Source organism: Mycobacterium sp. NPDC051804 (assembly GCF_044452905.1).
In the GTDB taxonomy this organism is placed as follows: Bacteria; Actinomycetota; Actinomycetes; order Mycobacteriales; family Mycobacteriaceae; genus Mycobacterium.
In genome coordinates this window covers 510,019-567,689 of record NZ_JBITCD010000006.1, presented here as the reverse complement: position 1 = coordinate 567,689, position 57,671 = coordinate 510,019, and the positions used below count along the sequence as shown (strand labels likewise).

Here is a 57,671-nt window from a genome sequence, read left to right as displayed (position 1 = left end):
GCATTCTGCCTCGCGGCCAATAGATCTCGCGCCCGTCGAGCTCTTTCTGCGGCTCCGTCAGATAATCCCAGTCGACGGGGCTGCGCAGCAGCTTGGAGAACCCGGCAGGGATGTGAATGAATTTGTCTTTGTCCTTCGGTCCGGCTTCGAGCACCGCGACCGTGGCGGACGGATCCGCACTCAGACGGTTGGCCACCACCGATCCGGCGGAGCCCGTTCCCACAACGATGTAGTCGGCGTCCACCCGCCGGAGTCTATGAGCCTTGCGCGCGCGTGGGTGCCACTCGCGCAGATTATGTGGTCAGCGCGATGTGGTGGGCGCCGTCGACTGCGGCGTACCGCTGCGGACTGCACGTCAGCACGATCACTTGCCCGTCACCGCCGACTGCGTTGAACACCGCACCCATCTTGACGAGACGATCGGCGTCGGTGAAGCCCAGCGCATCGTCGATCACCACCGGAACGGTGTCCTCTTTGGCCACCAGCGCCGCGCCTGCCAGCCGCGCGACGATGCCCAGCTGCTCCTTGGCTCCGCCGGACAGCGATTCGTACGGGACCGTGCGGCCCGATAGCGTGCGGCTGCAGATCTTCAGGTCACTGTCGATCTCGACTTCGAAGCTGGTGCCGAATACCAGGCGTCCGAGTCGTTCCACCTCGCAGCGGAACGGGTCGACGTAGCGCAGCCGGGTGGCGTCGCGGTGCCGGGTGATCACCGCACGCAACAGCTCCGCAGCGCGGGCACGACGTTGCACCCGCAGGTAATCGGCCTCGGCGTGCTGGCGTTCAGTTTCGGCCGCGTCCAGTTGCCCCTTGCGCCCTTCGGTGCCGTATACCTTCAGCTGCGCTTTCACCTCGCGCAACGCCTCGACCACCTCGTCGTGTTCGCCACCCACCGCCTCGGCCCGACGGGCGGCATCGCTGAGCGCGGCAGCGACGGCGTCTGGTGCGGCACCGGCCAGCTCCTCGCGGAGCTCGGTGACAAGGGTGTTCGCACGACGCGCCTCTTCCTCATGCGCCTCGGCCTTGACTGCCAGCTCGCGGTCCGGAACAGCCGCGCGTTGTCGGGTGAGTTCGTCACGTGCCAGCGTGATCTGACCCTGCTCAGTGATCAGCTTGTCGCGCACGAGCGCTACGCGAGTCTCGCGCTCCCCCAATTGTTTTGCCGCCGCCTCGGCGACCTTGCGATGCCTGTCACCCGCTGCGATGGCCTGGGCAACGGCGACGGTCGCCGCGTCGAGCTCGGTGCGCGCCGCCTCCGGGTCGATACCGAATAGGTCCGCTGTGGCGGGCTGGCGCGCGGTCAATTCCGCCAGCCGGTTCCGCAGTTGGTCAACGGATCCATCGCAGGTAAGCGCCTCAATCCGGGCCAAGAGCCGATCCCGGGTCGTCATCAATTGACGACGCCGCTCGTCGAGAGCGCGGGCTGCCGCTACATCGGCGACGCCACTGGCGACCAAGGAAGTCGCCAGAACCTCCTGCGCGGCAACCAGTTTGGCCTGAGTCTCGGAGGCCGATATACCCGGCGCCACCCGTGCGTTCAGTACACCCGAGACTTCGATCTCGGTTCGTGCGCTGACGGTCGTGGACAATATCTCGCCAGCGGCGAGGGTGTGCGATTCGCCGGCTAGGCGCACCTCGATGTCGTCGATCGCGACCAGTTCGACATACGCGGACACCAGCTCGACCTGACCCATCGCGACGTCGACCGCCGACTTCGCGGCCTCGATGGCCCGCATCCCTTCGACCGTCAGCGCGATGTCGGCGAGCTCCCCGTCGGTGCGGTCCAGATCGCGTTGTGCCCCTGCAACCTTGGCGAGCACCGACGCCACTCGGTCAGCTTCGTCGCGGGCAACCAGCTGGTCCATATTTCGACGGGCCGCCTCGGCGCGCGCCTGGGCCGCGGCCATCGCCGTCCGCGCCTGCTCCGCCACGACGTCGGCCGCCTGCTGCACCTCGGCGGCGGTGGCCAGCTCCTCTGCCGCCACCTCGGCCGATGCTTCGAGCTCGACAATCGCGGCCGCGCGCTCATCGATCCGAGCGGCCGCCTGGTGCCGCTCGTTCACCGCCGCAACCGACGTGGTGCGGATGGCGTCGGCGGCCGAAGCGACCTGTTCGGCCTGTTTGAGCTGGCCGGTGAGTGCGGCGACGGTCGCGGCAGCCGCCTGGGCCGTCGCGAGCTGCTTCGTCGCGTCGGCGCGCTCGGCGACCAGACGGGTCAGTTCCGGCGTGAGCTCCGCGTGCCGCCGAACCGCATCGTCCACCTCAGCCATGGCGGCCGCGCATCGGGCCAGCTCCTCGTCGGCGGCGCGCAACCGGCTCGTCGCCGAGGCCCACTGGCCGGTGGGACGACCGGTGCGGGTGAAGTAGTCGAGGTACTCGGTCTCGATGCGGTCGATCAGCAGCGCATCTGTGCTGTTGCCCATCGCGGGCTCTGCGGCGGCCTCCCCGGCCGCGATATCGAGCGCACGGGACAGCGCATCGCAACCGGACAGATCCACCGCGGAGGTCGACGCGGTCTGCAGTACGCGCTGGGCCTGCCACAGGCACGTGTCGACGGTCTCGGCCAACATGGCGCGAACCCGGTCGTGTGCCTCGTCTCCGGTGAGCTGCTCACGCCGCGGCGCCAGCACCGTCAACTCGGTTTCGCACCGCTTGTGAAACCTCTTGCGGTACACGAACCGATAAGGGCCGGTTGAGATTTCGGCGGTGATCTCGGCGCCGACGTCAGCGTGCGTCGGCTTGACCTGCTTGACTTCCTTTTTCGAAGAGCGGTCCTTGGACTCCAAAAGCAGGTCCAGTGCCTCGATCATCGACGACTTGCCGATCTCGTTGGCGCCGCTGACCACCACGACGCCCCGGTCAGGGAACTCGATCTCACGGTGCGTGATACCGCGGTAATTGGTCAGGACCATGCGGTGCAGTTTCACGCCACACCCCTGTCGGCCAGTCGCAACAGCAACGCCAGCGCCGAACGCGCATCGTCGGCGTCGTCACCGTGCGACCGCGCGGCGGTCACCAATTCGTCGACCGCAGCCGCCGCGAAGCCGCCGATCCCGAGGTTGTCGAATTCACCGTCAGCAGGTGTCACCGCGATCTCGGACTGCTTGTCCCACACGGTGAGTGCGCCGAACAGTCGTGCGTACTTGTCCAGGCACGCATCGAGTGCGGCCTTGTCCGTCACCGTCAGTGAACCGGTCAGGCCGACTCGCACCACGGTACGGTCCTTGTCCGGCATCAGGTCCAGGTTCAGGTCCAGATCGGCGATGTCGCGGCTACTGTCCACCGAGCGGCGAAGCGTGACGAACCGCCACTGCCCCACTTTGTGGGGATCGACGCGCACCGGCGCGCACGGGTCGGTCTCGTCGATATCGACGAGGAGCACATGTCCCGGATCGGATTCGATGTCGTCGTAATTCGTGACTTCGGGTGAACCCGAGTACCAGATGCGGCCGGTGGAGCCGACCTGCATACGAGAGTGCTTGTCGCCCAACGCCACATAGTGCACGGCGCCACGGGCGATGGCGGCCTCCAGAGCCGCCAACCGGATCAGCGACGGCCGGTCCTTGTCGGGGACGAAGATGTCGACGCCGCCGTGGCCGACGACGATGCGGGCGGTCCCGTCGGCAGGCAGGTCGTCGAGTATCGAAGCCACCGGGTCCGCGCACGGGGCCTTGGATGTCCACGGCGCCGCGACGAGCTCGAGGCCGGGCCGCACCTCGTGCACACCGGGGCGGTCGAGGACTGTCACGTTGTCCGGGCACTCCGCGACGAACAACGGGCTGGTGTAGACCGAAGAGGCATCCAGCGGGTCGTGATTGCCCGGCAGCAGATACACCGGCACGCCGATCGCGCGCATGGCCTCCAGCGACTGACTGACGACCTTTGGCGCAAGCTGGTTGTGCTCGAACACGTCGCCCGCCACGACCACGAATTCGGCCGCGGTATCGGCCGCCAGACCCTTCAGACCGGCAACTGCACCGCGGCGGGCGGCCGAATAGCGCGGCTGTGCCTCACCGTTGAGGAAGTAGCGGGTCATGCCGAGCTGCCAGTCGGCGGTGTGTATGAATCGCATCTCGGACCATCCCTTCTACTCCCGCGGCGATGTCTGTCTATTTGCCAGGCACCGCGAGTGTAGGTCCGGCCGCCGACAAGTCCTGTGAGGCGCGGCGCGCCCCCCGGCTCTTCGTCAGCGGGATTCGAGCAGCGGCTGGCCCAGGTATCCGCCGGGGGCCGGTATACCCGGCAGGATCGCGAAAGTGGCCGATCCGATGGTGGTGATCCACTGGTTGAGAGCGTCGGCGGCCGCCAGTCGTGCCTGGACGGGGACGAATTGGCGCGCAGGGTCCCGCTGGTAGGACGCGAAGATGAGCCCGCTGTCGGTGGTGCGGTCGCCGCGGGGCGGATCGTCGTAGTTGTAGGGCCTGCGCAAGAACTGCTCATCGTCGGTGCGGTGCCGAGCCAGCGCGACGTGTGAGTTCGGCGGGATGACTGGTATCCCGTTGACCGTGGCGCCGAGGTCGGGCTCATCGGTCTCCTTGCGACCGGTCAGCGGCGCGCCGGTGTCCAGGCGCCGCCCGACGGTGAGTTCCTTACTGGGGCGGTCAAGTTCGTCCCAGGTGTCCATTTCCGCACGGATCCGCCGGACGACGAGGACCGTGCCGCCGGCGAACCACGACGCGGCCTTATCATCCGCCCACACATATCGATCGAACGCTCGATCGTCGTGCAGGTTCGCCGTCCCGTCGACCTGCCCCATGAGATTGCGCATGCTGCCGCCGGGACGGTTGGAGCCGTGGGCGTTGCGGAAGCCACTCTGCCGCCAGCGTTGCCGGGTCATCGAGCGTACGTTCTTCAGCAGGACCCGGGCCGCATGCGCGATGACGATCGGGTCGTCGGCGCAGATCTGTAACAGCAGGTCTCCCCCGCACCATCCCGGCTCGAGCCGGTCCGTGCTGAAGGCGGGAAGTTCGGTCACCGTCTCCGGGCGCAGGTGCGCAAAACCCGCACGGTTGAAGACGCCGGGCCCGAGTCCGACGGTGACGGTGAGCCGCGCGGGCCGCAGCGCAAGCTCGGGTTCGGTGTCGGCCAGCGCCGGTTCGCCCTGGGTGAGTCGCGCTGCGTCCGCCGTCCAAAGTTTCAGGACGGCCGCAAGGGTGTCGACCGCGCTTCGACGGTCTTTCGGGGCCAGGTCGAGTGCGACCAACAACGCGTGCGCCTGCGGGGGCGTGGCGACGCCGCTCTGATGTCTGCCGTAGAACGGTTCGACGGCAGTGCCGAATCCGTCTGCGACAGTGGCGGATTGCGCCGCCCCGCATTGGGTTAGGGCGGCTCCCGCCGCCACCGCGGCGGCACCTCCGGTCAGGAGGCGCCGCCGGTTGAGCCTCGGATGCTCACCCATGGCTAGTGATGTCCTCCACCGGACCCCGTACCGCCCGGCGTGTATTCCTCGTTGCCACCGGCGAAGTCGCGGATCTGCGCGGTCACCGGCAGGGTCGAACCGTCCTCGAAGACGACGGTCAGCGTCACGTCGGCACCGGCCTGCAGCGGTTGCTCGAGGTCCATCAGCATCAAATGGTCGCCGCCGGGTATCAGCTCACGCGTGCCGCCTGCAGGCACCACCAGGCCATCCGCCTTCGGACGCATCTTCATCGCACCCGATGCATCCGGTGCGACCTCGTGCACCTCGACACGTCGCGCCAGTGGCGATTCGCCGGAGACGATGCGGGCGTCATGATCTCCTGTGTTCGAGAAGGTGCCGAATACCGCGGCCATCTCCGACTCGGCCGAGCTCGCCCACTGGTTCTCGACGGTGACGGTGGACGCCATCAGCTCCTGGTGATCATCGGAGGACGCCGAACAGCCGGCCAGTGCGCACACCGCGAGAACAGCGCCGAATGCCGTGCGAATTCTGTTGTCAGACATATACATTCTCCGCTTCCGCGTCGTCGGGCACGTCGGGTTCAGGCTTTCGGCGCCGCTTGGCGAGAACGGCTTCGACTCCGAGTACGACGAGCAGCGACACCCCGAATACCGGGAACACCACCCCGAGCACGACAGCGGCGACCGACACCGCGATCACCGCACGTTTGGGTGTGTTGGCGCGCGTGGCGTCGCTGACCGGGCCCGGTAGACCGCTGCGTCCGGAAGGCCGCCGATGCCACCACATCAGTAGCCCGGTCAGTGCGCTGAGGATCACCCCGAGGCAGGCGAGGGTCGCCAGGATCCGCGTCAGCACCCCGAACTGGTTGCCCATGTGCATCGCGATACCGAAGCTGGTTGCCCGGGAGAGCGCTCCCTCATGTTCAGCGGTGGCATTGGTGATCGTTCGCCCGGTGAACTGGTTGAGGTACAGCGTGCGCTGCTCGGAAAGCTTTTGAGGCCATGCGTTGACGACGGTGTAGCTGCCGTACAGCGTTTCCCCGTTCTCGGTGACGTCCGACGGCGGGATGATCGCGTAGCCCGGAACCATGTGCTCGCCCTTGGCAAGCCGGTCGACGTCGGCGAATGAGAGGCGGGCGGGCGCCGCTCCGTCGGTGGTCGATGCGTAAACCGGATCGTCGGTGGCCGCCCACGCGATGCGCCGGCCGAGACGGTCGTAGTCGCCCATGGTCGCCGGCGTCGAGGGCGCGTCGAATTCGGTGGAGGGCGCGATCGTGGACGAAACGGCTCGCCAGTTCTCACCCCAGTACCGCGACCACGTCAGCCCCGAGAGCACGTAACAGATGAGAACGACGGCGATCACCACGCCGGTGAGTGCATGCAGGTCGCGCCACCGGATCCGGCCGCCACGCTTCCAGCGGATCTTCAGCAACGGCTTCGTCGCCTCGATCGCGCGCGGCCACCACAGGTATATTCCGCTGGCCATCAGCACCAGGATCCAGACCGCCGTCAACTCCATCCAGAGGTTCCCGACTCCCACCGGAATCGTGGCGTCGGGATAGGCCGACGGTGAGATCAGGTGTCCGACGGACGGCAGGTGGACCTGCGGCCCGTCGTTGCCGAACAGCCGGTGCAGCTGGTTGGCCCACCCGACGAGACCGGACAGCTCACTGCGCTGACCGAGGTATCGCCCGGTGTACGGGTCGACGAAGACCTGGGTGAGGTCGGCTTCCCCGGCGGGCAGCGAAAGGCCGTCCAGCGGCAGGAAATCGACCCGCGTTGACTGGCCAGGACCAGCTGGCGGTGTGACGGCGTCCAGCGTGTAGTCCGCGCCGACGTTCTGCGCGGCGACGTCGACCTGGTCGTCGAGTGACACCGTTTCCGGCCCTTCGGCGACGACGTAGAGATCGCGATTCAGCCAATCGTTGAGCGGGCCGGTATAGAGGATCACCAGCCCTGAGCAGGCCAGCAGCACCAAAGCCGGTGCGGCGAAAAGGCCCACCCAGAAATGTAGACGCCAGATGCGACGCAGCACGGCAGCGTCACCGCGGCGCTCGGCGAGAGGTGTGTTGAGCACCTGATTCACTTCCTTAGATCAGGTCATGCAAGAAGAGGGAATCTGTTGCGGCGCTTCGATTCAGCGCTGGCACGACAGATGAGACAGCCACGCGTCGTCCCGAGGACGCCGGTGTGGTGTGTGAGAGATCGACCGCTAGGCGGTCAGTGCAGCGTGCCGTGGCGGCGCGCGCATACCGAGGCCGGAACGGAGCAGCACCGGCTGTGCGACAACATCATTGGTCGCCACCGGCAACGGCCGCGCGGCCGGCCGCGACGCGGCCATTGCGAACAGCCGCAGCCAGCACAGCACCGACTCGCAGACGACATAGAGGTATTCGACGGAGGTGATGGCGACGCCGAGCAGCACAGCGGCCGCAAGATGCGCGGCGGCCATCGTCGTCGTGACACCGAGAGTGTCGCCGTGGTGATGCGCCGCGGACGCCATCAATGTGAGGTGACCGAGCGACTGCGCGACGGTGAGCGCACCGATCACGCCGGCCAGCCGGCCGCTGCGGCTTTCGAGCGGCACGGCGGCCAAAGCGGCGCCGATGAGCGCGCACACGAGCATCGAGGCGATGAGCCGTCCGCCCTGCGGTACGACCCCGCCGGCAGCGGAGTGAGCGCCGACCGTTACGACGGCCGAGCACGCGCCCACCAGGGCGCCGCGCACCCAGCGCGCCCGTGTCTTCGGCGTACTCACGTGCCGAACCTTACCGCCGGCGCTACTACATCACCTAGTAGACCCCGCGACCGCACCACATCTACGGTGAGACGGTGAGCGACTCCTACCGCACGCTGTTGCTGCTTCGCCACGCCAAATCGGATTACCCGCCGGGGGTCGGCGATCACGAACGTCCGCTCGCGTCGCGCGGGATCCGGGAGGCGGCGCTGGCGGGCGACTGGCTGCGGGCGCACGTGCCGGCCGTGGATGCCGTGCTGTGCTCGACAGCCACCCGTACTCGGCAGACACTGGAACAGACCCAGATCGATGCGCCGACGGAGTTCGTCGACCGACTCTACGACGCGACGCCGGGCACGGTGATCGACGTGATCAACGGCGTCGCGTCCCGGTTCGCCCAGTCCGCAAAAAATCTCGACACGCTGCTGGTTATCGGTCACGAGCCGACGATGTCGGCGCTGTCGCTCGGATTGGCGACTGCGGACGGCAGCAACAGTGCTGCGGCCGAGCGCATCTCCGAGAAGTTCCCGACCTCGTCGATCGCGGTTCTGCGAACCGGCGACGCCTGGGATCAGCTGGCACTGAACAGCGCGACGCTGGTCACGTTCCACGTGCCCAGGTAACTAGGCGCGGGTCGCCAGCGTCAGCTCCATCAGCTTCAGAGCCATCGCGCACGCATCGCTGCCCGGGCTCTGTGGGTTGACCCACCAGCCGACCACGCCTACCGCGTCACTCGCGACGCCGCAGGCACCATTCGGATCGTTCGGGCGCATCACGATGGACTCGATGCCCGCCACCGTCTTGTTCTCGACCTGATACTCGAGTTGGTCAGCCACCTCACGTTCGTTGGCCAGGCTGCCCTGCTCGAACCAGAACCGGGTGATGTCCACCAGCCCCGTCGGGTTGGCCGCCTGCCACCGGCACACCGCACCGACGAACGTGCTCTGGATGTCCAGGGGATCGGCGTTGACCGTCTCGGCGAGGATGTCCTCGGTCAGGACATCGCACTCCTTCTGCAGGTTCGGGTACTGCCGTTCGGAGTCGTTGTTCCGCGGCACGTCACCGGCCCCCGCTTTGGTCGCGGTGCCTTCGACGGTGCTGGTGCAACCGGCAAGCACCGATACTGCGGCCAGCGCCGCGACCAATGCACCCGTGGCGCCTCGACGTTGATGGGTGAGTCCGCTTCTCATTTCGAGTTCACAATCGACTGACGGGTGAGTTCCTTGGCGACCTCGCAGGCATCCGGGAACGGCTTCTGGTTGAAGCTGATCGACCATTCGATGAAGTCGTCGTCGAACTGGATGCCGATCTCGCACAGGTTCGTGCCGAGCATCGGGTCTTCACCGGTCGCGATGAAGCCGCTCTTCCCCTCGATGGTGATGTCCTCGACGCTGGCCCGGGTGAGTTCTTCGGTCTTGCGTTCACGCCCGATGGGGCTGCCCCGAAACCAGGTGAACGAAAAGTGCGGGCCCAGGATGCTGCCGCCGGCAAGCCACTGGCATCCCACGGACGTTTTCGCGGTGTTCACCAGCCCGGGCACTCGCGTCTGCGAAATGACCTCCTGGTCGCTGATTCCACCACACTCGGGGAAGAACGGACCGTGGGTCGCGTTGTCGGAAGGAGCCTGACTCTGCGGTACCTCCCCCGGGTTCGTCGGCTCGGAATCCGAGCATGCGGCAAACAACGGGATCATCGCCGCGGCCGCCACGGCCAGCGCTTTGGCGTTTCGGCCCGTGCGAGCCGCGCGCGTCGTCGATCTGATGTCGCCGCCGGGGCGGCTCCGGGGAGTCACGCCATGCACTGTAGCGGCAGGTCAGAAGGTCAACCACCGACAGGCCGGTTGACCTGCTTATTTATGCAATTCTCAGGTCATCCTGCTGGCCACGGTGGACAGCCGGTATGCAACAGTAACTCCCATGTTGTGGGCGCTGCTGCGACAGTATGCGCGGCCATATCGGTGGCTGCTTGCCACCGTGGCGCTGCTCCAGTTGATCAGCACCCTGGCATCGCTGTACCTCCCGACCGTCAACGCCGCGATCATCGACGACGGCGTCGCCAAGGGCGATCTGCCGATCATCGTCGAGCTCGGTGGCGTGATGCTCGCGGTCACCGCACTGCAGGTGTTGTGTGCGATCGGGGCGGTGTACTTCGGGTCGCGGGCCGGCTCGGGGTTCGGCCGTGACCTGCGCTCCTCGATCTTTCACCACGTCACCGGGTTCTCGGCCGAGGAGACCGCGCGGTTCGGCGCGGCGTCACTACTCACCAGGACGACGAACGACGTCCAGCAGATCCAGCTGCTCGTTCAGCTGACCTGCACCATGCTCATCACGGCGCCGATCATGTCGATCGGCGGCATCTTCATGGCTCTGCACCAAGACGCCGGCCTGTCATGGCTACTTCTGGTCAGTGTGCCGATCCTGGCCGCCGCCAACTACTGGATCGTCTCGCACCTGTTGCCGATCTTCCGGCGTATGCAGCGGCTCATCGACGGCATCAACCGGGTCATGCGCGAACAGCTCTCCGGCATCCGCGTTATTCGCGCCTTCACCCGGGAACCCTTCGAACGCAAGCGATTCGCGGAGGCCAACGAGGCCGTCGCCGAGACCGCAATCGAGGCGGGCCGCTGGCAGGCGCTGATGCTGCCTTCGACGACACTCGTCATCAACATCTCAAGCGTCGCGCTGATCTGGTTCGGCGGCTTACGCATCGACGCCGGCCAGATGCAGGTCGGTTCGCTGATCGCGTTCCTCGCCTATTTCATGCAGATCCTGATGGCGGTGCTGCTTGCGACCTTCATCCTGGTCCTCATCCCCCGGGCGTCGGTGTGCGCCGAACGAATCGGAGAGGTGTTGTCGACCGAACCGCAGATCAACAGTCCCCAGGAACCGGTGCGGCCCGACGTTATCGTCGGTGAGATTCGTTTGGACGGTGCCTCGTTCAGCTATCCCGGCGCCGAGCGACCTGTGCTGCAGGATGTTTCGTTCGTCGCCCGTCCGGGGACGACGACGGCGATCGTCGGATCGACCGGTTCGGGAAAGTCGACATTGGTGGCGCTGATCTGCCGGCTGTACGACGTGACGTCCGGATCGGTACGCATGGACGGCATCGACGTTCGCGACTTTGATCCCGAACAGCTGTGGGCGGCCATCGGTGTGGTGCCGCAGCGGGGCTACCTGTTCTCGGGGACCGTCGCCGACAATCTGCGCTACGGCAACGCGGACGCCACTGAGGATGACATGTGGCATGCGCTGGAGGTGGCGGCCGCCGATGATTTCGTGCGCGGCCACGCCGACGGGTTGCAGATGCGCGTTGCACAGGGTGGCATCAACTTTTCCGGTGGACAGCGACAGCGGCTGGCCATTGCACGAGCGGTCATCCGACGTCCCGCGGTCTACCTCTTCGACGATGCGTTCTCGGCACTCGATGTGCGAACCGACGCACGGGTGCGGGCCGCGCTTCGAGCAGAGTCGGCCGCGTCCACGGTTGTGATTGTTTCCCAGCGCATTTCGACCGTGGCTCAGGCAGATCAGATCATCGTGATCGACAACGGCCGCGTTCTCGGGATCGGCACCCACGAGACGCTGATGACGGAGTGCCCCGAGTACGCGGAGTTCGCCGACTCGCAATCAGTGGGTGTGCCATGACCGGATCGTTGGGACGCTCCGCGCGTGTGGCAGTGCAGGCGCCGACCGAGAAGTCGCGGGACTTCAAGGGTTCGGCGATCAGATTGGTCAAACAGCTGACGCCGCAGCGGGCACTGGCCACGACGGTCGTTCTGCTGGGAATCGGCGGGATCGCGATCGGCGTCGTCGGGCCGCGCATTCTCGGGCACGCGACCGACCTGTTGTTCAACGGCGTGATCGGCCGTCAGCTGCCCGCAGGCCTGACCAAAGAGCAGGCAGTCGAGGCGGCCCGCGCGCGTGGCGACAACACGTTTGCCGACCTGCTGTCCGGGATGAACGTCGTACCGGGCCAGGGCGTCGACTTCGCGGCGGTCGGCCGCACACTGCTGTTGGCGTTGAGCCTGTACCTGGTCGCCGCGCTGCTGATCTGGCTGCAAGCCAGGCTGCTCAACGTCGCGGTGCAGCGCACGATGATGCGCCTGCGCTCCGACGTCGAGGACAAACTGCACCGGATGCCGCTGTCCTACTTCGATTCTCGTCAGCGCGGCGAGGTACTCAGCCGGGTCACCAACGACGTCGACAACATCCAGACATCGTTGTCGATGACGATCAGCCAGTTGATGACATCGGTACTGACGGTGTTCGCGGTCCTGGTGATGATGCTGACCATCTCGCCGTTGCTGACGCTGCTCACCGTGATCACTGTGCCGCTGTCGCTGTGGGCAACCCGGGTGATCGCGCGGCGATCCCAGCGCATGTTCGTCGCGCAGTGGGCCAACACCGGACGCCTCAACGCGCACATCGAGGAGACGTACAGCGGTTTCACCATCGTCAAGACGTTCGGCCATCGCGCCCATGCCCAACAGCAGTTCAGCGAGTTCAACCAAGACGTGTACGACAGCAGCTTTGGAGCACAGTTCTTTTCGGGCCTGGTGTCTCCGGCGACCGTGTTCATCGGCAACATCAGCTATGTCGCGGTGGCGGTGGTCGGCGGGCTTCAGGTCGCGACGGGTCAGATCACCCTCGGCAGCATCCAGGCATTCATCCAGTACGTCCGCCAGTTCAACCAACCGCTGACGCAGGTCGCCGGCATGTACAACACCCTGCAATCCGGTGTGGCGAGCGCCGAGCGGGTGTTCGAGCTACTCGACACCGAGGAGGAGTCGCCCGAACCCGGGCCGATGCCGCAGTCGCCCGACGGGCGCCCCGGCCGCGTGGAGTTCAGGAACGTCAACTTCAGCTACCGCGAAGGCACACCCGTCATCGAGGACCTGTCGCTGATCGCCGAACCCGGAAGCACGGTGGCGATCGTCGGGCCGACGGGTGCAGGCAAGACCACGCTGGTGAACCTGCTGATGCGGTTCTACGACGTCGACTCCGGCCAGATCTTGCTGGACGGCGTGGACATCGCGACCGTGAGCCGCCAATCGGTGCGATCGCGCATCGGGATGGTGCTGCAGGACACGTGGCTGTTCGGCGGCACCATCTACGACAACATCGCCTACGGCAGACCGGACGCAAGCGAGGACGAGGTGATCGAGGCCGCCAAGGCCGCCTACGTCGACCGGTTCGTGCACCACCTGCCCGACGGGTATCAGACCTGGGTCCGCGGGGACGGCGGAAACATCAGCGCGGGCGAGAAACAGCTCATCACGATCGCCCGTGCCACCCTGTCCGGCCCGCAGCTGCTGTTGCTCGACGAGGCGACGAGCTCTGTCGACACCAGAACCGAGCTGTTGATCCAGCAGGCAATGGCTGAGCTACGCCGCGATCGAACGAGTTTCATCATTGCGCACCGGCTTTCGACGATCCGCGACGCCGACGTCATCGTCGTCCTGGAGGCCGGTCGCATCGTCGAACAGGGCAACCACGCACAGCTGATGGCTAAGCGTGGCGCTTATTGGTCTATGACACAGGTGTAGTCGCCGTAGTCTGACAAATCGATGAGCAAGACGGCGTACACCTTCTGCAGATACTGCTCGGCAGCCTGCGGTCTCGAGGTCACGGTCGAGGACAACCGGGTGACCAGGATCTCGCCGGACAAGAAGAACCCGCACAGCTGGCATGACTTCTGCGCCAAGGGCAGAACCGCTAATCAGCTTGTCGAACACCCGCGCAGGATCGTGACTCCGATGCGCCGGGTCGGCGACTCCTACGTCGAAGCCAGCTGGGACGAGGCGATCACCGATATCGCCGCGCGGATGACGGCGCTGATCGACGCCGACGGTCCCGACGCGGTCGGGCTGTACTACGGAAACCCGACCGGCTACTCGTCGTCCAACGTGCTGTTCATGATCGCGTGGCTGGATGCCGTCGGGACCCAGAACCGCTACGCCGTCGGGTCGGTGGACCAGAACGCGATGCACGTCGTCGCCGACGCGATGTACGGCTCGATCCTGATGGCGCCGGTATCCGACGTCGACAACTGCGACTACTTCTTACTGGTCGGCGCCAATCCCGCGGTCAGCGCATGGAACTGGCTGGAAACCGTGCCGGGCGGCTGGCAGCGCGCACTGGAGCGGCAGCGCCGCGGCGCGCAGATCGTCGTCGTCGACCCGCTGCGGACCGAGACCGCGGACAAGGCGAACCTGCATCTGGCGGTGCGACCTGGACAGGACTGGGCACTGTTACTCGCCATGGTCAAGGTGATCCTGGACGAACAGCGCGAACACGCCGTCGACTGCCGAGATCTCGCCACCGGCGTGGACGATCTGCGTGCGCTGGTCGCCGACGCGGACCTCGACGACCTGGCCGCGCGATGCGACGTTCCGCGCGCGGTGATCGAACAAGTGGCAAGGGATTTCGCGACCGCCAAGCGCGCGATGGTCGTCACCCGCACCGGCGTCTCGCTACATGTGACAGGCACGATTGGTGAATGGCTGGGCCACGTGCTCAACGTCATCACGGGCCGGATGGACCGGCCGGGCGGACGGCGGTTCGAGCCCGGCTATGTCGATGCGCTGCGGCTGTCGGGCATGGCTAAACCGCCGACACACAAGAGCCGGCTGCGCGGCAGCGACCTGGTCGCCGGTGCCCACGCCCTGGCGGAACTGCCCGATGAGATCACCACACCCGGTCCCGGGCAGATACGCGCGATGGTGATCAACTGCGGCAATCCCGTGGTGTCCGGGCCGCACGGCGCCAAGCTGGACGCCGCACTCGCACAACTGGATCTGTTGGTCGCGATCGACTTGGTACAGCGCGAAAGTCACCGTCATGCGCACTGGCTACTACCCGCCGTGCACTGGCTGGAACGAGACGACCTGATGGCCCTGACGAGCAACCTGCACGACGAGCCGTATGTGCAGTACGGGCGGGCGGTGGTCGATCCGCCGCCTGGAGCACGCGAGGAGTGGCGCATCTTCGTCGATCTCGCGATCGCGATGCGCAAGCCACTCTTCGGAGCCAAAGGGATGAACGGCTTCGTGCGGGCCACCCGCGCACTCGCCAGGCTGACCCGGAGACCGGGCCTGGAGTTCACTCCGAGCTGGTTGAACCGGCTGCTCGTCGCGACCAGTCGAAAGGTCAACGGCCACAAGCTCAGTTGGCGCGATCTGATGTCCAACCCGCACGGGATGGTGCTGGGGCCACGGGAGTTCGGCCATTTTCGCGGCGCGCTGCGCACCGAGGACAAGAAGGTGCACGCCGCGCCGCCGGAATTCGTCTCTCGCACAAGGGAACTGCTCGCCGAACCGGCGCCGCACGTGCCGGTCGGGTACCCGTTCCAGCTGGCGAATCGTCGCAACCGGCACTCGATGAACTCCTGGCTCAACGAGCTGCCGGGGCTGCACCCCTCGGGTAAGCGCAATGACGTGGTGATCAACCCTGAGGACGCGGCGGCGCTGGGAATCGCGGATGGCGACGCCGTGCGGGTCTTCTCCCCCATCGGACAGATCGAGTTGACCGCCTCAGTCAGCGACCGACCTCGCCGCCGGGTGGTGATCGTCGATCACGGTTGGGGCTCAAGGATCTTCGATCCGCGCAGCGGCAACGACCCAGTGTCCTACGGCGCCAACCGCAATCTGCTGATCGATGACGTCGCCGTCGATCCGCTCTCGGGGACCTCGGCACTGAGCTCGGGGTACGTGGGCGTCGAGCCTGTTTAGAGCTGTGGGCCCTCGGCGCGCAGATCGTCGACGTTGCGCATGGCGTCACGCAGCTTGCCCAACCATTCATCGGCGTGTTCGCCGACCAGCTTGACCGACCACGCGAGCGCATCGGAGCGGGAGCGGGCCACACCCGCATCCACCAGTGTGTCGAGCACCTGGCGTTCCGGCTGACGCAACCGCGTCATCACCGGTACGGCGATGTGGGTGAACAGAATTCGTTGCGTGGCTCCGTCGGCTCCGACCTCTACACCCCACGCGACCTTACGTCCGTAGCGGTGCTCGGCCTCGTCTGCGATGCGCATGCGCTCCGAACGCGTCTCCTCGCGGAAGCGCGCGACCCTACCGGATGCGTGAGCTTCGCATTCCTCAACGTCGGTTTCGGGGAGGCGGCCGATAACGGTGATCTCTTCGCGGTCGACGACGACTGTCGGGTCGCCGCTGAACCAGCCTTCGGGCAGACGACCGGAAAACCAGTCGCCCGCACTGCTCGCGTCGGGTTGTTCGGCCTGCTGCCAGCCGCCGGAGCGACTGGACCTTCTGCCGGAATGGTGGTGTCTCATGATTACATGATTACATCGTTACAACCCAGTTGGGACGGCTTTCTCCGCAAGCGAACAGCGGTTGCTTACTTGGCGCTACCGGCGATTCATGAGCAGCACCGCGCCGCCGCCGACGACCGCGCCGATGAACAACAGGATGGCCAAGGTAGGGCTGACCAGCCACCACACCAGACCCAGCCCGATGATCACCGGGGAGGCCACGAACAGCACCATGCCCGGGTGCTGCTTGATGACCGCGAGGGCGCTCTGCGCGCGCACCCGGTCAATTTCTTTTGCCATCTGCCCAGGATGCCAGTCGTCGGATTAGTTTTGTCCCCATGACAGGACCTAATAACGGAAGTTGGCGGCCGGACCCCGAAGGTCGCTACGAGCACCGCTGGTGGGACGGCCAGCAGTGGACGGATCAGGTATCTCATCAAGGGCAGGTCGTCCGGGCACCCCTGGGTGCTCCACCCCAAGGACCTGCGCCGCAGCACCAGGCCGGGCCACCCCAGGCAGCCGCCGTCCCCGGGCAACCCGCCGGCGACGGATTCTCAGGTATCAGTGGCGATCTGGTCGACGGACGGTTCAGCGAGAAGGAGGCCAAACCAATCGCGAACCAGAACTCGAAGCTGCTGCGAGTGCGCCTCGGTGAACCGTTCATGGCACGCCAGGGCGCGATGGTCGCCTATCAGGGCAATGTCGACTTCGCGTTCGAGGGCGGCGGCGCATCGAAATTCATCAAGAAGGCGCTGACGGGCGAGGGGCTGCCGCTGATGAGGTGCCAGGGACAGGGCGACGTGTTCCTGGCCGAGCGTGCGTACGACGTCCATCTGTTGAACCTGACGAACTCGGGTTTGTCGATCAGCGGCAAGAACGTGCTGGCCTTCTCGGCGAGCCTCGACTGGAATATCGAGCGCGTCAAGGGCGGCAGCATGGTGGCCGGCGGGCTGTTCAATACGACGTTGCGCGGTACGGGTTGGGTGGCGCTCACCACCGACGGCCCGCCCGTCGTCCTGAATGCCGCGGAAGCACCCACCTTCGCCGACACCAACGCGGTGGTCGCGTGGTCGGCGAATCTACAGACACAACTGAAGACGAGCTTCAAGGCAGGCGCGCTGATCGGCCGCGGCTCCGGCGAGGCGGTTCAGGTGTCGTTCTACGGTCCGGGCTTCGTCATCGTGCAGCCCTCGGAGGGCATCCCTCCGGTCGCGACCGCGCACTAAGGGGCACTCGAGTGTTGGGTTATGTCACGCGAAACTCACATGACCGTGACACAACCCAACACTCGCCGCGCAGGCCGGAGCGGCCGGTCACAACTCGAGCAGCACCGTCACGGGGCCGTCGTTGATCAGCTCGACCTGCATGTGTGCCCCGAACACCCCGGTCTCGACCTGGGCACCGAGTTGACGCAGGGCCTCGGCGAACGCTGTCACCAGCGGCTCGGCTACCGAGCGCGGTGCGGCGGCATTCCAGGCGGGGCGGCGGCCCTTGGCGGTGTTGGCATAGAGCGTGAACTGGCTGACGACGAGCACCGGTGCGTTCACATCGCCCGCCGACTTTTCGTCGTCGAGAATGCGTAATTGCCAGAGCTTTTCGGCCATGCGCTGCGCCTTTGACGCGTCGTCGTCATGCGTGACGCCGACCAGCGCGACCAATCCCTGGGTGGCGGGACGCACCGCTCCGACGGTCTTGCCGTCGACTCGGACCGCTGCTGATGTCACTCGTTGCACCAGTACGCGCATGGTCGCCGATGTTGCCAGGTGACAGGGCGGTTTGCATACCCTATGGGGGTATGGTACCCATGTAGTCATGAGCACGACAACGGTCACCGTAACCGGAATGAGCTGCGGACATTGCGCCACGTCGGTGCGTGAAGAAATCACCGAGATCCCAGGCGTGCGTACCGTCGAGGTCGACGTGGCCAGCGGCAAGGTCACCATCAACAGCGACAGCGCGGTCGAGGCGGACGCGATCAGGACCGCGGTCGAGGACGCCGGCTACCGGCTGGCCAGCTGATGAAGACCGGACAGAAGGTCATTGCATTCGTCGTCGGCCTTGCGGTGGTGTTCGCCGTCTCCGTCTGGATCGGCAACGCCGTCACCCCGCAGGAATCGACGGCGACGGCCGCACCAGAGCTGCCCGGCGGACTGCAGACCACGCAGGACGGCTACACGCTGGCCCTGGACAACTCGATCGCTTTGGCCAATCCCGATGTGCCGCTGAAGTTCCAGATTCTGAGCCCAACGGGAGCGCCGGTGAAGCGCTACGTCGAGACACACGAAAAGCTGCTGCACCTGATCGTCGTGCGCAACGACCTTGCGGTGTTCCAGCACGTTCACCCGACCCTCGACGATCAGGGCACGTGGAGCGTGCCGCTCAACCTCTCCCGCGCCGGCGACTACCGCGTCTTCGCCGACTTCATGCCGACTGGCGGCCCAGCGCTGACGCTGGGCGCCAACCTGCACGTCGCGGGCAAGTACGATCCGCAACCGCTGCCTCCGGCAGCACAGACCGCGCAGGTCGACGACTACACGGTGACGCTGCGCGGGACACCGAGAGTCAACGAAGCATCGATGCTGACACTGTCGGTCAGCCGGAACGGCAAGCCCGTCGACGATCTGCAGCCCTACCTCGGCGCCTACGGACATCTCGTCGCCGTCCGCGCGCCTGACCTCGCCTACCTGCATGTGCATCCGATGAGCGAGCCCGACGGCGGCGCCGCGGACGCGGGTCCGGAGATCGGCTTCCACACGACGTTCCCCAGCACGGGGTCCTACCGGTTGTTCCTCGATTTCCAGCACGGCGATGTCGTGCGCACGGCCGCGTTCACCGTGAACGTCACCGAAGCCGCCTCGGCGACGGAACCCGCCCCCGCCGGTGATGGCGGCGGGCACCAGCACTGACATGTCCGTCGTCGAACTCTCAGTCGACGGCATGACGTGCGCGTCGTGTGCCAATCGAATCGAGAAGAAGCTCAACAAGATCGACGGTGTCACCGCCACAGTCAACTTCGCGACCGAGAAGGCCCGCGTCGAGTTCGGTGACGACGTCACCACCGAACAACTCGTGGCGACGGTGGCGGGCGCCGGGTACCAGGCACATCTACCCACGCCGGATTCGGTTGTGGCGGAAGATGATCCGACGGCCGCGCTTCGGGCCCGGCTGCTGATCTGTCTGGCACTGACGGTGCCGGTCGTCGCGCTGGCGATGGTGCCCGCGTGGCAATTCACCTACTGGCAGTGGCTGTCGCTGGCATTGGCTGCACCGGTGGTGATCTGGGGCGCATGGCCGTTCCACCGGGCGGCGTGGGCGAACCTGCGGCACGGCACCGTCACCATGGACACGCTGATCTCGATGGGAACCCTGGCCGCGCTGGGGTGGTCCGTCTACGCGCTGTTCTGGGGCACCGCGGGCACACCGGGGATGACCCACGCGTTCGAGCTGACCATCGGCCGCACCGACGGCAGTGGCAACATCTATCTCGAGGCGGCCGCGGGTGTCACCACCTTCATCCTCGCGGGGCGCTATTTCGAAGCGCGGTCCAAGCGACGCGCGGGTGCGGCGCTGCGGGCGATGCTCGAACTCGGCGCCAAAGATGTGACCGTTCGCAGAGACGGTGCCGAGCGGCGCATCCCGATCGATCAGCTGAACGTCGGCGACGAGTTCGTGGTGCGCCCCGGCGAAAAGATTGCCACCGACGGTGTTGTGGTCGAAGGACATTCGGCCGTCGACGCGTCGCTGCTGACCGGCGAATCGGTTCCCGTCGAGGTCGCGCCGGGTTCCGAGGTGGTCGGCGCCACCGTGAATGCCGACGGCAGGCTCGTGGTGCGCGCCAGCCGGGTGGGCTCCGAGACCGCGCTCGCGCAGATCAGCCGACTCGTGGAGGACGCCCAGAACGGGAAGGCTCAGGCCCAGCGGCTGGCGGACCGGATCTCTGGTGTGTTCGTGCCGATCGTCATTGCGTTGTCCGTCGCGACGCTGGGCTTCTGGATCGGCACGGGTGGACCGGTCGCAGCGGCGTTCACCGCCGCGGTCGCGGTGCTGATCATCGCGTGCCCCTGCGCGCTGGGCCTCGCGACGCCGACGGCATTGATGGTCGGCACAGGTCGTGGTGCGCAGCTGGGCATACTGATCAAGGGCCCGGAGGTGCTGGAGTCGACAGACGAGGTCGACACCATCTTGTTGGACAAGACGGGCACGGTGACCACCGGGATGATGACGTTGGTCGACGTGATCGCCGCCGAGGGTGAGCGCACGGCGGAGATCCTGCGGCTCGCGGGCGCGCTCGAGGAGTCATCCGAACATCCGATCGCGAAGGCCATCGCGACCGGTGCGCGCGAGAAGGTCGGCGAATTGCCTGCGGCAGTGGACTTCACGAATCTACGTGGGCTCGGTGTTCGAGGGATCGTCGACCGCGACGACGTGACAGTAGGACGAGCGCGGCTGTTCACGCAGGTGCCATCCAAGCTTGCCGAGTCCATCCGCCTGGCGGAATCCAAGGGTCAGACGGCGGTTGCCGTCGGCCGGGACGGGACCGCCTTGGGTGTGCTGGTGGTCGCCGATGCGATGAAACCGACGTCAACAGAGGCCGTCGAAGAGCTTCGCGCTCTGGGACTTACGCCGATCCTGCTCACGGGCGACAACGAAGCGACTGCCCGCACGGTGGCGGCACAGGTGGGAATCGACGAGGTGATCGCCGGGGTACTGCCCACCGAGAAGGTCGACGTCGTCAAGCGCCTGCAGGCCGACGGAAAAATCGTGGCGATGGTGGGTGACGGGGTCAACGATGCGGCCGCGCTTGCCCAGGCCGACCTGGGCCTGGCGATGGGCAGCGGCGCGGACGTGGCGATCGAAGCGAGCGATCTGACGCTCGTCCGCAATGATCTTCGCACTGTTCCGGACGCGATCCGGTTGTCGCGCCGGACGCTCGCAACGATCAAGGGCAACCTTTTCTGGGCGTTCGCCTACAACGTCGCCGCGCTGCCATTGGCCGCGGCCGGCTTGCTCAACCCGATGATCGCCGGTGCCGCAATGGCTTTCAGCTCGGTCTTCGTCGTCAGCAATAGCCTGCGACTGCGCCGGTTCAGGCCATCGCGCTAGTCAGCCGACCAACTCGGGGTGGAATTTGGCCGCCATGCGGCGCAGGCCGTCTTTCCAGTCGACGGTCGCGGGACCGATGAGCTCGCGCATGTAGGACACGTCCAGCGGGTTGCCGCGCAACGCCTGATCGCTTTCTTCGAATGTCGGCTCCGCGCCAACGAGTGAGCCCAAGAAGGTGCACCATTCCTGGATGCTGACGTACTGCTCACTGGCCCAGTTGACGGTTGTCGCCGGAACCGACGCCACCTCAAAGAGTTTCGGGATGGTGGCGATGATGTCGTCCTCGTGCATCAGGTTGTAGCGGGCCGGGCCCCCGGGCGGAACGGGGATCGGAGAGCCACCGAGCATCATCTCCATGTGGAAGAACGGCCACCCTCCGTTGTCGCCGTAAGGCACGTTGAGGCGGGCTATGACACTGGGCATGTCAAGCGCGCGCGCCATCGTGCGCACGACGACTTCGCCCGCGATCTTCGAGATGGAATACGTTGGGAACATTGGCTTGTGGTTGTCCCCCAGCGCCGTGCGTTCAGAGCGGGGGTCATCGTCGGGCGGATCGTAGACGGCTCCCGATGAGCAGTGCAGGAAACCCTTCGCCTCGCGGCAGTGCGCCATCAGGAGTCCGACCGATTCCGCGTTGGCAGCGAGATCCTTGTCCCACCTGCCGCTTTTGGCCACCGCCAGATTGATGACGTAGTCGAAATCGCTCGGAAGCCCGGTGAAGTCGCCGCTGGCGAGGTTCACCGTCTCGCAGCGAACGCCCGACTTCTCGAGGTCGGCTCGCCCCTCGGCGTCGGTGAAACGGGCAATCCCCCACACCTCGTTGTCGGCCGCAAGGGCCTTGGCGACCGGAACGGCGACCTGCCCGGTAGGGCCGGTGATGAGGATCTTCGAACCGCGCATCGGCTGATCGTAAGCGACCGCCGACGAACGACCGCCGTCGCATGTCTGCGGCATTCCACTGTGTAGTTGTCAAAGAGCGTCTCGGTGGCTTATGCCGCAGTCGGCATGGCGGTCAATGTGCGTCGTGCATGCGAACGCAGGTGCTGCGGCTCAGTGCCGGTGTCGTTGTGCGGGGGGATGAACCAGGGGTGACGATCGGCTCCGAGGTAGACCTGCCAGTCGCTGTGGTGGATCACTGTGTGGTGGCATCGACACAACATCACACCGTTGTCGACACTGGTGATTCCTCCTGTGCCCCAGGGCGTTATGTGGTGGGCGTCGCACCACGACACCGGTCTGCCGCAACCGGGGAAGGCGCATCCGAGGTCCCGCGTTGCCAGCGCCTTGCGGATTGTGGGTGGGAACAACCGTTGACCGCGCCCCACATCCAACGGCGCACAGTTCTGGTCGACCAGCACAGTCTCGACGGTGCTGTCACAGCAGATGAGTTCCGCGGTGGTGGCGGTGATCGGCCCGGCGAAACCGAGCGTGTCCACGGCCTGCTCGCCGAGCACCCCCACCGACACTCCTGCTGGCGTGATGGCGACGGCAGGCCGGATCAAGGTGACGTGCGGGAGCACCCCACCAGAAGTCGGGCGCCGCGAGTTGGACAGATATGTGCGTACCAGCTGACCGAACGCATCAGCGCGCCGCCGCCCGGTTGACCTCGGGTCCGGCGATCCGTCCGGCAAGGGTACGGGCCGACACAGTGGGTTCAACGCCGCAAACAGTTCTTCGCCGGTGAGCACATCGAGGTCGAGAGTGGCCCCGATCCGACCCTCGTCGTTCTGAATCAGGGTCATCTCGTTGAGGTCGGTGTTCTCAGCGACCGGCACCGCCCCCTCCCGCTGCGAGTGCGGTTGTGCCGAGGTCTTTGCGATGGCAATTTGCCGGGCCTTCGCGTTCACTCTCGCCGGCGTGGTCTGAATCATCAACGTGGTCACGATCTTCGACCGGTCCTGCTCCGACAGCTCCACCCGGGCACCCACACGTGCGACGCCTTGGCCGACCGCGTCTACGAACTCGATGCCGAGTCCCCCGAGACGCTGTTGCTGGGTCACTGCAGGCACCGTATGCGCGGCACGTCCGACGCGGACCGCCCGGTGGGCAGCCCCGGGGGCCACTCCCAGACTGGTCAGCAAGCCGGCTCCCGATCTCAGGTGTTGGCGGGCGGGGATGCCGAGGCGTTCGGCGGCGGCGGTCGCTTGTGCGATCACATGGTGGAGGAGATTGGTCGCGGCGACCGCGGCGACCAGGACCGCCAGCAGCGGCTGCTCATCGACCACCCGCCGCGGACAATCCAGCAGATGAAACAAGCTGCGGTCGGCGTCATCCTCAGGGACGGGCGACGGGGCGAGGTCATCGATGAGCTCATTTATGAAGGTGTCGAAATGCATAGCGTCCAAGGCGGTTACCCAAGCTTTCACGAAGAATGCGCACACGAGCAATGCGTGCGGGTGAAGCTCTCAGTTGCCCTTCCCGGGGAGAACTTCTTTTTCGAACTTGCGATCCACGCTACACCTGAATAGCCGCTTTGTCGAACATATGTTCGAATGATGCCTAGGGCAGGCCGAAAGCTAGAGAGTGGCGTTGACCGGTCCGAGCAACAAACAGTTGGGGTCTGTCGTGTAGTCGAAAATCGCGCTGCAACCCCTGCCGGACGACTCGTAGACCGTGCCTGGGGTGTAGGGCTCGAAATACACCTGCGCCGGGGCCGCATTTCTGGCGTTCGTGCAACGTTCGGACTGACCCTGGATGGACAGGCAGGCCACCCCGTACTTGGGTTTCCAGGGCGCGAGGCAACCGGCAGGAGTCAACGTGGCGGTCACCTTCGCCACGCCGTCGACCTGGACCACCTGCGGCGCCGACAATGTGAAGTTGCACGGACCCGGGTTCGGCGGCGGCTGGCCCTGCGCCACGGCCGCACCGGAAATTCCCGCGGTCAGTACGACCGTCGAGGTCAGACCCATCACCACCCGATTCATCTCTGGATCGTAAACCGGTGGCCACCGCTCAGTCGGTTGATCGGCGGACGCGGAAAAGCTTGACGTCCGACTTGATGCCCTTGAGGTGGCGCGCACCCGCGAAGGACCAGGTGAATCTTTCGTCGTCGCCGATGGCCTCGCGCGTCGACTCCGAGACGAGAACCGAACCGGGACGGGCGGCGCCGGTGACCCGGCTGGCGAGGTTCACCGGACTGCCGAACCAGTCGCCGGCCCGGCTGACGGCCATGCCCGTCGCCATGCCCGCCCGCAGTCGCGGGTAGTCGTCGTCGCCTTCCGTCGCATCCACCAACGTCATCACGGCCTCGAGCAGCGGTACCGGCTCGGGACTGACGAGCATGACTTCGTCGCCGATGGTTTTGATGAAGCGCACCGGCGGAACCGCGGCCTCGTGCGCGAGGTCGGCCAGGCGATGTGCGAGTCGTTCGAGATCCTGCGGTGGCACCACTTCGCCGAGGCGGGTGAAACCGACAAGGTCGGCGAAGGCGATGCTCACCAAGCGGGCGCCCGGTACTCGTTGTCCCTCCGCGATTTCCGATGCGCTGATGGCCTCGGTCTCCAGCAGATGTCGCAGCTGAAGGCGCAGCATCTCCTGGATCATCGGACCGAGCAACGGCTCCGCCTCGCCGACGAGCATCTTCGAGTTCTTCGCGACGCTCAACTCGGTGGCCGTCGGCTCGAGAATCTGGGCCAGACCGGCATACCGCATCACCTCCGCCGCTCGCGACAATCCGTCGGCCAGAAGGCGGGTGATCTGCACGAGCTGGTCGGGCTCGATGCCCAGTTCGATGAAGCGTTGCCCGAACGCCGCGGCTTCGGCATCTGCGCGCAACAGCGTGGCGGCGTCGGGATCGTCGACGGTCGGCAAGCCCATCGCCCGTTGCAGGCGTTGGAGCAGTTCCAGGTCGATGCCGGTCTTCTCGCACGTTTCGCGTGCCGACACGTACGTGCCGTCATCACCGAGGACCCGGCGCGCCGCGAGCAACATGGGCATGAACGACGTCCTGATCCGATCGACGGTGAAGCCTTCATCCAGCAGCCACTCGATCAGTTCGGCGCGCGCGGTACGGGCGCTGTCATCGAGACCGTCGAGCAGCCCAGATGCCTCGATGTCGAAATCCTCGGCCACCGATTCAACGTATACCGCGGCGTCGTGCGATATTCGGCTCCATGGCCGCGCCACAGCTGCATGGACTCCCGGCGATCGTCGGCGAGGGTGCGCACACGCTGATACTCGGCAACATGCTGAGCGTGATGTCGGTGGCGTCTCAGCAGTACTACGGCAATCCCCGCAACGCGTTCTGGCGGATCACCGGCGAGTTGTACGGCTTCGCTGCCGACGATCCGTACGACGATCGGACCGCCGCGCTCGTCGCCAACGGCGTCGCGGTGTGGGATGTGCTGAAGTCATGCAGGCGCGAGGGCAGCCTGGATTCGGCCGTCGAACCGGACAGCATGGTGCCCAACGATTTTGGAGATCTTTTCGCCGCGCATCCCGGAATCAGAAGAATTTTCTTCAACGGTGCCGCCGCGGAGAAGAACTTCAACCGTCTCGTCCGTCTCGCCCCAGACGTGCCTTATCTACGGCTTCCGTCGACGAGTCCGGCGCAGACCATGCGATACGAAGACAAGATGGCAGCCTGGCATCAGGCCATAACCGCACGTCAATAACGTTCCCGGCGGCGCCGACTGGCCCTATTCTCAGGTCAGCAGCAATGCAAGCAGGTGGGGTCGATGGCGGCAGCGGTGATTTGCCGGGCGTGCGGCGCACAACCGCGCGATGAAGCGCGCTTCTGTGACGCCTGCGGCGCCCGCATCGAGGCACCAGCAGCCGAGTACAAGCAAGTGACCGTGCTGTTCGCCGACGTCGTCCGCTCGATGGACCTGGCCTCGACGGTGGGCGCGGAACGCTTGCGCGAAGTCATGGCCGACCTGCTGGACCGCTCGACGGCAATTGTCACGCGCTACGGCGGAACGATTGACAAGTTCACCGGTGACGGCATCATGGCGGTATTCGGCGCACCAAACACTTTGGAGGATCATGCTTTCCGCGCTTGCCTGTCAGCCCTGGAAATCCAGAGTGACGTAGGTGCCACGCTGCCGCTGCGAATCGGCCTGAACTCGGGACAGGTGATCGCAGGCGAAATCGGCTCCACCACAGGAAATTACACGGCCATAGGCGAGGTTGTCGGCATGGCTCAACGCATGGAGTCAGTTGCGTGTCCCGGCGGAGTGATCCTGAGCGAGTCGACCGCCCGGCTGGTGGAAAACGTCGCAGTTCTCGGCGAACCGGAGCCAGTGCATATCAAGAACATCGTCGAACCAGTTGCTGCGAAGCGACTCTTAGCGATCGGCGACCACCAGCCGCCGCAACGCACAGAATCGGCCCTCGTCGGACGTAAGTGGGAACTCGCTACTGTCAACGCGATCCTCGATGAGGCGATCAGCGGTGCTGGCTGCGTCGTGGCCGTCGTCGGTCCCCCGGGTATCGGCAAGAGCCGACTGACCCGCGAAACGACGGCCGCCGCAGTCGCTCGCGGCTTGCCCGTCTACACCACTTATTGCGAGTCGCACGCCACCGATGTTCCCTTCCATGTCGCTGCCCGGCTGTTACGCGAAGCTCTGGAAGTTGCGAACCTGACCGCAGCGGCGGCACGTACGCAAGTACGCGAACGGTTTTCCGACGCCGATTCCGAAGACCTCGTGCTGCTCGATGATCTCTTGGGGATTCGCGCTTCCTCGGCGGATTTGCCAGAGGTCGCGCCGGACGCACGTCGCCGTCGACTGACCGCTCTGATCAACTCCGCAGCATTGGCGAACCCGGAGCCCGCGGTGTACGTCATCGAGGACGTACATTGGATCGACGAGGCCAGCGAGTCATTGTTATCCGACTTCCTAGCGGTCGTCCCGCAGATTCCCGCACTCACATTGCTCACCCATCGGCCGGAGTACCGGGGCCGGATGAGCCAGATCCCAGGAGCGCAAACAGTCGCGCTGCGCCCACTCACCAGCGCACAGACGGCAGAGCTCGCCGGCCAACTGGTAGGCACCGGTCCAGAGCTTGGAAACCTGGCAGTCCGGGTGGCAGAACGCGCGCGCGGCAATCCGTTCTTCGCCGAGGAGATGGTGCGAGATCTCGCTGAGCGCGGCGTCCTCAGCGGACAACCCGGCTCCTATTGTCTTTGCGGACATGTGGACGACGCCGATGTCCCGGCCACTCTTTACGCAACGATCGGTGCTCGTATCGACCGCCTCGGACACGCGGCCAAACAAACACTGAATGCCGCGGCGGTCATCGGGTCTAGGTTCGACGACGATCTGCTGGCCGCGCTCATCGAGGAGGCCGATGTCACCACGCTGATCGCTGCGGAACTCGTCGACCAGGTGGAGTTCCGGCCGCGTCCGCAGTACGCGTTTCGGCACCCACTGATCCGCGCGGTCACCTATGAATCACAGCTCAAGTCAGACCGCGCGCGATTACACCGTCGACTGGCGGGCTTGATCGAATCGCGTGGCTCTGCCGACGAGAATGCCGCATTGATTGCGGAGCATCTCGAGGCCGCTGAAGACTTGCGCGCCGCGTACGAGTGGCATATGCGCGCCGGGAACTGGTCGAACCTCCGCGACGATGCCGCCGCGGTGACCAGCTGGCGTCGCGCACAGCGCGTTGCCGACCTGCTACCTGAGTCCGACGCAGATCGTGCGGCAAAGCGCATCGCACCGCGAACCCTGTTGTGCGCAACGGCAACACGGTCCTTCGGCAGCGGCGCCGAGACCGGCTTCGATGAGTTGCGCGACCTGTGTATCGCAGCCGACGATCAGCGGTCTCTGGCGATGGCCATGGCCGGGCACCTGATGGATCAGTTCTTCAACAGTCGGATGGCCGAGGCGTCGCAAACCGGTACTCAACTTGTCCGGCTGGTCGAGGCCATCGGTGACCCGACGCTGACGCTCGCGCTGCTGCCGACCGCCATGGCCGCCAAGTCGGAACGCGGCGAAATGCCCGAGCTACTTCGGCTGGCAGAACGTGGTATCGAGCTTGCCGGAGGCGACGCCACCAAAGGGAAGATGACGACGGGTTCGCCGCTGACCCTGATCGTCGCGATGCGGGGTACGGCACGGTGCTACCTGGGAGTTGCGGGATGGAACGCTGACTTCGAGCGAGCGGTCGCCATGAGCCGGAATGCCGAACCCATAACCCGCTCTGCCGCACTCTATTACACGTATATCGCCGCCATTGTCAATGGCGTGCTCTTTCCCACGGATCCTGTGCTGCATGAAGCAGAGGAAGCGCTGACGCTCGCAGAGCAGTCGGGAGGGAACGTCGATGTCGGGCAGGGCATACAGTATCTCGGGCTCATTCTCGTGCGGTTGGGGGGAAGTTCGCGCGCGCGAGGTTTTGAGTTGTTGCATCAGGTTCGCGCCATGGCCGTCGAAAAGCGGTACACGGACAACGTCGTCCCACTCGTCGATGCACACGTCGCACAAGAGAAGACCAGGGTTGGCGATCTCGCCGATGCGATCTCACTGTCGCGCTCGGCTGTCAACGAACTCTTCGACACCGGCGACACCTTCTGGCATGGTTATGCAATTAATGTCTTGGTAGAAGCACTGCTGCATCGAGGCAACCCGAACGATATGCAGGATGCGAAGATCGCCGTCGAACGACTGGCCGAATCATCGGTCGCGGGGTTCGTTGTGCAAAGCATCTGGCTGTTGCGCGCGCGGACACTCCTGGCGCGTGCCGAGGGCGACGGTGCTTACCAAGATCTCCGGGCCCGTTACCGAAAGATGGCGAGCGATCTGGGCTTTGAGGGACACATGGCGATGGCTGAGACCATGTCATGACCAATCGTCCAACTGGTCCCCCACATGGCGGTGGGACTCCGTTCGGCCAGTACCGGCTGATCACATTGCTCGGTCGAGGCGGCATGGGCGAGGTGTGGCGGGCCCATGACACCGTCACCGATCGCATCGTCGCGCTGAAACTGCTTCCGGCTCGTTTCGCTGAGGACAGCGTGTTCAAGGAGCGGTTCCGCCGCGAGGCGCACGCCGCCGCACAATTGAACGAGCCGCACGTGGTGCCCATTCACACCTACGGCGAGATCAACGGGCACCTGTTCGTCGACATGCGGCTGATCGAAGGCCGTGATGTGGAGACCGTGCTGGCCGAGGGGCCGCTGGACCCCGCGCGGGCGGTGCTGATCATCGAGCAGGTAGCCAAGGCCGTGCATGCCGCACACAAGGTCGGGTTGGTGCACCGGGACATCAAACCCTCCAATATCTTGCTCGACGACGACGACTTTGCGTATTTGATCGATTTCGGCATAGCGCGAGCGGCCGGCGAGACCGGCCTGACCGCGACCGGCGGGGTGGTCGGCACGCTGCGCTATATGGCGCCAGAACGTTTCAGCACGGGCGATGCCGATGCCCGCTCCGACATCTACGCACTGGCCTGTGTGCTGTATGAGTGCCTGACCGGCAGCCGTCCGTTTCCCGGCGACAGCATGGAGCAGCAAGTGGCGGGGCACCTGGCGACCCCGCCACCACGGCCGTCCGTCACCGGCGCGCCGGCGAAGTTCGACGACGTGATCGCCACCGGCATGGCCAAAGACCCCAAGGCTCGCTATCCCACCACTGTTCAGTTGGCCCGCGCAGCGCGCGACGCGATCACCTCACCGATGGCCAACCCGTTGCCCACCGTTCGGACGCAGTCACCCACGCGGCCTGCACCTCAGCGGCCTCCCCCACCTTTGCGACCGCCGCCGACCCGACAACAGCCGCCGCGGAACACTGGATTCGCGAGCCCTGCACCACCACCCGGCCGACCATTCATGGCGCCGCCGCCCGTCCCTGCGGCATCGCCGTCCAGCTCCCAGCCGGCCGCGACGACCCGTCGATCGAAACGCTGGGTCGTGCCCACCGCCATCGCGGCGGTCGCGGCTGTCCTTGGCGGCCTGGGCATTTGGTACACGACCCGTTCGTCGACGGCCCCACCTGCCTCGTCGACCGCATCCAGCGCGTCGACCGCCCCGCCAGTGACGTCGACCGCCCCGCCAGTGACGTCGATCGCGTCCAGCGCGTCTACCGCCCCACCGGCGCCGGCAATGGCTGCAGTCGACTTCCGCGAATGGAGACCGTTCGGCGGCATCGACGCGAAGGTCGGCGTCGATGGCCGCTCGGTCGTCCTCGATACCCACAACACCACCGAGAACTGGACGGCGGCGTGGTCGGGGCTCATCGCACCCGGGCCGCCTCAGTGCAGCACCCACATCACAGGATCGGCCCGCGATATCTCCCACAATTCAGGTGTCGCAGGAGGATTCGGAATCGGGCTGACGACCCTGCAGAAGGACGCATCCGGCCAGGAGGCTTCTTACGGCTCCGCCGTTCAATACGACTTCGGCTTGAACGGCTATTTCGCCGTGGCTTACCCGACCGCAGAGTCATACAGCCTCGTGCCGGCGCCGCTCGACCATGAATGGCACACATTCGACATCAGCATCGATACGAACGGGTTCATCACAGCCCGGATCGACGGACAGACAGTCGTGCGCGCCAAGGGAGACGCCGTCTGCGGGACGCCTACGATCCGCGTCTGGGCGGGGTCAGCGGAGTTTCGCGAATTTTCGGTTCAGCCGACGAACTAGGACACCGCAGGGCGGCGATTCGCCCACGGCCGCACCTTCTCGATCTGGGCGCTCAGCGACAGCAGCGTCGCCTCGTCGAACGGCCGACCAATCAGCTGGATCGACGTCGGTATTCCATTGCCGTCGAAACCCCAAGGCACGACCGCGGCCGGCTGGCCCGTGGCATTGAACATCGCCTGAAACGGCACCCGGGCCGCGACCAACGCGAGCGTCGAGACCGCACCGCGGCGCTGGTAGGCGCCGATGCGCGACGGGCCCAACGCGGTGCCAGGTGTGATGACCACGTCCACGTCGTCGTAGATCGAGTTGACCCGTTGGGCGATTCCAGTCTCCGCCGCCCTGATCCGCTTCATGCGCTCGTCCGAGATCAACGAACCGATTCGCGCGAAGTTGCGGGTGCGGGGCTCCAGCCGCTGCGGCCGAGGCAGCGTCTGGACGTCGTCATGAGCGCCACGGAAATATCGCGACAACGCATGCGCGATCGCGGTCGACGGATAGTCGGGGTCCCGCATGACAACCTGATGCCCGAGCTCGCGCAGCAGTCCGGTCACTTCCTCGATCGCCAGCCGCTGCTGGGCGCCTACCCGGGTCACCACTCCGGCGGGAACTTTCATGCTCACCGCAATCCGAAGCCTGCCGGGCTCTTTCGCGGCCGCGGCGACGAAGCCGGATTCGTCACTCGTCACGTCGAGGAAAAGTGCGGCATCTTCAACGGTCCGCGCGATAGGGCCGTTGACGGTCAAACCGTTCCAGGCGCCATCGTGGGGCGTCAGCGGAACTCGGTCACGCTGCGGCTTGAGGCCGAACAGACCGCACCACGTCGACGGAATCCGGATCGATCCCATGCCGTCGGAACCCAATGCCATCGATGCCAGTCCTGCGGCCACCGCCGCGGCACTGCCTGCGCTGCTGCCACCCGGCGTGAAGTCGGTGTTCCACGGATTTCGCGTCGCACCGAACGTCGTCGTTTCGGCGAACGACCACAGGGTCATCTCCGGGACAGCGGTCTTCCCCACGAGAACGGCGCCCGCCCCGCGGAGGCGGCGGACGACTTCGGCGTCGGCGGTACGAGCCGCGCCATGGGCCGACGTCCCGTAGGTCGTGACCTCCCCCGCGATGTCGACGTCGTCCTTGATCGCGATCGGCACACCGAGCAGTGGCAGCCGTTCGCCCGCGTCCAGGCGAGTCTGGGCGGCGGCAGCGTGCTCACGGGCACTCTCGGCGAGCACCACCCGGTAGGACCTCAGCTCAGGGTCGAGTCGGGTGATGCGATCCAGGTACACATCGAGCAGCGCCGACGCGGTGACGGTGCCGTCGGCGAGCATGCGGGCCTGTTGCGCGGCACCTGCGAAGGCGAGCTCACGTGCGTCCATGCGTACCTCCATACTCGCCGCGCGCCAAGGCTCTCCGCGTCGGCGCCACAGATGTCCCGCTAACGTAGCCGAATGTCCTGTGTGTTCTGCGCCGTCGTCGCCGGCGACTCTCCGGCCATCAAGATCTATGAGAATGACGACTACCTGGCACTACTGGACATCCGACCGTTTACCCGGGGCCACACGCTGGTGATCCCGAAACAGCACACCGTCGACCTCACCGATACGCCGCCGGACACAGTCGCAGCCATGGTGACCATAGGGCAGCGAATCGCACGGGCCGCGCGACAGTCCGGGCTGCACGCCGACGGCAACAATGTCGTCATCAACGACGGCAAGGCCGCCTTTCAGAGCGTCTTCCACATCCACCTGCACGTGCTGCCACGCCGAAGCGGTGACAAGCTGTCCTTCGCGAAAGGCATGCTGGTGCGACGAGACCCGGACCGGGAGGAATCCGGACGTCTCCTTCGAGAGGCGCTGGCGAAACTCGACTCCGCTGAGCAGGATTGACCCATGACGTCACGTGTGCAGCGGGCGATGCTGAAGATGCTGAGCATCCACGACAAGATCTACCAGGGGACCAACGGCCGGATCGGCCATCGACTGCCCTTCGCCCCGCCAAACCTGCTGCTGCGCTCAGTCGGTGCGAAAACCGGTGCGGCACGGACGAATACGCTGACTTACGCCAAGGACGGAAGCAACTATCTGGTCGTCGCGTCCAACGCAGGAGCGAGACGTTATCCAGCGTGGTACCACAATTTGAAGGCGAACCCTGAGGTCGAGATCAACGTGGGACCCAAGCGGTTCGGAGTCACGGCGCGCATCGTGGGCCCAGACGATTCCGACTACGCGCGCCTGTTCCGCATCGCCGACGAGAACAACAGCGGCCGCTACACGGCCTACCAGAAGAAGACGACGCGACCGATCACGGTCATCGCGTTGACGCCAAAAGGCTGACTAGAAGAGCTCTTTGGCGAGCAGTTCAAGCGTCTTGTCCCGCGCGGGTGCTGTGGCCGGGTCGGTGCCACGACGCGCAGAGGCGGCGGGGTTGACCATGATCTCGTCGACACCGAACTCATCGGCCAGCGCACGCATCTGCCCTGCCGCCTCGGTCGGCGAGCCGACCACTGAACGGCGCAGGACGGCGTCTGCGACGAGTTCTGCCTGAGGGCTGACCACTGCGGCTTCGGCGTCCTCGACCAGGTCCAGCGCCCCGAGCGGCTGTCCCGTCCGCAGCCGGGCCATCATCTGCAGGTTCGGCAGCGCCAGAGCCAGTGCCTCGTCGCGTGTTTCGGCCACCACCGCATTGACGGTGAGGAACGTCAAGGGTTCGGGTGCCAGGTCGCTCGGCCGGAACTGCGACCGGTACACCGCCAGCGCCTCCGCGGTGCCTTGACCCGAGAAGTGGTGCGCGAATACGTACGGCAGCCCCTTCGCGGCGGCGAGATGCGCCGAGTACATCGACGAGCCCAACAGCCACAGCTTGGGTTCCGTCACCGCGGCCGGGGTTGCTTTGAGGACGTATCGCTGGTTCGGGATCGGCACCCGCACACCGCGGGCGCCCATCAGCGCGACCACGTCGTCCAGATACTCCGGGAATGCCTCGATATCCCGATCGTCGCGACCGGCCGCACCGCGCAGCGCCATCGACGTCACCGGGTCGGAGCCGGGTGCCCGGCCGATGCCGAGGTCGATACGCCCTGGGTGCGCGGCCTCCAACAACGCGAATTGTTCGGCGACCGCCAGCGGCGCGTGGTTGGGCAGCATGACACCGCCCGAACCGAGACGGATCCGGGTGGTGTGCGCGGCGAGATGGGCGATGACCACCGGCGGGCTGGTTGCTGCGACAGAGGGCATGTTGTGGTGCTCGGCGACCCAGTAGCGGGTGTAGCCGAGCCGGTCGGCCGTCTGCGCCAGTCGGGTCGACGCCGCCAGCGCATTCGACGTGGACTGGTCGGTACGCACCGGGACGAGGTCTAGGACGGAAAGCTGCATTGCACCATCAACGCTACGTCGTCCCCGCGGCTTCCCTGACGAGCACATCCGGGTCCGGCTGCTCTTGCAGCAGCCGCTGAATGGGCCGCAGCGCCCGCTCGACACTGACGAACCGCATCACGATTTCCCGAGCACAGGCCAGGCTTGTGCTGCGATGGAGCATCAGCTTCGCGAGCTGGCGCGAGTTGTCCTGGGCGGCCTCCACTCGGGGGCGTTGGCTGCGCTCGTACGCCCGCAGTAGACGGGATAGCCGCCGCGTATCCGCGTGTTGCAACATGCGGGCGAGTACCCACGCCGACTCCATCGCCATGCCCGCACCCACGCCCGCGGTCGGCAGGAAACCAGCGGCGGCGTCGCCCAGTAACACGGTGCGGTCGGTGGTCCACGCTGGTGCGCGACAGTCGGTCAACGACCAATAGTAGGGATCGGGCTCGCCAGCGACCGCCGTCAACGCCTGGGCGATCCGCGGGTTGACTGCCGACAGCCTGCCCCGTATCCACTCGACGAACGGCGCCGGTCCCACCGCGGTGTCGGCCCGCGGGCCGCCCAGGAAAATCCCGAGCTGCCCCGCGACGGGATACATGCCGATGAAAAAGCCGTCGCCCCAGACTTCTTCGCCCAGGTCGCTGTCCTCGTCTATCGGTGCCCACACCACCCAGCCGCCCCACTTCGTGTCGGTGATCCCGATTGGCTGGTATGCCGGCACCAGTTGTCGCGCCGTCGACCCCATCCCGTCGGCGATGACGACGAGGTCGAACTCGAGGTGTTGTGTCCCACCGGCGGTCGCGACACCGACCTCGACACCGTGCGATGTTTCCCGCACCTCGGTGATCGTCGAGTCGAACGTGACGGGGCATCCGTCGGCCGAAAGCACGTCGAGCAGCGCGCCGCGTGCGATTCCGCGATAGTCACCGAAGTCGGCGATGATTTCGGCCATCGAGTCTTCGCGCAGCAGTCGGCCGGTGTGTCCGTGCACGGCGTAGCGCTCGAACGAAACGCTGGACGCGCGATACCGCTCGCGGACGCCGAGGTCGTCGATGGCGCCGTCGACCATCGGCATCAACGCCAGCATGTAACCGGCCGCTGAGGCGCCGCTGGCGCGCTCGATGACGACCGGATGGCGTCCCTGCTTGCGAAGCAGCTGCGCGGCCGTGACACCCGCGATCCCCGCCCCGATCACCAACACCCGCAGCTCGTCGGCGCCCGCCTGGTCATATTGCTCCAAGGCGGGTATCGACGTGAACATATCGTCCAAATTACCATTCTGTGTACCAGCTGGTCCACTTGCTATCATTCCCACGTGAACACAGGCCGTCTCCGGCGGATGGACCCCGAGCGGAGGCGCCGACTCGTCGAGGTATCGGCGGTCGAATTCGGCTCTGCTGGATACGAAAACGCGTCGCTGAACCACATCGTCGACGCCTGCGGTATGAGTAAGAGCTCCTTCTATTATGTGCTGCCCTCAAAAGCTCACCTGTTCGAATTTGTGGTAAGCGAATTACTCGATGCTGTCGCGTCGACCATCACAATTCCGAAACCCGAGGAATTCGCAGGTCGCGCGTTCTGGCCGCGGCTCGAACGGTTCTTCGCCGACCTCGTCGTCGCAGCACAGACCCACGAGTCGTTCCTCACTCTGGGGAGGATGTTCTACAGCCAGTCGCCGCCGGCCGAACAGGGCACCGTCAGTGAGACTCTGACCACCGTGCGCACCTGGGTCGAAGAACTGTTGCTGGTCGGTCGTGCGTCGGGCTCGGTGTACGACGACCTGCCGCAGGCGTTGCAGGTCAGCCTGGCATTCGGTGTCATCGCGGTGTTCGACGAATGGACGATGACCCACTACGACGAGATTCCGCCCACCGAGGTTGGCGCATTGGCCGCTGCGCAGTTCGCGACTATTCGACGGATGCTAGAGCCTTCGCCCGCGCAAACACGTCGTCGACCATCTGCGGAGTGAGCCGTCCGGTGAATGTGTTCTGCTGGCTCGGGTGATAGCAGCCGACGAGCGTGACCTCGCCGAGGTCGGCCGTCACACCGTGCCCGAACCGCGGTGCCGGCGACCCGAGGGCAGCACCGCCATTGCGGACCATCTCCAGCGCCGCCCGCCACGCGAACCCGCCCAGCGCGATGATCACCCGCACCGACGAACGGGTGAGCCGCCACTCGGCGTCGAGCCACGGCGCGCACACTCCCCGCTCCTCGGGAGTCGGCGCGTTTGCAGGCGGAGCGCAACGCACCGCGGCGGCGATGCGAGTGTCGTTGAGCCGCAATCCATCCGCGGCGTCCACACAGAGCGCTTGATTCGCCAGTCCGGTACGGTGTAACGCGGCAAAGAGGAAGTCGCCTGAGCGATCACCGGTGAAGATCCGGCCGGTTCGGTTGGCGCCGTGCGCCGCAGGCGCCAGACCCACGATCAACACCCGCGGGCGCGCAGCCCCCCACCCGGGTATCGGGCGTCCCCAATACGGTTGGTCGGCGAAGGACTTGCGCTTGGCGACGGCGACGTCTTCGCGCCACCGCACCAGCCGCGGACAGGCCCGGCAGACCGATATCTCGGCATCGAGTTGCTCCACCGTCGTCACCGCTTTCGCCAGCCGGACCACCCGCTTCGGCGTCGACGCGACGGCGGTCGCGGACGAGGCCTGGTCGCCGGGCCAACCCGTACCTGGGGACACCGGAGAGCCGAACAGCGCGCCGGTGCGCGGATGGGGCAGGTCCATCTCCACATACACACTGTGCCCGCGCCGCAGATTGCCGTGCCCAGCGGCCCTCGCCGCTGTTATCTTCGTCAAGATCGATATGACGAAGAGCACGCGCGGTCCGCTTTTCCTGGTTCTGTTCTCCGCGCTGATGGCAGGCGCCGGTAACGGCATCTCGATCGTGGCGTTTCCATGGCTTGTCTTGCAGCGCAACGGCTCTGCACTCGAAGCGTCGGTTGTCGCGATGGCGGGAACACTGCCGCTGCTTGGGGCGGCCCTGATCGCCGGCGCAGCGGTGGACTATCTCGGGCGACGACGCGTGGCGATGATCTCCGATGCGCTATCGGCGGCGTCGGTGGCTGCGGTGCCGATTCTGGCGCTGACGTTCGGGGTCGACGTCATCAACGTTGTGGTGCTGGCCGTGCTCGCCGGTCTCGGCGGCTTCTTCGATCCGGCCGGCATGACCGCCCGAGAGACGATGTTGCCGGAGGCGGCCGGTCGGGCGGGCTGGACCCTGGACCACGCGAACAGCGTCTACGAGGCGATCTTCAACCTGGCCTACATCGTCGGGCCGGGTATAGGCGGTCTGCTCATCGCCACGCTCGGCGGCGTCAACACCATGTGGATCACCGCGACGACGTTCGTGTTGTCGATCGTCGCGATCGCCATCCTGCGCCTGGAGGGCACGGGTAAACCCGACCGAGACGCGCTGTCGGAGAGCGTCTGGGGAGGCATCGTCGAGGGGCTCCGATTCGTCTGGCGCAACAAGGTTCTGCGCACGTTGGCATTCATCAGCCTCGCAGCCAACGGCCTGTACATGCCGATGGAAAGCGTGCTGTTCCCGAAGTACTTCACCGACCGAAACGAACCCGCGCAGCTCGGTTGGGTGCTGATGGCGATGGGCATCGGCGGTTTGGTCGGAGCCTTGGGATACGCGGTGCTCTCCAAGTACCTGAGTCGGCGCACAACGATGCTGACCGCGGTCATCACGCTCGGCGCGGCGATGACTGTGATCGCGTTCCTCCCGCCGTTGCCGCTCATCCTCGCGCTGAGTGCTGTGGTCGGTCTCGTGTACGGGCCGATCGCGCCGATCTACAACTACGTCATGCAGACACGTGCTCCGCACCATCTGCGCGGCCGGGTGGTCGGCGTGATGGGATCGCTCGCCTACGCGGCAGGCCCTCTCGGGTTGATCGTGGCGGGACCGCTCACCGACGCCGCGGGTCTGCACACGACGTTTTTGGCACTGTCGCTGCCGATGCTGCTCCTCGGCATCGTCGCAGTGTTCCTGCCCGCGCTGCGGGAGCTGGACAGCACCCGCTAACGCGTGGCGGCCGGCCCCGCCCGAGCGATGCTCGCCAGCTCCTCGCGGGAGCTGGCCCCGACCCGTTGACACGCGCGATAGACGTGGCCCTCGACGCTTCGCACGGACATCACCAACCGGTCGGCGATCTGACGGTTGGACAGACCAGCCAGAACGAGTTCGACGATCTCGCGCTGACGTCCGGTCAGGGGCTGGCTCGCCGGGCTGCGCAGCGCCGGTGTGCACAGCCCGCCGCACGCGTCGCTGAGTTCCTTGGCCACCGCCGCGGCCCAGAGACCTCGCTTGCGCTGCTGATCCCCGGTGAAAGCCACGGCCGCCTGCGCCGCGACGTCCGCGGCGGTCGCGCGGTCACCGATCGCCCGGTATTCGCCGGACGCGAGCAGGAGACCTTCGCCGTCGTTAGCAGCCAATGATTCCGTATGCCGGGCAACGGCTTTGGCCAGCGGCAGGTCGTGCTCACCGGCGAGCTCGCGGGCCCTTGCGGCCCCTGTGACGTCGCCCCACTGCGCCGCCACTTGCAGACACGCCAGCTCGTGTGTCGGCTGTTCGCGTTCGCGCGCCTGCGCCGCCGCCGACTGAACCGCGGCGATCGCCTCGGCGACGCAGCCGTTCGCGGCGAGCGACCACCCGGTCGCGATACTCTGCGCCGTCTGCATGAACAGATAGTCGGGCGGCACACAGGACTGTGCCTCCACAATCGCAGCCTTGGCGGCCTCCGCTTCGCCGAGTTTCGCGTGCGCCTCGGCAAGTGAGAAGCAGGTGGCAGGGCGCAGACCCGATGTGCCACCGTGCCTTTCGGCACCCGCAAGCGCCTCGTGCAGGAGTGTCACGGCGACCTTGACGTCGCCGCGCATCAGGGCCGCGACGCCCATCAGGGAGGCCAGATTCGCGTAGGCCAGGCTAGGTGCGTCACGTGCCGAGTCGGAAAGCCGTGCGACCATCTCGACACATTCGTCGATTCGGCCGGTCAGCCTGCAGGCCCTCGCGTAGACGCTGCCGAACCAGAACCGCATGTGAGACGCCTGGAACGAAGTCATGGCACGGTCGAGCGCGGCCTGCGCGACCGTGGAGAGGTCATCTCCCCGCCCCAGCGCACCCATCGCCATGGTCAATGCGACCGACGCCAACATCACGGGGAAATCCGACAGCAGACCCGAGTCCAGTGCCGCCGTCGCCTTTTTGGCAGCGTCGTCGCACCGTGCGGATGCTGCGTCGACACACGCTTCCACCGCAGTCCGCGCCGCCACATCGGCAGGCGATTCCGGACCTCGGGCCAGTTCGTCGAGCAGAGCCGCGGCGTCGTTGCACCGCCCGAGCATCCAGATCATGTTCGCGGCCCGCAGGGTGACCCACTGGTGTGCCCCCTCGGGGCCGTCATCATCGATCGCCCGCAGGGCGTCCTCGGTGTCGAGGCCGCGGCCGAGGAAGAACCAATTCATCGCCCGCACGCCGAGCGCGTCGGGCGCTCCGGCAGACGCCGCGGTAGCGGCAAAGCGGTCAGCCAGATCGAGGTCCAGCAGCGTCATCGCGTGCTGCGCAGCCTGCAGGCACAGACGCGGATCCGGTGGCAGATCGGACTCCAGCGCGAGCAAGGCCCTACGCACCGTCGCCTGCGGATCCGCGTCCGGATCCTTTGCGAGCCGTTCGGCCAGGCGGCCGCGAATCTTCGACAAGTACATCTCGCCGGCCACGGTCCGTCGCAGCTCCCCGTAGAGCGGATGGGCCAGACGGGCGATGAGTTGATCTCCCGAGCGCTCGATGGCGATCAGGCGCATCTGCTCGGCGTTCTCGAGGTCGCTGCGGCCCACCAGATCGCACAGCACATCGACGGCGAGTGGTTCGCACTGCGACAGAGTGTCGACGACGAGCGCCACCTCTGGCGTGAGTTCGTGCAACTGCCTGCCGACCATGTCCGTGATGCTCTGCGACACCGCGACGTCGCCATCCCACATCCAGACACCGGCCATCATCCGCATCCGGCCCGCGGCAACCTGATCCTTGACGAGTTGGTGCAGGAAGAGCGCGTTGCCGCCGGTGAGCTTCCAAAAGCGTTGAACGCTGCGAGCATCGATCGCGCCACCGAGGGCGGCCTCGATCATCGCGCGCGTGCCGTCGACGGTCAGCGGCTCCAGATCGAGGCGAGTGAGCAGGTCGTCCTTCCACAGCGCCGTGATGGCATCGGGCGGTGTGGCACCCGTCCGCATGGTCACCACGAGGCGGACGCCGCGGGTGTGAGCGAGCTGATGAACGACGTGCGCGGACAATCCGTCTAGCAGATGTGCGTCGTCGACGCCGATCAGGACGCGACTCTGACGCTGGTGTGCGAGCAGGGAATTGATCACGTGCCGGACGACGGGCATGGGGTCGGCGATCGCGTCGCCGATCAACGAGGTGAAGGCGCCAAGCGGAAGTGCGCGCGCGGACTCGGTGCCGACGATCCAGTTGGTCCGCTCCCCCGATGTCTCGGCGCGCGCGAGAACTTCGCGTGCGAGCCGAGTCTTTCCGACCCCCGCGGCGCCCACGATCACGACGCCGGAATTCTTACTTCCCCCACTGAGCGTGCGACGGATCGCCGAGAGCTCACTGTCGCGTCCCGCCAGCGGATCCCCGCTGATCACGGCGCGACTATAACGCGCGTCAATTCTGTGCGCTGGCATTTCACGGGCTGTTTGTGTTCATGGCCGACATGGGTAACCGAATTCCGATGTGACGCGCGCCACAACCGAGGGAAGCCATGTACCAGCAGATACTTGATCCGGTTGCCGACTCGCTGGCCTGGAGCGCAGTGGTCGCCGCATTGCCCCTACTCCTACTGTTCGTGATGCTCGGCGCCCTGAAGGTGACGGCCTGGGTGGCGTCGCTTATATCGCTGGCGGTCAGCATCGTGATCGCCGTCCTCGTCTACGGCATGCCTATCGGGCAAACCCTGCTGGCCGGCACCGAGGGTGCCGCATTCGGATTCTTTCCGATCCTGTGGATCGTCATCAATGCGATCTGGGTGTACCAAATGACCGTCGAGACAGGGCATTTCGATGTGCTGCGACGCTCGTTCAGCCAGGTGAGCGACGACCAGCGGATTCAGGCCATCATCATCGCCTTTTCGTTCGGCGCGCTGATCGAGGCGTTGGCCGGGTTCGGCACCCCCGTCGCGGTCACCTCGGTGATGCTGATGGCGCTCGGCTTCAAGCCGCTGAAGGCCGCCGTCATCGCATTGGTCGCCAACACCGCGCCCGTCGCGTTCGGCGCCATGGCAACCCCGATCATCACGCTGGGCAAGGTCACCGAACTTCCGGTCGACACGCTTGGAGCGATGGTGGGTCGGCAGACGCCGATCCTGGCGCTGTTCGTTCCGCTCGCGCTGGTCGCGATCGTCGACGGCTGGCGTGGCATCCGGGAGACGTGGCTGGCCGCGGCGGTTTGCGGATTCGTCTTCGCGCTCGCCCAGTACGCCACCTCGAACTTCCTGTCGGTGCCGTTGGCCGATGTGGTCGCCTCGCTGCTGTCGGCCGCCGCGGTGGTCCTGTTGGTACGGGTCTGGCGGCCGCGACACGCCTACACCGAGGAGCCCGCCGCCGTCGCGGGCGGCGCGGTTGACGAACCGTCCGCCGAGTTCGCTCAGCGGGTCGAAAACGCCGACGGCCGCCACGATTCGCGCGCCGACGTCGTTCGGGCGTATGCGCCGTACGGCATCATCATCGCGGTTTTCGTCGTGTGTCAGATCTCTGCGGTGAAGAGCCTGCTCGACAAGGCCACGTTCGCGTTCAACTGGCCGGGACTCGACGTCGTCGACCCGGACGGCGACCCGCTGTCACTGACGAAGTTCAGCCTGAACCTGCTCACCACTCCGGGCACCCAGATGCTCGTCGCCGGGTTCCTCACGATGGTCGCGTTGAAGCTCTCCGCGCCGCGCGCGCTGAAAGCGTACGGCGCGACGCTGCACCAGCTTCGGTGGGCGATCGTGACGGTGATGGCGGTGCTGGCGTTGGCGTTCGTGATGAACCTGTCCGGTCAGACGATCACGCTCGGCACCTGGATGGCCGCAACCGGCGGATTGTTCGCAGTGCTCTCGCCGATCCTCGGATGGCTCGGCGTCGCCGTCACGGGGTCCGACACCTCGGCGAACTCGCTGTTCGGCGCGCTACAGGTGACCGCCGCGAATCAGGCCGGGCTTTCGGAAGTCCTGATGGCGGCCTCCAACAGCTCGGGAGGCGTATTGGGCAAGATGATCTCGCCACAGAACCTTGCGATTGCAGCCGCGGCCGTCGGACTCGATGGCAAGGAAGGCGACATCTTCCGCAGGGTCGTGCTCTGGAGTCTGGGCTTCCTGCTACTGATGTGCATCCTCTCGGGGCTGCAGGCCACTCCGGTGTTGTCGTGGATGGTGCCGTCATGACATTCAACGCTGCTCGTAGCATCGACTCATGAGTGCGGATGCGCTGGCCGGCCTGACAGCCGAATTGCCCGAAGGTGCCGTTGTCACCGATCCCGACATCCTGGGGTCCTACCGACAGGACCGCGCATTCGATCCGAATGCCGGAACACCGCTGGCGGTGGTGCGGCCGCGTTGCACCGAAGATGTGCAGGCGGTACTGAGATGGGCCACAGCCAACAAGGTGGCAGTCGTGCCCCGAGGCATGGGCACCGGATTATCCGGCGGCGCAACCGCTTTGAATGGTGCGATCGTCCTGACCACCGAGAAGATGCGCGACATCACCGTCGACCCGGTGACCCGCACGGCAGTCGCACAGCCGGGACTGCTCAACGCCGAGGTCAAGAAGGCGGTCGCCGAGCACGGGCTGTGGTATCCGCCGGATCCGTCGTCCTTCGAAATCTGCAGTATCGGCGGCAATATCGCCACCAATGCCGGCGGGCTGTGCTGCGTGAAGTACGGCGTCACCACCGACTACGTTCTCGGTCTCCAGGTGGTCTTGGCCGACGGCACCGCGGTGCGCCTCGGCGGTCCCCGGCTGAAGGATGTCGCGGGCCTCTCACTGACCAAACTGTTCGTCGGCAGCGAAGGCACGCTCGGCGTCATCACCGAGGTGACGCTTCGCCTGCTGCCGCCGCAACGGGTGGCCAGCACGGTCGTAGCGACGTTCGATTCCGTTGAGGCCGCGGCGCAATCCGTCGTCACCATCACCGGCAAGATGCGGCCGTCGATGCTGGAGTTCATGGACTCGGCGTCGATCAACGCCGTCGAGGACAAGCTGCGGATGGGACTGGACCGGACCGCCGCTGCGATGATGGTCGCCGCCACCGACGACCGCGGCGCCACCGGTGTCGAGGACGCCGAATTCATGGCCGAGGTGTTCACCAAATACGGTGCGAAAGAAGTGTTTACCACCGCGGACCCGGATGAGGGCGAGGCGTTCGTCGCGGCCCGCAGATTCTGCATCCCCGCCGTGGAGATGAAGGGATCGCTGCTGCTCGAGGATGTCGGCGTCCCGCTGCCTGCGCTGGCCGAGCTGGTCGGTGGTGTGGCGAAGATCGCCGCGAATCACGATCTGTTGATCTCGGTGATCGCACATGCCGGCGACGGCAACACCCATCCGCTGATCGTGTACGACCCCGCCGACGCCGCAATGACCGAACGCGCCCATCAGGCGTTCGGCGAGATCATGGATCTGGCCGTCGGCCTCGGCGGCACGATCACCGGCGAGCACGGCGTCGGCCGGTTGAAGCGCCCCTGGCTCGAAGGCCAGATCGGCCCGGATGCGATGGAACTCAACCGGCGGATCAAGGCGGCGCTCGACCCCGACAACATCCTCAACCCCGGGGCAGCGATCTGATCACTGTGCGTTATCTGCGACAAATTGGCCAATCTGCTTCTACCTATTGACACTCCCGGTGGCCTGTCGTACCAATGAGACATGACAGCCTCTTTGTCTCGGGTGTCTCAGGACTCACCGGTCCGTTTTGAGCTGGCCACCGCGAGTACGTGGGCCAGCCCATGGGGGATGTACCGGGCGCTGCGTGACCACGACCCCGTGCACCACGTCATCCCCGATGACAGACCCGACCACGACTACTACGTCATGTCACGGCATGCCGACGTCTTCGCGGCGGCGCGCGACCACGAGACGTACTCGTCAGCCCAAGGTTTGACCGTCAACTACGGCGAACTCGATCTCATCGGCCTGGCCGACAACCCGCCGATGGTCATGCAGGACCCACCGGTGCACACCGAGTTCCGACGGTTGGTGTCACGAGGGTTCACACCGCGCCAGGTCGAGGCGGTCGAACCCAAGGTGCGTGAGTACGTCGTCGAACGGATCGAGGGGTTGCGCGCCAACGGTGGTGGCGACATCGTCGCTGAACTGTTCAAGCCGCTGCCGTCGATGGTCGTCGCGCACTACCTCGGTGTGCCGGAAGGCGACCGCGACAAGTTCGACGGGTGGACCGACGCGATCGTCGCCGCGAACACTGCCGAGGGCGGCGTCGCGGGAGCGCTTGAGCATCTCGGTGATGCACTTGGCGAGATGATGGCCTACTTCACCGCGCTGATCGAAAAGCGCCGCGTCAAACCCGAGGATGACACGGTCTCACATCTCGTGGCCGCGGGCGTTGGCGCGGACGGCGACATCGCGGGAGTGCTGTCGATCCTCGCCTTCACCTTCACGATGGTCACCGGCGGCAACGACACCACGACCGGCATGCTCGGCGGTTCAGTGCAGCTGCTGCACCAGCGGCCCGACCAACGAAAGTTGCTGGCCGACAACGCCGATCTGATCCCCGACGCGATCGACGAGTTTCTGCGTCTCACCGCGCCGGCGCAGATGCTCGGCCGCACGGTGACCCGCGACGTCACCGTCGGCGATACGACCATCCCCGAGGGACGGCGAGTGATGTTCCTCTACGGATCAGCCAACCGCGACGAACGCCAGTACGGCGACGATGCCGGCGAACTCGACGTGACCCGTAAACCACGCAACATCCTGACGTTCAGCCACGGCGCCCACCACTGCCTCGGTGCCGCGGCCGCTCGGATGCAATCGCGTGTCGCACTGACCGAGCTGATGGCCCGGATCCCCGACTTCGAGGTCGACGAGGACGGAATCATTTGGGCCGGTGGCAGTTACGTGCGTCGGCCGCTGTCGGTTCCGTTCACGGTCATCCGCTGATGGCGGGCGACTGGCTGGCTGCGCGGCGCACCGAGGTCGCCGCCGACCGCATTCTTGACGCGGCCGGCGAACTGTTCGCCGAGAAAGAGGCCGCGACCGTCGGCATGCACGAAATCGCCTCGGCCGCAGGATGCTCCCGCGCGACGCTGTACCGGTATTTCGAGAACCGCGAAGCGCTCTACACAGCGTACGTACATCGCGAGGCCTACCGGCTCTATCGCGAAATGACCGATCAGATCAACGCCGTCGTCGATCCGCGCGACCGACTGATCGAAGGCCTCATCGCGTCACTGCGCAATGTGCGCGAAAGCCCTGCGCTGGCATCGTGGTTCGCGACGACCCAGCGACCGATCGGCGCGGAGATGGCCGAGGAGTCAGAGGTCATCAAGGCACTGACCGAGGCATTCGTGATCTCGCTGGGCTCCGACGACCCCGACCTGGTCGCGAACCGCGCGCGCTGGTTGGTGCGCGTCATGACTTCACTGATGTTGTTCCCCGGACACGACGAGGACGACGAGCGGGCGATGCTCAACGAGTTCGTCGTGCCCATCGTGCTGCCCGCGGCACGGGAGACCGCCGGCTAGCACGGCTGCCGCCCGCGGTCACGCGACCCAGTAGGCCTGCGCCTTGATGGATTTACGCGGAATGCCGTAGTCCTCACGCAGCACCTTGGCGACTGCGCGGGTGGTGCGGTTGTCGCAGGCCACCCAGCCGAAGTGGTCGGTGGCGTTGAACGCCGACGAGCTGATGCGCTGGATCAGGGCCTCGCCGTTGTTCTTGCGGTCGACCCACTCGGCGTCGACGTTTCGTCCGCCCACTGGCAGGTCCTTGTCGCCGTCGTGACTGGCTTCGAGGAACACCCATGCGGGCGTGTCGCCGATCGCGTCGAGTAGCGAGTTGATCGCGGGCAGCGAGGCGGTGTCGCCGACGATGACGTAGCCCGCGGGCTGCGGTTCGGGCAGTGCGAAGTTGCTGCCGAGGACCGTCACATCGACGGCGTCCCCCGGCTTCGCGCGGCGCGCCCAGTTGGCTGCGATGCCGTCGTGCAAGGCGAACTCGATGTCCACGGTGCCCGCGACCGGGTCCGGGTCGACGAGCGTGTAGCCGCGTTGATGCAACTTGTCCCCGTCGGCGAACCACATCCGGATCCACATCGTCGGGTGCAGCGACCGGGCGGCCAGCAGGCCGCCGGCGTCAAAGCTCAGGCGCACGTAATGGGGACTGAGCTCATGCCGCTGGGTCACGGTCAGCGTGTAGTCACCGGCTCCGAGGAGCTTGAGTACTGCGCCGGGGAACCCGCGCGACAGCTTCGTATCGGACATACGAGTTAGGTTACCCTAACTTGTAGTTCAGCTGGTGCGCACGCGGGTGAGGCGGTGCAACAACCAGGCCAGCGGGACCGTCACCACGAACGTGACGATGAACAACCACCACATCGACCCGGTGTAGATCGGGTACCGGACGATCTCGACCATCACGAGTTCCATCGTCAGCAGATGGATCAGGAAGATCTCGTAGGAGATCTCGCCGAGGAAGACCATGGGCCGCGAAGCCAGGAACTTCGCGTAGATGCCGCGGTCCCCCAGCGCCAGCGGCGCCACCATCAGCGTGGCGATCACGGCGTAGAAGCCCGCCTTTACCAACGCCTCGCGCAGCTCCGCCGGTGACGTCGTGGGCGCACCGCCGATCGGCGTGGACACGATGAAGTAGCAGACCACCGCGAGCGGAATGCATGCGAGCGCGTACGCCCGAACCCCCAGCGGCTGCAGCGCTGCAAGGAGCATGCCGCCGAGGAACCACACCAGATACGTCGGCAACCACAGCCGCGCGGCGTCGGGCAGGAAGTCGGTGGTGTGCACGAGGATCAGCCACGCCGGGGTGAGCAGTGCCAGCCCGCCGAGACCGGCCAACAACAGACCCGGCCGCCACTGCCTGCGGCACAGCACCACGAGCAGCAGGTAGGCCAGCGCCGGCAGCGCAATGTAGAACGCGACCTCGACCGCCAGGCTCCACATCTGCGTAAGCCCTTGGTGCAGGAACGAATACAGGTAGTTGTCCGTGTAGATCTGGGTCAGCGTGAGATTACGGAACAGGCCTTCCCAGGTATGTCCGGGGTTGGGGCCCGCCGTGCGGAAGTGGTACAGCAGATATGCGGCGAGCACCGTCACGACATACGCGGGCATGATGCGTCGCACCCGGTGCCAGGCGTAGCGGCGCACCGAGGGCGGGGCTGCACCCGTCGCGGCCGCCTTCACCCACGGGCTGAAGAGCAGAAACCCGGAGAGCACAAAGAAGATCGGCACCCCGATCTCGGCGCGCGACCACACCAGACCGGCGTAACCGTGCGTGTACTTGCCAGTGGTGTACGCGGCGTGGGTGAGCATGACCAACAGCGCCGCCACGGCGCGGATGCCGGTGAGCGACGCGACCCGCTCGGGCTTACCGACGGATTCCAGTCCGCCTTGGGCATCGACACTGTTGGACAGGGTCATTTGGATTTGTGGCCTGGCTTCCCGCCCTTGCGTGGCGGACGATCAGGTTGCAAGTTGATCAGAATGCCCTGGATACGGGTGTTCTCAAGCTTTTTCAGCGTCTCGCGGGACAGCTTGGGAGGCAGCTCCACCAGCGAATGGTCGGGCCGGATCGAGATGTGCCCGAAGTCGCTGCGGTGCAAGCCACCCTCGTTCGCGATGGCGCCGACGATCGCTCCTGGCATCACCTTGTGGCGCTTGCCGACTGCGATGCGATAAGTGGCGAAGTCGCCCCGTCGCTCGCGCGGCTTGCGCGGACCGTCCTCGCGCGGCGGGCGATCGGGTCGTTCTCGGCGCTTCTCCGGCGGCGGCTCGGTCATGAGGAACTCTTCGCCGTCACGACTCTGCAGCGCCAATGCCGCGGCGATATCCGCCAGGGGCACGTCGTGATCGCGCTCGTATCCTTCGATCAGCTTGCGGAACAACTCGATTCCCGGCGCGGCAAGCGCCTCGGTGATCGAGTCGCGGAACTTCGCGACGCGCTTCTCGTTGACGTCGTCCACCGAGGGCAGCTCGATTTCGACGAGTTTCTGCCTGGTGACCCGCTCGATGGACTTGAGCAGATGACGTTCCCGCGGCGTGACGAACAGCAGCGCGGTCCCGGACCGGCCCGCCCGGCCGGTTCGCCCGATGCGGTGGACGTAGGACTCCGGGTCGTGCGGGATGTCGAAGTTGACCACGTGCGAGATGCGCTCGACATCAAGTCCCCGGGCCGCCACGTCGGTGGCCACCAGAATGTCGAGACTGCCGTCCTTGAGGGAGTTGATTGTGCGCTCGCGAACCGCCTGCGGGATGTCGCCGTTGATCGCCGCCGCGGAAAACCCACGTGCACGCAGCTTTTCGGCCACCTCTTCGGTGGCCTGCTTGGTGCGGACGAACACGATCATCGCGTCGCCCTGCTCGACCTCCAGCAGACGCGTCAGCGCGTCCATCTTGCGCGGGTAGGACACCTGGATGTAGCGCTGCGTGATGTTCTCGGCGGTCTGGGTTTTCGCCTTGACGGTCACCTCGACCGGATCGTGCAGGTACTTGCTGGTGATCTTCTTGATCGCCGGCGGCATGGTTGCCGAGAAGAGCGCGACCTGTTTGTACTCCGGGGTGTCGGCGAGGATGCGCTCGACGTCCTCGGCGAAGCCCATCTGCAGCATCTCGTCGGCCTCGTCGAGCACCATGTAGTCGAGGTGCGAGACGTCGAGCGTGCCCTTCTCCAAGTGATCGATCACTCGTCCCGGGGTGCCCACCACGACCTGCGCGCCGCGTTTCAGCCCGGCGAGTTGGGGGCCGTAGGACGATCCGCCGTACACCGGCAGGACGTTCACGCGAAGGTGGGCGCCATACCGGCTGAACGCCTCGGCCACCTGCAGTGCGAGTTCACGAGTCGGCGCCAGCACCAGGGCCTGGGTGGTGCGGCTGTCGGTGTCGATCTTCGACAGGATCGGGATGGCGAACGCCGCGGTCTTGCCGGTGCCCGTCTGTGCCAGGCCGACAACGTCGGAACCTTCGAGCATGGCCGGGATGGTCGCGGCCTGGATGGCCGACGGCGACTCATAGCCGACCTCCTTGACGGCCTGCAGCACCGACGGGTGTATGTGCAGGTCGTCGAAGGTTAGTTCTGCCCGGTTCTCGTCCGGGTCGGAGGACGTCATCAAGCGATGAGTCTAGTGCCCGTCAGCTGCCCGACCCGCCGCGCGGCCTGCCCGATCGCCGTGGCGGGTTTCGGTACGGTGCGCAACGTGAAGTCGGCGGTCGTGATTTGCATGGTGACGTTCGGGGTCGCGTCGGCGGTTGTCGGGTGCGGCTCGAGCGACTCCACGGCGTCCAAGACTCCCGGGCCACCGGCGTACACGAGCACCCCACCGCCCGCAGCCGCACCCGCCCCGTCGGGACCGGTCGGGGCTCCGGCCGGCGAAGCCGACCCGTGCGACGTCAACCTGGCGGCACCCGAGATCGCGAGTGCGGTGTCGGAGTTACCGCGCGATCCGCGCAGCAATCAGGCGTGGAGTCCCGAACCGCTGGCGGGCAATTACAACCAATGTGCGCAGCTGTCGGTGGTGATCGTGAAGGCCAATACCAACGCCCAGAACCCCAACACCCGCGCCGTCATGTTCCATCTCGGGCAGTTCATCCCCACCGGTGTGCCGGATACGTACGGCTTCAACGGCATCGACAATGCCGTGACCACCGGCGACACCGTCGCGCTGCGGTATTCCAACGGAGTGTCGGGGCTGGACAGCGTGGTGCGATTCCGCTGGAACGGCAACGGCGTCGAGCTGATCGGCAACACGGGTTAATTTCCGCGCCGAACGTCCGCCGAGACTGCTGACAGATCGTGGTTTCGCCATTGATCGCGATCTGTCAGCAGTCTCGGCGAGTACTTGAGGTGTCGCTGGGCTCACCTACAGTGGCAGCGTGTTCGTTGTCGCCGAGGGCACACAAGACCGCGTCATCTACAGCGCCTCCGATCTCGCGGCGGCTGCCCGCTGCGAGTACGCCTTGCTGCGCGCATTCGACGCCAAACTCGGCCGGGGCCCTGCCGTCTCCGTCGAGGACGAACTGCTCGCCCGCACCGCCAAGCTCGGTGGCGAGCACGAGCAGCGCCATCTCGACAAGCTTCGCGAGCTGTCCGAGGAGAACGTCGCGATCATCGGTCGGCCCGACTACACCGTCGACGGGCTGACCGCGGCCGCCGAGTCGACCATGCGCGCGGTCGAACGCCGCGCGCCGGTGATCTATCAGGCCGCGATGTTCGACGGCCGTTTCGCCGGTTTCGCCGACTTCCTGGTGCTGGACTCCGATGAATACCGGCTGCGCGACACCAAACTCGCGCGTTCGGTCAAGGTCGAGGCCCTGCTGCAGCTCGCCGCCTACGCCGACACCCTCGCCCACGCCGGCGTACCGGTGGCATCGGAGGTCGAGTTGGTGCTCGGTGACGGCGCGACGGCGAGATACCGAGTCGACGAATTGCTTCCGGTGTATCTCAGCCGGCGCAGCAGCCTGCAACGGCTGCTCGACGACCACCTCGCCGGCGGGGCTCCGGTCACGTGGGAGGACGAGCCCGTGCGCGCGTGTTTTCGCTGTCCGGAGTGCGAGGTCCAGGTCCGCGCCCACGACGACCTGCTGCTCGTCGCGGGGATGCGGGTAAGCCAACGGGCTCGCCTTATTGATGCGGATATCACTACCGTCGCCGACCTCGCCCGGCACACCGGTCCCGTGCTCGAACTGTCTGCGCGCACGGTGAAGGCACTGGCCGACCAAGCTCGACTGCAGACCTCGCCGAGGGTGAACGGCAAGCCGCCGTACGAAGTCGTCGACGCGCAGCCGTTGATGGTGCTGCCCGACGCGAACAAGGGCGATCTGTTCTTCGACTTCGAGGGCGACCCGTTGTGGACCGTCGACGGTCGCGAATGGGGGCTCGAATACCTGTGGGGCGTCCTCACCGTCAATGACGACTTCCACCCGTTCTGGGCGCACGACCGCGCCAGTGAGCGCAAGGCTCTGGTCGACTTCCTGGCCATGGTGCGCAAGCGGCTGAAGCGCCATCCGGGCATGCACATCTACCACTACGCCGCCTACGAGAAGAGCACGCTGCTGCGGCTGGCCGGCCGCTACGGCGTCGGCGAGAACGATGTCGACGACTTGCTGCGCGACGGCATCCTCGTTGACCTGTATCCGTTGGTGCGCAAGAGCATTCGGGTCGGGACCGAGAACTACAGCATCAAATCCCTCGAGCCGCTCTACATGGGTAACGAATTGCGCGACGGCCAGGTGACCACCGCAGCCGATTCCATCACGCAGTACGCGCGCTACTGCGCGCTACGCGACGAGGGCCACGCCGACGAAGCGGCGGTCGTGCTCAAGGAGATCGAGGAATACAACGTCTACGACTGCCGGTCCACGCGCCGCCTGCGTGACTGGATGATGGCGCGCGCCATCGAGTCCGGCGTCCCGCCGCGCGGTCCACAGCTCGTGCGCGACGACGTTGCGCTCGAACTCGGCGACGACCTCGAACGCAAGCTGATGAAGTTCGCGGGCGACGGCGTCGAGGCGCGGACTCCCGAGCAGACCGCGGTCGCGATGGTCGCTTCCGCCCGGGGGTACCACCGTCGCGAGGACAAGCCGTTCTGGTGGAGCCATTTCGACCGCATCAACAATCCCGTCGATGAATGGTCGGACAACAGCGACGTTTTCATCGCCGAGAAGGCGTCGATCGTCAACGACTGGCACCAGCCACCGAAAGCACGCAAGCCGCAGCGCCATGTGCGGCTGTTCGGTGAACTCGCGAACGGCGAACTGACGAACAGCATGTACGCCTTGTACGACCCACCTGCGCCCGACGGCCTTGCCGATGACCCCGACCGCCGTGGCTTCGGCAGCGTCACCGTTCTCGAATGCAATGACCCCGAGGTGCCCACCGAAGTCGTGGTCTGCGAACGACCACCCAAAGACCGCGACGTGTTCGACCAGGTGCCGTTCGCGCTGACGCCGGGACCGCCGATCAACACCAAGCCGCTGCAGGAGTCGATCGAAGCGACCGCTTCCGAGGTGGCCACCGGGCTGCCCACCCTCCCGTGCGACGCCGTGACCGACATCCTGTTGCGCCGCCCGCCCCGCACTGTCAGCGGCGGTGCGCTCCCCCGCAGCGGCGTGATCGCTGACGACATTGCCTCAGCGCTAAGCGATCTCGATTCCTCATATCTCGCGGTGCACGGCCCGCCGGGCACCGGCAAAACCTTCACGTCCGCGAAGGTGATCGCGCGGCTGGTCAACGACCACGCATGGCGCATCGGGGTTGTCGCGCAGTCCCATGCCGTGGTGGAGAACCTGCTCGGCGGCGTGATCGAAGCGGGAGTCGACCCGGATCGGGTGGGCAAGAAGAAGAGCCAGGGAGCGCCGTGGCGCCAGGTCGACGAGAAGGACTACCCGGCATTCATCGCCGGCACGGAAGGCTGCGTGATCGGCGGTACCGCTTGGGATTTCGCCAACAGCGGACGCGTTCCCCGCATGTCGCTCGATCTGCTCGTCGTCGAAGAGGCGGGCCAGTACAGCCTCGCGAACACCATCGCCGTCGCACCGGCTGCGCGCAACCTCCTGTTGCTCGGCGACCCCCAGCAGTTGCCCCAGGTCAGTCAGGGCACCCACCCCGAACCGGTCGACACGTCGGCGCTGGGCTGGCTCATCGACGGAAGGCACACGCTGCCAGCCGAATTGGGTTACTTCCTGGATCAGTCGTATCGCATGCATCCGATGGTGTGCGCTGCCGTGTCACGGTTGTCCTATGACGGCAGACTGCGATCGTTCGACGCGGTGACCGGGGCGCGTCACCTCGAAGGGCAGGTGCCCGGGGTGCGCGTGCTCACCGTCGAACACGACGGCAACTCCACCGACAGCCCCGAGGAGGCCGATGCGATCGTCGCCGAGATCGACGGCCTGCTCGGCAACGACTGGACCGACGAGAAGGGCACGGCGCCCCTGGCTCAGCAGCACGTGATGGTCGTGACGCCCTACAACGCACAAGTCGTCACGCTGCGCCGGCGCCTTGACGACGCGGGCCTGACCGACGTCGAGGTGGGCACAGTCGACAAGTTCCAGGGCAGGCAGGCGCCCGTGGTGTTCGTGTCGATGACCGCGTCGTCGGCCGACGACGTGCCACGCGGAATCGCGTTCCTGCTCAACCGGAATCGGCTCAACGTCGCTGTCAGCCGGGCCAAATATCTCAGCGTCATCGTGCAGTCGCCGCTACTGACCGAGTATCTGCCGGGAACCCCGGATCGCCTCGTCGAGCTGGGCGCGTTCCTGTCATTGCGCGGCGTCGGCTGAGCCGACAATTCAGCAGGTGTGATAGACCGACGGGATGAGCTTGACCGAGCGGCTGGCCGAGATCGTCGGCTCCGGCTACGTCAGCACTGACCCCGACGTGCTGGACGGCCGCAGCGTCGACCACACCGGGCGCTATCGCGGGCGCGCCGGTCTGCTCGTCCGGCCGGGCTCAGCCGACGAAGTCGCGGCGGTGCTGCGCGCGTGCCGCGACGCGGGCGCGTACGTCACCGTGCAGGGCGGCCGAACCTCGCTGGTCGCGGGCACAGTACCCGAGCACGACGACGTCTTGCTGTCGACCGAACGGCTGCGCGACGTCGACGACGTCGATGTGCCCGAGCGTCGCATCCGAGTCGGCGCCGGTGTCACGCTTGCCGAGGTGCAGCGGGCGGCGACGGCGGCTGGGCTGGTGTTCGGCGTGGATCTGGCCGCACGCGACTCGGCGACCGTCGGCGGTATGGCCTCGACCAACGCCGGCGGACTGCGCACGGTCCGCTACGGCAACATGGGCGAGCAGGTCATCGGCTTGGACGTGGCGCTGCCCGACGGGACGGTGGTGCGCCGTCACAGTCACGTGCGCATGGACAACACCGGCTATGACCTGGCGTCACTGTTCATCGGCGCCGAAGGCACGCTCGGCGTCATCACCGGCTTGGACCTACGACTCCACCCTGCCCCGCGCAGCCGGGTCACCGCGATCTGCGGGTTCGCCGACCTCGACGCACTCATCGAGGCGGGCCGCGTGTTCCGCGAGATGGAGGGTATCGCGGCGCTGGAATTGATCGACGCCCGCGCGAGCGCGCTGACCGCCGAACATGCCGGGGTATCCGCGCCCGTCGAGGGCGCCTGGCAGCTGTTGATCGAGTTGGCGGGCGACACCGACCAGACAGAGCGCCTCGCCGAGGTGCTCGAAGAAGCGCAGCTGGCAAGCGAACCCGCAGTCGGTGTGGATGCCGCCGCACAACAGCGGTTGTGGCAGGTACGCGAGGCCGTCGCCGAGGTGCTCGGCGTGTACGGCCCGCCGCTGAAATTTGATGTCTCACTGCCTCTTTCAGTGATCCCTGCGTTCGCGAGCCAAGCGGCCGACCTGGTCGGCGAGCATGCCCCGGACGCCATCCCGGTGCTGTTCGGACACATCGGCGAGGGGAATCTGCACCTGAATTTGGTGCGATGCGCGCTGGAATCTGAGCCCGAGCACGCCCTGTACTCGGCGATGATGACGCTGATTGCGCGTCTGGGCGGCAACGTCAGCTCCGAGCACGGCGTCGGAACCCGCAAGCGCGACTACGTTTCGATGTCGCGCACCGAAGCCGATATCGCGGCGATGCGCGCGGTCAAAGCGGCGTTCGATCCCACCGGCTACCTCAATCCCGCGGTGCTCTTCGGCTAGCAGTCGTCGCGAGCAGGGCCCACGCGCCCAAAGCTAATCGTGCAATGGGGTCGAGTGCCTGCCGTGGCGGGACGTGTCGTCAGGGTCGTCGCGGGCATGTCTGCCATTCGACTCGAACCAGAACGGCCGCTGCTCCGGTTCCTCGTCTCGCGACCTGTGCCGTGATGACCGCTCGTGCCGGCTCCCGGTGTGATGACGGCCTGCCGAGTGGGCGCTCTCGGAGTCATCGTCGTCGTATCGGTCGAACGCCATGGCCTGGGGTTCGGCGGTCGGCGACGGCGGCATCGACTGGAAGCGCCGGCCGTCATCGACATGGAATCCGTTGTGCGCGAATCCGATCGGCTCGACCTTTGGTGGATGCGTGTTCTCGGCGCGCAAGAAGTCCAGGATGTCCTGCGCTGCCGGGGGCACCCTCTCGACGGGCTCCGCCGACGGAGGCGGCGACTCGGCGACGGGCGCCGGAGGTGGGACACCGGCGTCCACAGCTGGGTATTCATCGGTCACATGGCGCCAGGATTCGACCGGCTCGTCATGCCAGAGATCCGCGGGCGCATGTAGTAGATGCTGCGTGCGTGAGGCGAACGGCTCGGTGGCCGGCTCCATGTCGGACTCGACGACCGGTCGATGCGACCTCACCGGTTCCGCGTCATCCCACGAAACCGTGTACTCGACGTACTCGTCGTGGTCGACGGCGAACCCGTCGTCGTCGCGCCATCCGAAGGCATGGTCGTCGTCACCGTTGGTGGCACCGACACCGTCGTCGAACACCGCCGATTGCGGATTGCCGAACCCGAGGAAGAACAGTGCCGCGCCCACCCCGAACAACGCGAAGAACGCCGGCAGTAGCAGGGTCTGCGACATCGCGGCGGAAAACGGTTCCCGCAGGAACGCAGGCAGCAGACCCACCACACCTTCGCCCTGAGCCGACTCCGCGCCCGTCACTCCCACCTGGTCGCTGATCCGCCACGTCATGAACGCCGCCATGCCCGCGCTGCCAAGCACGGTCCCCACCTGGCGGGTGGTGTTGTAGACGCCTGAGCCCGCGCCCGCCAGATGCGGCGGCAGATTGCGGGTAGCGGTCGCTGCCAGGGGCGACCAGATGAACGCCATTCCGACACCCATGACCGTCAGCGGCAGCACGATCCGCCAGATCGGGGTGGCGGCCGTCATTTCGATGGACAGCCACGTCAGCGAGATCGCCACCAACGAGAAGCCGAAGCCGATCACCGGTCGCGGATGCGACCTGTCGACGATTCTTCCGACGAACGGTGCGAGCGCACCGCTCGCGATGGCCATCGGCGCGACAACCAGCGCCGAGCGCGTCGGCGAAAGCCCGCATACGGCCTGCGCATAGAACATGACCGGCACGATCATGGCCGTCACGACGAAACCGATGGTGGCCACACCGATGTTGGACAGCGAGAAGTCGCGGTCGCGAAAAATGCGCAGCGGGACGAGCGGGTCGTTGGGATTGACGTATTGCCAGCACAGAAACGCGGCCATGAAGCCGATGCCGCCCGCGATCGTGCCCCAGACCCACGGCGCCCAGTTGTGCGACTGGCCCTCCTGCAGGGCGAACACGATCATGAACATGCCGATCCCCGACAGCGCGACTCCGAGCAGATCGAATCGCTGCTGATGGGTGTCGAGTTGCGGAATCAGCCATACAGCCATGCCGACACCGATGACGCCGACCGGAACGTTGACAAAGAAGATCCACTGCCAGCCCAGACCATCGAGCAACACGCCGCCGGCCAGCGGACCGACCAGCGTCGCCACTCCCGCGGTCGCGCCCCACAGGCTCATGGCCACACCACGGCGGTCGGCGGGGAAGATGCGAGTGATCGTCGACAGCGTCTGCGGGGTGAGCAGCGCCGCACCGAAACCCTGCACGACTCTGGCGACGATCAGCATGTTGATGCTGTCGGCCAGCGCGCACCACAGCGACGCTGCGGTGAACACCGTCAGCCCCAGCACATAGAGGTTCTTCGGTCCGAACCGGTCGCCGAGGCGGCCCGCCACGAGCAACGGAACCGCGTAAGCAAGGAGGTAGGCGCTCGTCACCCAGATCACCGAGTCGTAACTCGCGTTGAGCGCGGCCATGATCGAGGGATTGGCGACCGACACGATCGTCGAGTCGACCAGGATCATGAAGAAGCCGACCAGCATCGCCCACAACGCGTGCCACGGGTTGGCCGTGGCGGTGCCGCGCCGAATTCCGGGGCCGCGATCGTCGTTCCGGGTGGTCAGGGTCTCGTACATCACATCGACTTACTCAAAGATTCAGCCGACGCTACGGATGGTGGCTAACCCCGACAAATCGGGGTTACCCACTACACCTCAGG

Annotated in this window: 48 protein-coding genes (2 of these 48 only partly in view); 22 read left to right on the top strand and 26 right to left on the bottom strand. The window is 66.1% G+C overall.

Annotation, left to right across the window (positions count from 1 at the left end):
- From ACIA48_RS25600 to ACIA48_RS25570, 7 genes are all read right to left on the bottom strand, one after another.
- Positions 1 to 244, bottom strand: partial view of a GMC family oxidoreductase gene (locus ACIA48_RS25600; RefSeq protein ID WP_396738267.1) — the start only. It extends 1,292 nt beyond the left edge of the window; only the first 244 of its 1,536 coding nucleotides appear in the window; it begins with the start codon at positions 242 to 244; the stop codon falls past the left edge of the window.
- A gap of 49 nt (positions 245 to 293) precedes the next feature.
- On the bottom strand, positions 294 to 2,927 hold the full coding sequence (locus ACIA48_RS25595) for an AAA family ATPase (protein ID WP_396738264.1): 2,634 nt from the start codon (positions 2,925 to 2,927) through the stop codon (positions 294 to 296).
- Complete coding sequence (locus tag ACIA48_RS25590; RefSeq protein WP_396738261.1) at positions 2,924 to 4,072, bottom strand: exonuclease SbcCD subunit D; 1,149 nt, start codon at positions 4,070 to 4,072, stop codon at positions 2,924 to 2,926. The genes ACIA48_RS25595 and ACIA48_RS25590 overlap by 4 nt, the downstream gene beginning before the upstream one ends.
- A 114-nt stretch (positions 4,073 to 4,186) precedes the next feature.
- Positions 4,187 to 5,398, bottom strand: coding sequence for a Dyp-type peroxidase (locus ACIA48_RS25585; RefSeq protein WP_396738258.1), 1,212 nt, complete (start codon positions 5,396 to 5,398; stop codon positions 4,187 to 4,189).
- A gap of 2 nt (positions 5,399 to 5,400) precedes the next feature.
- Entirely contained in the window at positions 5,401 to 5,922 is a 522-nt protein-coding gene (locus ACIA48_RS25580) for a copper chaperone PCu(A)C (protein ID WP_396738255.1), read from the bottom strand.
- Entirely contained in the window at positions 5,915 to 7,456 is a 1,542-nt protein-coding gene (locus ACIA48_RS25575) for a PepSY-associated TM helix domain-containing protein (RefSeq protein WP_396738252.1), read from the bottom strand. Before ACIA48_RS25575 ends, ACIA48_RS25580 begins: the two co-directional genes overlap by 8 nt.
- A 135-nt stretch (positions 7,457 to 7,591) precedes the next feature.
- Entirely contained in the window at positions 7,592 to 8,137 is a 546-nt protein-coding gene (locus tag ACIA48_RS25570) for a hypothetical protein (RefSeq protein ID WP_396738249.1), read from the bottom strand.
- A 74-nt stretch (positions 8,138 to 8,211) separates the two neighbouring features.
- On the opposite strand from ACIA48_RS25570, the gene ACIA48_RS25565 reads away from it, so the two are divergent.
- Positions 8,212 to 8,739 (top strand): SixA phosphatase family protein, encoded by a 528-nt coding sequence (locus ACIA48_RS25565; protein WP_396738246.1) that lies wholly within the window; start codon positions 8,212 to 8,214, stop codon positions 8,737 to 8,739.
- Here the strand turns inward: ACIA48_RS25565 and ACIA48_RS25560 are convergent, their stop codons facing one another.
- Entirely contained in the window at positions 8,740 to 9,306 is a 567-nt protein-coding gene (locus tag ACIA48_RS25560; protein ID WP_396738243.1) for a DUF3558 domain-containing protein, read from the bottom strand.
- Positions 9,303 to 9,917, bottom strand: a complete 615-nt coding sequence (locus tag ACIA48_RS25555; RefSeq protein ID WP_396738241.1) for a DUF3558 domain-containing protein — start codon at positions 9,915 to 9,917, stop codon at positions 9,303 to 9,305. Before ACIA48_RS25555 ends, ACIA48_RS25560 begins: the two co-directional genes overlap by 4 nt.
- Before the next feature lie 115 nt (positions 9,918 to 10,032).
- Between ACIA48_RS25555 and ACIA48_RS25550 the strand changes: the two genes are divergently transcribed.
- The 3 genes from ACIA48_RS25550 to ACIA48_RS25540 are packed head-to-tail and all read left to right on the top strand — an operon-like array spanning position 10,033 to position 15,845.
- A complete protein-coding gene (locus ACIA48_RS25550) occupies positions 10,033 to 11,760 on the top strand; it encodes an ABC transporter ATP-binding protein (protein WP_396738239.1) in 1,728 nt (575 codons plus the stop codon).
- A complete protein-coding gene (locus tag ACIA48_RS25545) occupies positions 11,757 to 13,661 on the top strand; it encodes an ABC transporter ATP-binding protein (protein WP_396738236.1) in 1,905 nt (634 codons plus the stop codon). Before ACIA48_RS25550 ends, ACIA48_RS25545 begins: the two co-directional genes overlap by 4 nt.
- Before the next feature lie 21 nt (positions 13,662 to 13,682).
- Positions 13,683 to 15,845 carry a molybdopterin-dependent oxidoreductase gene (locus ACIA48_RS25540; RefSeq protein WP_396738233.1) on the top strand — a complete coding sequence of 721 codons (2,163 nt, stop codon included), beginning with the start codon at positions 13,683 to 13,685 and terminating at the stop codon, positions 15,843 to 15,845.
- Here the strand turns inward: ACIA48_RS25540 and ACIA48_RS25535 are convergent.
- Together ACIA48_RS25535 and ACIA48_RS25530 are read right to left on the bottom strand one after the other, a co-directional pair.
- The gene (locus ACIA48_RS25535; RefSeq protein ID WP_396738230.1) at positions 15,842 to 16,408 is read right to left on the bottom strand and encodes a hypothetical protein; all 567 of its coding nucleotides are present in this window, start codon (positions 16,406 to 16,408) and stop codon (positions 15,842 to 15,844) included. The genes ACIA48_RS25540 and ACIA48_RS25535 overlap by 4 nt on opposite strands.
- 75 nt (positions 16,409 to 16,483) lie before the next feature.
- Positions 16,484 to 16,687, bottom strand: a complete 204-nt coding sequence (locus ACIA48_RS25530) for a hypothetical protein (RefSeq protein ID WP_396738227.1) — start codon at positions 16,685 to 16,687, stop codon at positions 16,484 to 16,486.
- A gap of 38 nt (positions 16,688 to 16,725) precedes the next feature.
- Between ACIA48_RS25530 and ACIA48_RS25525 the strand changes: the two genes are divergently transcribed.
- Entirely contained in the window at positions 16,726 to 17,613 is an 888-nt protein-coding gene (locus tag ACIA48_RS25525; protein ID WP_396738225.1) for an AIM24 family protein, read from the top strand.
- A gap of 87 nt (positions 17,614 to 17,700) precedes the next feature.
- Here ACIA48_RS25525 and dtd read toward each other — a convergent pair whose 3' ends face one another.
- A complete protein-coding gene (gene dtd / locus ACIA48_RS25520; RefSeq protein ID WP_396738223.1) occupies positions 17,701 to 18,132 on the bottom strand; it encodes a D-aminoacyl-tRNA deacylase in 432 nt (143 codons plus the stop codon).
- 67 nt (positions 18,133 to 18,199) lie between these two features.
- Here dtd and ACIA48_RS25515 point away from each other — a divergent pair, with 67 nt between their 5' ends.
- Genes ACIA48_RS25515 through ACIA48_RS25505 form a run of 3 tightly spaced genes read left to right on the top strand, consistent with a single transcriptional unit; the run spans position 18,200 to position 21,490 of the window.
- The gene (locus ACIA48_RS25515; RefSeq protein WP_396738220.1) at positions 18,200 to 18,406 is read left to right on the top strand and encodes a heavy-metal-associated domain-containing protein; all 207 of its coding nucleotides are present in this window, start codon (positions 18,200 to 18,202) and stop codon (positions 18,404 to 18,406) included.
- Entirely contained in the window at positions 18,406 to 19,293 is an 888-nt protein-coding gene (locus ACIA48_RS25510; protein WP_396738217.1) for a hypothetical protein, read from the top strand. The genes ACIA48_RS25515 and ACIA48_RS25510 overlap by 1 nt, the downstream gene beginning before the upstream one ends.
- A gap of 1 nt (position 19,294) precedes the next feature.
- Entirely contained in the window at positions 19,295 to 21,490 is a 2,196-nt protein-coding gene (locus tag ACIA48_RS25505; RefSeq protein WP_396738214.1) for a heavy metal translocating P-type ATPase, read from the top strand.
- Here ACIA48_RS25505 and ACIA48_RS25500 read toward each other — a convergent pair whose 3' ends face one another.
- The 4 genes from ACIA48_RS25500 to ACIA48_RS25485 all read right to left on the bottom strand — a co-directional run bounded on the left by ACIA48_RS25500 (position 21,491) and on the right by ACIA48_RS25485 (position 25,561).
- Positions 21,491 to 22,390, bottom strand: a complete 900-nt coding sequence (locus ACIA48_RS25500; RefSeq protein WP_396738211.1) for an NAD-dependent epimerase/dehydratase family protein — start codon at positions 22,388 to 22,390, stop codon at positions 21,491 to 21,493.
- A gap of 89 nt (positions 22,391 to 22,479) precedes the next feature.
- Positions 22,480 to 23,856: a DUF222 domain-containing protein gene (locus tag ACIA48_RS25495; RefSeq protein WP_396738209.1), complete on the bottom strand. Its 1,377-nt coding sequence runs from the start codon at positions 23,854 to 23,856 to the stop codon at positions 22,480 to 22,482.
- 150 nt (positions 23,857 to 24,006) lie between these two features.
- Positions 24,007 to 24,414 (bottom strand): hypothetical protein, encoded by a 408-nt coding sequence (locus ACIA48_RS25490; RefSeq protein WP_396738206.1) that lies wholly within the window; start codon positions 24,412 to 24,414, stop codon positions 24,007 to 24,009.
- A gap of 28 nt (positions 24,415 to 24,442) precedes the next feature.
- Positions 24,443 to 25,561: an adenylate/guanylate cyclase domain-containing protein gene (locus ACIA48_RS25485; protein ID WP_396738203.1), complete on the bottom strand. Its 1,119-nt coding sequence runs from the start codon at positions 25,559 to 25,561 to the stop codon at positions 24,443 to 24,445.
- Positions 25,562 to 25,602: 41 nt separating this feature from the next.
- Here ACIA48_RS25485 and ACIA48_RS25480 point away from each other — a divergent pair, with 41 nt between their 5' ends.
- The 3 genes from ACIA48_RS25480 (at position 25,603) to ACIA48_RS25470 (ending at position 31,082) form a co-directional block, all read left to right on the top strand.
- Positions 25,603 to 26,103 carry a DNA-deoxyinosine glycosylase gene (locus ACIA48_RS25480; protein ID WP_396738200.1) on the top strand — a complete coding sequence of 167 codons (501 nt, stop codon included), beginning with the start codon at positions 25,603 to 25,605 and terminating at the stop codon, positions 26,101 to 26,103.
- 63 nt (positions 26,104 to 26,166) lie between these two features.
- A complete protein-coding gene (locus ACIA48_RS25475; protein ID WP_396738197.1) occupies positions 26,167 to 29,280 on the top strand; it encodes an ATP-binding protein in 3,114 nt (1,037 codons plus the stop codon).
- Positions 29,277 to 31,082: a serine/threonine-protein kinase gene (locus ACIA48_RS25470; RefSeq protein WP_396738194.1), complete on the top strand. Its 1,806-nt coding sequence runs from the start codon at positions 29,277 to 29,279 to the stop codon at positions 31,080 to 31,082. The genes ACIA48_RS25475 and ACIA48_RS25470 overlap by 4 nt, the downstream gene beginning before the upstream one ends.
- On the opposite strand, the gene ACIA48_RS25465 is transcribed toward ACIA48_RS25470, so the two are convergent.
- Positions 31,079 to 32,455, bottom strand: coding sequence for an amidase (locus ACIA48_RS25465; RefSeq protein WP_396738192.1), 1,377 nt, complete (start codon positions 32,453 to 32,455; stop codon positions 31,079 to 31,081). The genes ACIA48_RS25470 and ACIA48_RS25465 overlap by 4 nt on opposite strands.
- Before the next feature lie 72 nt (positions 32,456 to 32,527).
- On the opposite strand from ACIA48_RS25465, the gene ACIA48_RS25460 reads away from it, so the two are divergent.
- Entirely contained in the window at positions 32,528 to 32,965 is a 438-nt protein-coding gene (locus ACIA48_RS25460) for an HIT family protein (protein ID WP_396738189.1), read from the top strand.
- 3 nt (positions 32,966 to 32,968) lie between these two features.
- Positions 32,969 to 33,412, top strand: a complete 444-nt coding sequence (locus tag ACIA48_RS25455) for a nitroreductase family deazaflavin-dependent oxidoreductase (RefSeq protein WP_396738187.1) — start codon at positions 32,969 to 32,971, stop codon at positions 33,410 to 33,412.
- Here the strand turns inward: ACIA48_RS25455 and ACIA48_RS25450 are convergent, their stop codons facing one another.
- Both ACIA48_RS25450 and ACIA48_RS25445 read right to left on the bottom strand, forming a co-directional pair.
- A complete protein-coding gene (locus tag ACIA48_RS25450; RefSeq protein ID WP_396738185.1) occupies positions 33,413 to 34,450 on the bottom strand; it encodes an LLM class flavin-dependent oxidoreductase in 1,038 nt (345 codons plus the stop codon). It abuts the gene before it with no gap.
- A gap of 13 nt (positions 34,451 to 34,463) precedes the next feature.
- A complete protein-coding gene (locus tag ACIA48_RS25445) occupies positions 34,464 to 35,696 on the bottom strand; it encodes an FAD-dependent oxidoreductase (protein WP_396738492.1) in 1,233 nt (410 codons plus the stop codon).
- A 54-nt stretch (positions 35,697 to 35,750) separates the two neighbouring features.
- On the opposite strand from ACIA48_RS25445, the gene ACIA48_RS25440 reads away from it, so the two are divergent.
- Positions 35,751 to 36,404, top strand: a complete 654-nt coding sequence (locus ACIA48_RS25440) for a TetR/AcrR family transcriptional regulator (protein ID WP_396738182.1) — start codon at positions 35,751 to 35,753, stop codon at positions 36,402 to 36,404.
- Here the strand turns inward: ACIA48_RS25440 and ACIA48_RS25435 are convergent.
- Positions 36,343 to 37,167: a uracil-DNA glycosylase gene (locus ACIA48_RS25435; RefSeq protein ID WP_396738490.1), complete on the bottom strand. Its 825-nt coding sequence runs from the start codon at positions 37,165 to 37,167 to the stop codon at positions 36,343 to 36,345. The genes ACIA48_RS25440 and ACIA48_RS25435 overlap by 62 nt on opposite strands.
- Positions 37,168 to 37,246: 79 nt before the next feature.
- Here ACIA48_RS25435 and ACIA48_RS25430 point away from each other — a divergent pair, with 79 nt between their 5' ends.
- Positions 37,247 to 38,470 (top strand): MFS transporter, encoded by a 1,224-nt coding sequence (locus ACIA48_RS25430; RefSeq protein ID WP_396738179.1) that lies wholly within the window; start codon positions 37,247 to 37,249, stop codon positions 38,468 to 38,470.
- On the opposite strand, the gene ACIA48_RS25425 is transcribed toward ACIA48_RS25430, so the two are convergent.
- Positions 38,467 to 41,088: a LuxR C-terminal-related transcriptional regulator gene (locus tag ACIA48_RS25425; protein WP_396738176.1), complete on the bottom strand. Its 2,622-nt coding sequence runs from the start codon at positions 41,086 to 41,088 to the stop codon at positions 38,467 to 38,469. The two genes, ACIA48_RS25430 and ACIA48_RS25425, sit on opposite strands and share 4 nt — an antisense overlap.
- 116 nt (positions 41,089 to 41,204) lie before the next feature.
- Here ACIA48_RS25425 and ACIA48_RS25420 point away from each other — a divergent pair, with 116 nt between their 5' ends.
- The 4 genes from ACIA48_RS25420 to ACIA48_RS25405 all read left to right on the top strand — a co-directional run bounded on the left by ACIA48_RS25420 (position 41,205) and on the right by ACIA48_RS25405 (position 46,175).
- Complete coding sequence (locus tag ACIA48_RS25420; RefSeq protein ID WP_396738174.1) at positions 41,205 to 42,863, top strand: L-lactate permease; 1,659 nt, start codon at positions 41,205 to 41,207, stop codon at positions 42,861 to 42,863.
- A gap of 28 nt (positions 42,864 to 42,891) precedes the next feature.
- Positions 42,892 to 44,259, top strand: coding sequence for an FAD-binding oxidoreductase (locus tag ACIA48_RS25415; RefSeq protein WP_396738171.1), 1,368 nt, complete (start codon positions 42,892 to 42,894; stop codon positions 44,257 to 44,259).
- A gap of 81 nt (positions 44,260 to 44,340) precedes the next feature.
- On the top strand, positions 44,341 to 45,591 hold the full coding sequence (locus ACIA48_RS25410) for a cytochrome P450 (protein WP_396738168.1): 1,251 nt from the start codon (positions 44,341 to 44,343) through the stop codon (positions 45,589 to 45,591).
- A complete protein-coding gene (locus ACIA48_RS25405; RefSeq protein ID WP_396738166.1) occupies positions 45,591 to 46,175 on the top strand; it encodes a TetR/AcrR family transcriptional regulator in 585 nt (194 codons plus the stop codon). Before ACIA48_RS25410 ends, ACIA48_RS25405 begins: the two co-directional genes overlap by 1 nt.
- An 18-nt stretch (positions 46,176 to 46,193) precedes the next feature.
- On the opposite strand, the gene ACIA48_RS25400 is transcribed toward ACIA48_RS25405, so the two are convergent.
- The 3 genes from ACIA48_RS25400 to ACIA48_RS25390 are packed head-to-tail and all read right to left on the bottom strand — an operon-like array spanning position 46,194 to position 49,768.
- A complete protein-coding gene (locus ACIA48_RS25400; protein WP_396738163.1) occupies positions 46,194 to 46,913 on the bottom strand; it encodes a siderophore-interacting protein in 720 nt (239 codons plus the stop codon).
- A 27-nt stretch (positions 46,914 to 46,940) separates the two neighbouring features.
- Entirely contained in the window at positions 46,941 to 48,083 is a 1,143-nt protein-coding gene (locus ACIA48_RS25395; protein WP_396738161.1) for an acyltransferase family protein, read from the bottom strand.
- A complete protein-coding gene (locus tag ACIA48_RS25390; RefSeq protein ID WP_396738158.1) occupies positions 48,080 to 49,768 on the bottom strand; it encodes a DEAD/DEAH box helicase in 1,689 nt (562 codons plus the stop codon). Before ACIA48_RS25390 ends, ACIA48_RS25395 begins: the two co-directional genes overlap by 4 nt.
- Positions 49,769 to 49,879: 111 nt before the next feature.
- On the opposite strand from ACIA48_RS25390, the gene ACIA48_RS25385 reads away from it, so the two are divergent.
- The 3 genes from ACIA48_RS25385 to ACIA48_RS25375 all read left to right on the top strand — a co-directional run bounded on the left by ACIA48_RS25385 (position 49,880) and on the right by ACIA48_RS25375 (position 55,326).
- Positions 49,880 to 50,413 carry an LppP/LprE family lipoprotein gene (locus tag ACIA48_RS25385; protein ID WP_396738489.1) on the top strand — a complete coding sequence of 178 codons (534 nt, stop codon included), beginning with the start codon at positions 49,880 to 49,882 and terminating at the stop codon, positions 50,411 to 50,413.
- A gap of 118 nt (positions 50,414 to 50,531) precedes the next feature.
- Positions 50,532 to 53,939 (top strand): TM0106 family RecB-like putative nuclease, encoded by a 3,408-nt coding sequence (locus tag ACIA48_RS25380; protein WP_396738155.1) that lies wholly within the window; start codon positions 50,532 to 50,534, stop codon positions 53,937 to 53,939.
- A gap of 34 nt (positions 53,940 to 53,973) precedes the next feature.
- Positions 53,974 to 55,326, top strand: coding sequence for an FAD-binding oxidoreductase (locus ACIA48_RS25375; RefSeq protein WP_396738152.1), 1,353 nt, complete (start codon positions 53,974 to 53,976; stop codon positions 55,324 to 55,326).
- A 33-nt stretch (positions 55,327 to 55,359) separates the two neighbouring features.
- Here the strand turns inward: ACIA48_RS25375 and ACIA48_RS25370 are convergent, their stop codons facing one another.
- Both ACIA48_RS25370 and ACIA48_RS25365 read right to left on the bottom strand, forming a co-directional pair.
- Complete coding sequence (locus ACIA48_RS25370; RefSeq protein ID WP_396738487.1) at positions 55,360 to 57,588, bottom strand: MFS transporter; 2,229 nt, start codon at positions 57,586 to 57,588, stop codon at positions 55,360 to 55,362.
- Between the two features lie 78 nt (positions 57,589 to 57,666).
- A protein-coding gene (locus ACIA48_RS25365; protein ID WP_396738149.1) for a multidrug effflux MFS transporter crosses the window boundary here: on the bottom strand, positions 57,667 to 57,671 show its 3' portion. The gene runs 1,339 nt beyond the window's last position; only the last 5 of its 1,344 coding nucleotides appear in the window; the start codon falls outside the window, past its right edge; its stop codon occupies positions 57,667 to 57,669.

Coding starts and splice junctions, on each gene's coding strand:
- ACIA48_RS25480 (WP_396738200.1), top strand. CDS start 25,603: ATGGCCGCGCCACAGCTGCATGGACTCCCGGCGATCGTCGGCGAGGGT.
- ACIA48_RS25460 (WP_396738189.1), top strand. CDS start 32,528: ATGTCCTGTGTGTTCTGCGCCGTCGTCGCCGGCGACTCTCCGGCCATC.
- ACIA48_RS25455 (WP_396738187.1), top strand. CDS start 32,969: ATGACGTCACGTGTGCAGCGGGCGATGCTGAAGATGCTGAGCATCCAC.
- ACIA48_RS25490 (WP_396738206.1), bottom strand. CDS start 24,414: ATGAATCGGGTGGTGATGGGTCTGACCTCGACGGTCGTACTGACCGCG.
- ACIA48_RS25540 (WP_396738233.1), top strand. CDS start 13,683: ATGAGCAAGACGGCGTACACCTTCTGCAGATACTGCTCGGCAGCCTGC.
- ACIA48_RS25530 (WP_396738227.1), bottom strand. CDS start 16,687: ATGGCAAAAGAAATTGACCGGGTGCGCGCGCAGAGCGCCCTCGCGGTC.
- ACIA48_RS25375 (WP_396738152.1), top strand. CDS start 53,974: ATGAGCTTGACCGAGCGGCTGGCCGAGATCGTCGGCTCCGGCTACGTC.
- ACIA48_RS25450 (WP_396738185.1), bottom strand. CDS start 34,450: ATGCAGCTTTCCGTCCTAGACCTCGTCCCGGTGCGTACCGACCAGTCC.
- ACIA48_RS25560 (WP_396738243.1), bottom strand. CDS start 9,306: ATGAGAAGCGGACTCACCCATCAACGTCGAGGCGCCACGGGTGCATTG.
- ACIA48_RS25550 (WP_396738239.1), top strand. CDS start 10,033: ATGTTGTGGGCGCTGCTGCGACAGTATGCGCGGCCATATCGGTGGCTG.
- ACIA48_RS25535 (WP_396738230.1), bottom strand. CDS start 16,408: ATGAGACACCACCATTCCGGCAGAAGGTCCAGTCGCTCCGGCGGCTGG.
- ACIA48_RS25390 (WP_396738158.1), bottom strand. CDS start 49,768: ATGACGTCCTCCGACCCGGACGAGAACCGGGCAGAACTAACCTTCGAC.
- ACIA48_RS25445 (WP_396738492.1), bottom strand. CDS start 35,696: ATGTTCACGTCGATACCCGCCTTGGAGCAATATGACCAGGCGGGCGCC.
- ACIA48_RS25515 (WP_396738220.1), top strand. CDS start 18,200: ATGAGCACGACAACGGTCACCGTAACCGGAATGAGCTGCGGACATTGC.
- ACIA48_RS25545 (WP_396738236.1), top strand. CDS start 11,757: ATGACCGGATCGTTGGGACGCTCCGCGCGTGTGGCAGTGCAGGCGCCG.
- ACIA48_RS25510 (WP_396738217.1), top strand. CDS start 18,406: ATGAAGACCGGACAGAAGGTCATTGCATTCGTCGTCGGCCTTGCGGTG.
- ACIA48_RS25410 (WP_396738168.1), top strand. CDS start 44,341: ATGACAGCCTCTTTGTCTCGGGTGTCTCAGGACTCACCGGTCCGTTTT.
- ACIA48_RS25395 (WP_396738161.1), bottom strand. CDS start 48,083: ATGACCCTGTCCAACAGTGTCGATGCCCAAGGCGGACTGGAATCCGTC.
- ACIA48_RS25585 (WP_396738258.1), bottom strand. CDS start 5,398: ATGGGTGAGCATCCGAGGCTCAACCGGCGGCGCCTCCTGACCGGAGGT.
- ACIA48_RS25465 (WP_396738192.1), bottom strand. CDS start 32,455: ATGGACGCACGTGAGCTCGCCTTCGCAGGTGCCGCGCAACAGGCCCGC.
- ACIA48_RS25505 (WP_396738214.1), top strand. CDS start 19,295: ATGTCCGTCGTCGAACTCTCAGTCGACGGCATGACGTGCGCGTCGTGT.
- ACIA48_RS25470 (WP_396738194.1), top strand. CDS start 29,277: ATGACCAATCGTCCAACTGGTCCCCCACATGGCGGTGGGACTCCGTTC.
- ACIA48_RS25400 (WP_396738163.1), bottom strand. CDS start 46,913: ATGTCCGATACGAAGCTGTCGCGCGGGTTCCCCGGCGCAGTACTCAAG.
- ACIA48_RS25430 (WP_396738179.1), top strand. CDS start 37,247: ATGACGAAGAGCACGCGCGGTCCGCTTTTCCTGGTTCTGTTCTCCGCG.
- ACIA48_RS25370 (WP_396738487.1), bottom strand. CDS start 57,588: ATGTACGAGACCCTGACCACCCGGAACGACGATCGCGGCCCCGGAATT.
- ACIA48_RS25475 (WP_396738197.1), top strand. CDS start 26,167: ATGGCGGCAGCGGTGATTTGCCGGGCGTGCGGCGCACAACCGCGCGAT.
- ACIA48_RS25525 (WP_396738225.1), top strand. CDS start 16,726: ATGACAGGACCTAATAACGGAAGTTGGCGGCCGGACCCCGAAGGTCGC.
- ACIA48_RS25420 (WP_396738174.1), top strand. CDS start 41,205: ATGTACCAGCAGATACTTGATCCGGTTGCCGACTCGCTGGCCTGGAGC.
- ACIA48_RS25580 (WP_396738255.1), bottom strand. CDS start 5,922: ATGTCTGACAACAGAATTCGCACGGCATTCGGCGCTGTTCTCGCGGTG.
- dtd (WP_396738223.1), bottom strand. CDS start 18,132: ATGCGCGTACTGGTGCAACGAGTGACATCAGCAGCGGTCCGAGTCGAC.
- ACIA48_RS25405 (WP_396738166.1), top strand. CDS start 45,591: ATGGCGGGCGACTGGCTGGCTGCGCGGCGCACCGAGGTCGCCGCCGAC.
- ACIA48_RS25500 (WP_396738211.1), bottom strand. CDS start 22,390: ATGCGCGGTTCGAAGATCCTCATCACCGGCCCTACCGGGCAGGTCGCC.
- ACIA48_RS25385 (WP_396738489.1), top strand. CDS start 49,880: ATGGTGACGTTCGGGGTCGCGTCGGCGGTTGTCGGGTGCGGCTCGAGC.
- ACIA48_RS25415 (WP_396738171.1), top strand. CDS start 42,892: ATGAGTGCGGATGCGCTGGCCGGCCTGACAGCCGAATTGCCCGAAGGT.
- ACIA48_RS25435 (WP_396738490.1), bottom strand. CDS start 37,167: ATGGACCTGCCCCATCCGCGCACCGGCGCGCTGTTCGGCTCTCCGGTG.
- ACIA48_RS25590 (WP_396738261.1), bottom strand. CDS start 4,072: ATGCGATTCATACACACCGCCGACTGGCAGCTCGGCATGACCCGCTAC.